Here is a 57,671-nt window from a genome sequence, read left to right on the forward strand (position 1 = left end):
GCTTCCGGTCAGAAAAAAGGGCCACCGCACCTGTTCAAGCGTATCGACTTCGAGAAATCGTGCGGCGATATGGCCGCGCTGCCAGCATTCATCGATGCCGCGTATCGAAAAACGCCGCCGGTCGATGCACATTTCGGTCGACCCGGTCAGGGTTGCGTGGCCAAAGACATCCGTCGCATAGATGTAAATGTAGCGGTTCGTGAGTTCCTCGCGGATGACGTTCACGCACTGATTTGCGCCGATGGTCCACCAGCCATCGGTCTGGTCCGTATTGTCGACCTTTTGGCCGACAGCGAGATTGACGACGTCGAGCGTCTGATTGCAGACGGTGAATTCGGCGCGCGCTTCGTGGGACGACAGGAGAGCCAGCAACATCGCGCCCGACATGACCACAAGTTTGATACGGCCTCTCAAAGCAAGCAGGCCGCGAAGCCAATCACGCTGATTTTTGGGCGGAACAGCGGTCGGGAAGGAAAAACGCGAGCGGCGGAGGTCCATCGGCGTTCATGCTACCCGCCGAGCCGGAAGTACTTTGCCGTGGCGGAGAACTCAGATCGGTTGGTGTCGATCTCTTCGAGAATCCTGGGCAACAGCAGCGCGGCTGGTGTCGGCGCGGAGAACGCCGCAGCCTGAATATCCTGTGGACCCGTGATGACCATTATGATCTGCGGCACGACCTTGCCGGCCGCCTTGTCGGCTGCGCCGAGATCGATCGGAAAGTTGAACGTGGCCTTGTCGGCTTGCGCCAAGATACGACCGTCGAGGTTGAATGCCATACCCCTGTGGTCGATCAGCAGCACGCTGGAAATGAGGCCGCCACGCGTCACCAGCGTGCCGCCGATCGGCGAGCCGCTCGGCACCGTCGTTCGATCGAGAGCAAGCTGCGGCTTGTCAGCCGGCATCTGGTCCAGAAAGCGCAGAAAGTCGGTAACTTCGCATTGAGCCGGCTCAATGAGGCGGACGCTGATGTCCGGTTCGAGATGGAATCTTGCCTGGAAATCGGACAGCATTCGTTCGAATGGCTGGACCTCTGTGCCCAATCCTTCGATTTCGACAGCGGTCTCGGTTGCCGACGTCAACGTCGCATAGAAACAGTCGCCGCCGTTGAAGTCGCGCACCCAAGAGGCCCGTTGAGCAGGGTAGTCGAGGGCATTTTTCGGCGGTAGTTCTAGTTCCGGTTTCGGCACGTTCAAGGCAACGGCGGCTTCGCCAGGCTGTTTGCCTGCCGCCGGCTCGTCCTGCTGCCCCTTTGCGTTCATATCATCCGTCTGGCCTGCAGCGGGGTCGGGCACTCGCGCGGCCTGCTGGCTGGCCGGCTGATCGGGCTTCCGGCTCTCCATCACGTCGGGCTGGACCGCCGGGGGCGGCGGGGCCTTGTCGGCCGGCGGCATTGGCGCGACCTGGACGCGCGGCGGAACCGGCTCCGGGGTTTCCTCGGTCGGCAAGAGGACTTCGGCGGGCTGCATCGGCTCCAACCTTTGATCCGCCGCGGCATCTGCCCGATTTTCAGCTGGCGACAGCGCCTCGGCTATCGACGGCTCCGGGGTATCCTCGGATGCCGACGGCCCCGGGGTTTCCTCGGTTGGCGAAAGGACTTCTGCAGGCCGTGCCGGCTCCAACTTTTGATCCGCCGCGGCACCTGCCTGATTTTCAGCTGGCGACAGCGCCTCGGCTGGCGCCGGCTCCGGGGTCTCCTCGGATGGCGCCGGCTCCGGGGTCTCCTCGGATGGCGCCGGCGCCGGGGTTTCCTCGGTTGGTGAGAGGACTTCGGCGGGCCGTGTCGGCTCCAACTTTTGATCCGCCGCGGCACCTTCCTGACGCTCAGCTGGCGACGCAGCGGATTCTGTTTGTGACTGCTCAGGTGGAACTGCCTTTGCCGGCTCATCGCCCGGCGAATTTGCAGCACTGTCCGTCGGCGCCGGTTTTGATGCTTTTGGAGACAAAAACGATGTATCGCCGGCGGTCGGCGTGGAAGGCGTCATCAAGCCGCTCAGATAGATGCCTGCACCGGACGCGACAGCTAATGACGCCAAGGCAGCGATCGCAATCGATCGGGTCTTGGCGGACTTTGCAGGGACCTTTGGCAAAACCGCCCGAGGACCGGCAACTGGCGAAGACCTTGGTTCGGACAGAACCGCCGGCCGGACATGCGGAACGAAGCGCTGTTCACCGGGAGCCGCCGGAGCCTGACTTGGAAGCTTGGGGCCGGGCGCGAGGGTTCCCCCGGTTCGCGGCAAACCCGTCCGGTCGCGCGGCGTGATCGACGTTGGCGGCGCTGTCCCCTCGTCATCCGTGTCGTCACGTGTCGCCCTGGCGATATCCGCCATGCTGATCGGCCGGTCTTGTGGATCCGGCTGCAGCATGGCTTCAAGAATTCCACGAAAATCGGCATCGATGTCGGATAAGTCGGGAACGGTTCGGCGTTTTTCCACGATCTCGAACTGGGAGCCGCCCATGTCGATCGGTTTCCCGCGCAGAGCAGCAGCCAGAACCAAGCCCAGGCTGTAGATGTCGGATTGCTCGCTGACATCGCCGCCGTATAGGCCGAGTTGTTCGGGAGAAACGTAGTTGTACTTTCCAGCGAACTTTCCGCCGATCAGGGTCTCTCCGCCGACGGTCGCCGACCGCGCGATGCCAAAATCGATGATCTTTGCGCGCTCGACCCGGCCTCCTGGCAGGATGATGTTATCCGGGGAGAGGTCGCGGTGTATTGCTCCCGCCTGGTGCACGGCGCTCAGGCCGGAAGCCAAGCGGTGGCAGAGCTTGCGCACGTCTTCCTTCGGCATCGGGCCACGTCGCATGATATCGAACAGCGACTGGCCGTCGACGAATTCCATGGCAAGGTAGGGGCGACCGATACCGGGGTCGATCGTGAAGACGTGATATCGCACGACCGCGTCGTGCGACAGGTGATTGAGGATCGACGCTTCCTTGCGAAACAGCGACAGGATCGTCTGATCCCGGGCGAACTCGGGCAAGACGATCTTGATCGCGACGTGGTCGCCGGTTTGGATATTGTGGCCACGGTAGACTTCGCCCATGCCACCGAATGCGATCCGCTCGTCCAGTTCATAGATGCCGCTGAGTTGCGTGCCTACGGCTGTATTGGCCACGTTAGGCGATATCCGCGTCTTGTCGTCGGCGCTCATCAGCCTCAACCTTCCGCTCTGGGAGGGTCGGGATAGGGCTCATTGCGCCCGTTACCGATCTTCACGAGCACGATCGTGACATTGTCTGTTCCCCCGCGCGCCAGCACCGTTTGTAGCAGGTTTTCGCATGCCGCCTGAGGTGTCGCCGACACCGCCGCCGCCTCGATCTCGGCGTCTGTGACATGCGCTGTCAGCCCGTCGGTGCTCAACACAAATATGTCGCCCGGCATGATTTCGCCTTGCTGGAAATCAATGACGATCTCGTCGCTGACGCCGACCGCATGCGTGATAACGTTGCGGCGCGGCCAGGTGAGCGCTTCGGCTGCGCTGATCATGCCCTTGTCGAGAAGTTCCTGAACTTCGGTATGGTCCTTCGAAATCTGGGAGATCGAGGCGTTGCGGATCAGATAGACGCGACTGTCGCCCGCCCACAGGCAGGCAAACCGCCCATCCATCGCCAGCAGGGCGGCGACAGTGGAGCCAATGGTGACTCCGCGGGATTCCGATATCCTGCGGATTTCGGCGTTGGCCCGGCTCAGCCGGTCCTCGAAGCGGGCGCGAAGATCCGGTGCAGAGCTTGCAATGCCGATCGTTGCCAAGTGATCGACGATGCTGGCCGAAGCGACTTCCCCGGCATCATGTCCACCCATTCCATCGGCCACCACCCACAGGCCAGTTTCCGGCTCGACCAGATAGCTGTCTTCATTGAGCTCGCGGACACAGCCTCTATGGCTAACGCCGAAGCTTTCAAAGGGAAGGGCGACATTGTTCACTTTGCCACCAAGCGCTTCTCAAGCGTCCTCTGCGCCGCACTGTCAGGCGCTCGCTCGCGCCAGTTTGCCACAGGCTCGAATATTAAAGTATCGAAATCAACGTCCGCGCGTCTGTTGCCGATGGACCGCATGACCATATTGGAAAATTCAAAGGTCATCTCAAAACGCCTTTGGACAGCTGAACCCAGAAAACGCAGAAAGGAAGAGAGGGTTGGGGTCCGAACTGGCTTGGACCGTATAGGCGACATCGCGTCCGCCGATCACGAAACGGGCTTCCGTGTTGCCGCCGGTGCTGGTGATATCAGCCTTGTCCAGCAGGCGCTTCAGTGCCCACGGACCTTCGAACTTGATCGCGGACTCCCGGCCCGGCAACTCCGGAATGAGGCTCAGGCTCGCGGACGCGGAAGTCATGCCGCTCGGCCAGCTCACCGTGCTTGGCGCGTTGCCCGCCTGGTTGCTTTGAACAATCTGGCCATCGATATCGAGTAGCGCCGTATCGGCATCGCCATGCAGTGAAAACGGCGTAAAGGTGACACTGACTGACGGCACCGAACCACCTGAAGGAAAGAATGCGTTGCGGATTTCCGCGGCCAGCTGGAAGTTTTTCAAGGTCGACTTCGACAGGTCGCGTCCGAAACGCGCATCCTGTTTCCAGCTCCAGTCCTGGCCGGTCATGTCGATTAGCGATGCCAGATTCTGTGCGAAGAACCGGTCCATCAGTCCACCTGGAGCGAACAGTTTCGCGAAATCCGCCATCGCAATATCCTCCGTGCTATCACTGGCGAAAGGATAACGGCCCTCGACCACCTCCTCGCAGGCGCGCGTGACCGTCTGGTCGAGCATCTGGTTCAAATTCGCTAGCGAGGTTTCCGCGACGTTGCCGTCAAGCTCGTCGGCGGTCGCAGTAACCATTCGGGCCAGTTGCTTGGGCAGCCGCGAGACATTGGCGCGAAGGGTGGATATCTGCAGCTGCAGATTCATGTTGACGCGTTCCACTTGCGAAGGGACGTCGGCCGCCAGTTGCAGGCTTTGGTGGATGTCGCGGAAATTCTGCGTCAATGCATCGATTGGGCGGCGTCCAGCGGGACCGTTCACCAAAGCCTGGAATGATCTGAATTGCGCTTCGATGTTCGCCCCGGGATCCTGGTTTTGCGCGCTAGCGGACCCTGCACCGGCCCGGCTTTGCGATTTGCCGCTGGCGATTTGAATGCCGATACGGGCCAACCCCCTGGCGACATCTGGAGTGTTCTGCGGCTGGTTTTGAAGCATGTCGGCTTCGGCCTCGGAGCCGAAGTCTTTGCCGGAACCAGCTTCTCGCGTCAGAGCTGTTTCGTCGGCGATCGCCGTAAAAAGCTGGTCGATTGGCGAGGTTGGTGACGCGGCAGCGGACAGCGCGATATAGTGCGGCTTGTCCTTCAACATCGCCTTGAACTTCAACTTGTCGAGAACGCCGTTCCACGCCGCGGCAAACTCCCTCCCATAGCGCTCGACAAGTTCGGGACCGAGCTTAAGCAACTCCTGGTCGATACCACCTTGCTCGCCGCCGCCGCCGAGAAGCCACTGGTCATCGACAAGCATCTGCGCAATGCGCGAGAGTTGTCCGAGATAGAAGCTGTTGAAGCCGCTATAGGTGTAGATACCAGGAACGCGAAGGCCTGACAGGTCGCCACCGTCGACACGCTCGAACAACAGCTGCGCTTCCGGGCCGCCTTTCACGGTGACGGAAAAATCATCCAGCGCTGCCGCGTATACCGCCGACTTGACCAACGCGGAGGCACGATCGGCAAGGCTCATCCGCCCGAGCGAGCGTTGAGCGGCTTCGACAAGTGGCTGGTTGAGTTCAAAAACTGGATCATAGGCGTCGTCCAACGCAAGCATGGCCCGAAGATGCTTTTCGAGCTGCGCCCGTCCCTCTCGGTTGTTTTCGCCCGGATATCGGTTCTGCTCCCAGTCCTGCCTCATCCAGGACACGATCAACTCGTCGTCGACCTTAGGCGCCTTGCCGCCAAGCATCAGGTAGATCTTCAGCGGTTCGTAGAGCGCGGCAGGATCAGCCATCTTGGCCTGGATAGTCCGTTCGGCCTGAAGCAGAAGGCGCGAGCGGAACATGCGCTCCAGCGCTTGCCGGTAAGCTGTTTTTGATGCCGAGAGAAGTCTTTCCCGCTGACTGAGGCCGAACGTCTCCTCGATCGGTGTCGGCAAGTCACTGGTATCGAACCCGGCCGGCAGTTCGCGCAACTGGTCGAGCGGGCCAATGACGTTTTCGAGGTCGACATCGGCGACCGTTGTGCTTTTGAGGAGCGGGTCTGCCGTCTCGCGATACTGGCTTACAGCTTGCGTGGTAGAGGCGATCAGCGACCTGTTGGCGGTAAAGCTCAGGGCCAAGGTGCCCAGAGCCGCCGCAGCGATCAATGCTATTGCGCCAAGGCTGCCATATCTGGCGATCGCTGCACGCCTTTCAGCCGATTTGTCGTACGAAACCCACCCGGATTCAGCGAAAATGACGTCGGTCAGAAGATCATGCAAAAAGAAGCTTTTGCCAGTGCCGGAAAGATGGGCGCGAGAAGCGCTGCCGAAACTGCGACCGATTGCGCCCAGCACCTGGTCGATCGGCGTACCCTCCTGCGTGCCTGACGAAAAATAGAGTCCACGCAGGCTGACGTTCACCTGGCTGCGGGCCGGATCGAATATGCTAGCGATGAAACTGGCAATACGGCCCTTCAGCGCGCCAAACTGGGCTGGAAAGCCAAAGATGGCTATGCGTGCGACCGGATCGGCCTCTTCCTGCAGGCGGTCGGCGATTTCCTCCGCCAGGCGTTTTGCCAATGCGTCGAATTCGGCCGGTGCCTCACCGACCATGTTCTTGCTGCGATCGGCGGTCTGGAATGTCGCGCCCCATACTTTGCGGCGGCGCTGCTCGTCGAAACCGCCAAAATAATCCATGAAACCGGCGACAAGGTCGGCCTTGGTGAAGAGCAGGTACACCGGGAACTGGATTTTCAGTGTTTCGTGAATTTCGCGCAGACGGCTGCGTATTTCGACGACATGGAGGTCAAGTTGCCCATCATCGAGGCTCATGAGATCGGCAAGGCTGATGGCCAGAATAACGCCGTTGATCGGTTGCCTGGCGCGGTATCTCTTAAGCAGCGACAAGAAGGCGAGCCAGCTCTTCTTGTCGCTCTGCGCATTGGAATCCTGCGTCGTGTAGCGTCCGGCGGTGTCGATCAGCACCGCCTGATCGGTGAACCACCAGTCGCAGGACCGCGTGCCGCCAACGCCGGCCACCGGCTGGGCGTCCCCCGAACCGGCAAGCGGAAAATTCAGGCCCGAATTGACCAACGCCGTTGTTTTGCCAGCACCAGGCGGGCCGATGACGACGTACCAGGGAACCTCGTAGAGGAAATTGCGCTTGCCGCTCGACCGCTTGAGCGCAGCGATGGCTTCACTCATACGAGCCTCGAGTACCTGCGAGTCGTCATCCCTGTCGTTGTTGCGGGCGACTATCGTCTCGAGCGCTTTTTGCGCCTTTCGCTTTTGCCAGAAACGGAGTCCATAGAAGAGCGTCACGATCGCAACGATCATGCCGATGATCGTCACGCGCAGCCAGACGGGTGCCAGCGGGCGCGTGTCGGCAAAGCGGATCAATGGTCCGGCAATCCAGACGGCTGCCGCGAAACCGGCCAACGCGATCACGCTGAATATCCGCAGCAGCCAACGCGTCATAGGCGCTTCCAAATGGTCGTGCTCACAGTGTTTCCTCCTTGGGGATCATCACGTCGACCCGGCGATTCTGGGCGCGGCCTTCCGGCGTCGCATTGTCGGCGATCGGTTCGTCTTCGCCCTTGCCATCGACCGTTATTCGCGAGGGATCGCTGAATCGCGGTGCCATCATCGCTTCGACAGCCTGCGCCCGGGCGACTGAAAGGTCGAAGTTGGATTTGAACGGGCTCGATTTTCGCGGCTTCACATTGTCCGTATGGCCGACGATCGTGATCGGTCCTGGCTCCTGTTCCAGCGCCGCGGCGATGTCTGCGGCGATCGGTCCAAACTCCGGCTTTATCTCGGCCCGGCCGGACTGGAACAACAGGACATTGTTGATCTCCACGACGATGAACCTGCCCTGCGTGCCGACGGTCAGCCCGCCGCGCGCGATATTCTTGGCCAGTGCGGCATGGATGCGATCGATCTGAGAGGGGGTCGCGGCGACAGGCGGAGCGACTTTCACCGGCGCAGCCGACGGCACCACACTGGCGCGTTCGACGGCGATCGGCGTCGATGGATTGAGCGCCAGCAACCTGCCGGCAAGGGCATCGGCCTCGTTGGTGATGAAGACCCGCAAAGCGAAGAATGCCGCCGTCAGTAGCGCCGACGCTGCGGCCGCAATCACCCAGAGCGGCAACCGGGCCGACGACTGTGCGCTTGACACCGCCAGGCTTTCCCAGTGGGGCGAGATGTCTTCGTCGGCGCGCGCCCTGAAGTAGCGAAGCGTCTCGTAGACGTCGCGTCGAACGCGTTCGAGATTGTTGTCCTCGCGCGCAAGGCCTCGATACTGGCCTTCGAACCCCAGCGACAGGCAGGCATGCATCAATTCAAGCAAGTCATAGTGCGCCTCCGGCGCGGCCAGTATCTTGTTCAGCGCTTCGTAAAAGCCCGAGCTGGTGGGCACAGCGTGAAAGAACTGCGAGACCATGCTGTGCTGCGCCCAGGTGTCTCTCTTGGGCCAGGGCAGGTTGCCGATGAGGTCGTCTGCGGTTTCGCAGAGGGCAAATTTTGCGATCCGCGCATCCTGTTCGGGAACACCGGCTTTCTGCATCGTCCGGTCGAATTTTTCGATCGCCTCGGCAACATGTTCCGCCAGTTGTTCCGCCTGTCTTTCGACAGGCATAAGCCTGAGCTGGCTAAACAGCAGCAGCAAAGGAGCGGCCGCAGCGAGGATCGGGTTGTCTGCTGAATATTTCACGCTGTCCGTGGCATTCAGCAGAATCTCCTGCTGAATGGCTGGGCTCGGCGTTGCCGCAATGGGGCCGGTTCCCGCCGCTGCGGTAGGATCTGCACCTTGATAAATCACGGTTCCGGATGTCCAGCCCGGCGGTGCATGCCGAGCGACACCCGGATCGAAAATCGTCGAATCCTTAACCCGCGAGGGACCGGGCTGCCCGCTGTCGGGAACAGGTCCGTGAGGAGCCGGCGCTGATTTTTCAGCGCGGCGCGGTGCGCGAATGACGGTCTTGTCCGCTGGGCCGAAACGATCGTCCTTCGAGCTCATAGCCAAACGTCCGTCCACGCGTGATTGCTGCGTGTGCGCCACTGGGGGGCAAAACGATCCCTGGCCAGGCGCAGGAAATGCAGGCGCTGCTGGCGAGGGCAGTGTCTGGAGAAAGGTCGGCTATAAAATTCTATCCCGCCGTAACATGACATGTGCCGCAGACCCCCAGGTCAATCAGCCTTACCCCGCTGGCGAACTGTCGTAAGTGATCGTAAGCTTAGAAACGGTCGATTGGAACCAGATGCAGCGCGGCGAAAGGATTTTTCTTCGCCAACTACAGCGCCGCGTCCTTTGGGTCCGCAAAGGACGCTCTAATACTTTCCACCTGGTGCGTGATCCGTTCCGCAGCCGAAGGTCAGCGCATTCAAACCGATCCGATTTCCGGGGACTGGGCGAGGTTCAGTCTTTCCGGCCTATTTTTGCTTGTCGGCTTTGGCATAGGCTTCGCTGAAATAGGCCAGGAATATGTCCAGCATTCCGTTTTCGTGTGCTTCCTCCATGGTCCGCCATTTGGCGACAAAGGCGTCCCAAGCCAGGCTCTTCTTCGATGTGAATGACGTGGGTGGAAGTTTTTTGCTGATCGCCTCAGGCGACAGGTCGTCAAGCAACCGGGAGAGGGCAGCTTGCATGGCTGCATAGGTGGCAAATTCGTGCGTCTTGAGGTCGCGGAATGCGTCTTCGATACTGTGCCTGGCATCGAGATAGCCGGCTCTGCGCCGTGCAAACATGATTTCGAGGATGTCGTCGATTCCCGGAACGAACTTCAAGGGATTGTTATCCGCAGCGCTGATCATCGTCCGATGTGTGCTCTTGGCCAGTATTTTCGCGGCCGCACGTGCCTTCAGCAGCACGGCCAGTTCCTCGACCACCATCCGCAGCACCGCGCCGATTTCGGCAGCCACTTCATGCGGATCACGCGATTGAAGCAAGTCCGGCGCGATCCCGGCTCCGATCGCGATTTCCCGCAGCACCTCGTCTTTCGTCGAAGGGAGAGGCGCGGGCAGCGAAGACGTCGACACCGGTGTTCGCTGTCCGGGCCGTTGCTCTGCCGGATTGAAGAAAGGCTCGCCTCCGAAGTTCAGCGGCCGACCTGACGTGACCGGCATTTCTCGCTGCGTCGAACCATGCCTGCTCTCGGGATGACCCGCCCTGGCGCGCTCGTCGTCAATCGATACCAAGATGACGTAGCGGCCGATCAGCAACCGGTCTCCATGGTCAAGCCGATGCGGGCCGGCCATGCGACGGGGCGATCCGTTGATGAAGGTCCCATTGCGCGAGACGTCGTGCAGCCAGAACGCGCCTGCCTCGTAACGAACTTCGCAGTGTCGGGCGGAGATGAACTTGTCGGGATCGGGCAAGGTCCAGTCACAGGCCTCTCGGCCGATTTCGAAGCTGCGATCACGAGCGGAGTAGCCGGTCGACATACCGGCGGGCAGGGAGACGACATTGTTGATCTGCAGCCTGATGAACATTCAAAATCGCCGTCGATCCTGTCGGGGAACTCACGCAGGACATGCCATTATACCAGCAAAATTGCGAGCGCGGCGGCTCAGAAGCGATCAAGCCGATGATTCCAAGGTCGCCACGCTGCAGTCACTAGGCGGTCCCCTTTGGTCGATGGAAGACATGTGCTAGGCTTAAGCAGAAACGAGCGGCGGGAGGGGGCGCGACCCATGCCGAACGAACGTGCCACGGTTGTGCAGACGCCGGTTGGCGCTGACCTGTTGACCTTCACGCATCTTGTCGGGCGCGATGAGATCAGTCGTTGTTTGGCCTATACGGTTGGGTTCGTGAGCAGCAGCCCCGAGATCGATCCGCTGAAGATGCTGGGCGGTGCCGTTTCAGTCGAAGGTGAATCCGATCCGAAACGCTGGTTCAGCGGCCTTGTATCCGAGTTTCGGCTGACCCGGATTGAAGACCGTCTGGCTTACTACGAAGCAGTCATCAGGCCATGGCTCTGGTTTCTCGGCAATACGACCGACTGCCGCATTTTCCAGAACATGAGCGTCATCGAAATCGTCGAGGAGATTTTCTCGAAATACAGCACAGCAAAATTCGAGAAACGCCTGCAAGGGTCTTATCCGCCGCGTGAATACTGCGTCCAGTACGACGAGACCGATCTCGATTTCGTGCAGCGGCTGCTCGAGCACGAGGGCATCCTGTATTTCTTCGAGCATGACGAGGGCAAGCACACGCTTGTGCTGGCCGATGCCATGAACAAGCTGAAGCCGGCGCCGGGCTATGAGAAGGTGCCTTATCACTTTGAAGGGCAGGGCTCCCGGCGCGATGTCGAATACATAACCGAATGGATTCCGGGCAGCTCGGTGCGGCCGGGTGCCTATGTCCATACCGACTATGATTTCAAGAAGCCGGGCGCCGACCTGATGGCCAAATCCGCCCAGCCGTTCAGTCACAAGCTGGCCGCGGGCGAGAATTACCGCCAGCCCGGCGCGCACCTCGAAGTCGGTCGCGGCGACAGCCTGGCTGCGATCCGGCGCGAGGAAATCCAGGCGGTGCACCAGCGCATCGCCGCGGTCGGAACCGTGCGCGGCCTCTATTCGGGCTGTACCTTCAAGCTGGACGGCTTTCCACGCGAAGACCAGAACCAGGAGTATCTGGTGGTCAGCGCCGAATACAGGCTGTTCGATCCGGGTTACAGAGCTCATGCCGACGTCGAAAGCGAGAACTTCAAGGTGATCCTCGGCGTAGCGCCGACCGCCTTGGCCTATCGCCCGCCGCGGGTCACGACACGGCCGATCATGCGCGGTCCGCAGACGGCGACGGTGGTCGGCCCATCCGGCGAAGAAATATTCACCGACAAATATGCACGGGTGAAGGTCCAGTTCCACTGGGATCGTCTGGGCAAGAAGGACCAGAACAGCTCATGCTTCGTGCGCGTGTCGCAAACATGGGCCGGCAGCGGCTGGGGTTTCATCCAGATACCGCGTATCGGTCAGGAGGTGATCGTCGACTTCATCGAAGGCGACCCGGATCTGCCGATCATCACCGGCAGGGTCTACAATGCCTCCCAGATGCCACCCTACGGTCTGCCGGGCAGCGCCACGCAATCCGGCTGGAAGTCGGATTCCTCCAAAGGCGGCGGCGGTTACAACGAGCTGATGTTCGAGGACAAGGCCGGTTCCGAACTGGTCAATTTCCAGGCGCAGAAGGATCACAACCTTCTGATCAAGAACGACCGCACCAAATTGGTGCAGCACGACCAGTCGGACCGCATCGACAACGACGCCAAACACTCCGTCGGCCACAACCTCGACGAGGACGTCGGCAACAACAAGACGGTCAGGGTCGGCGTCGACCAGACCACGAAAATCGGCAACAACGATACCGAGACCGTGGGTGTGAACCGCTCGCTAACGGTGGGCGCCGACGAGACGATCGGTATCGGGGCCAACTCGACGGAAACGATCGGCGCCAATCACACGCAGACGGTGGCGATCGTCCAGACGATTACGGTCGGCGCCGCGCGCGTCGATACGGTGGGAGCCTCCGAGACACGAAGCGTCGGCGGGCCACAGACAAACACCATCGGCGCCACGCGCTCGGTGACGGTGGGCGCGGCGCAGAGCCATGACATCGGTGCAAGCGACAGCTGGCAGATAGCAGCCGATCAGAGCGTCAAGGTTGGAGCGAACCAGAGCAGTAATATCGGTTCCACACGTAGCGCCAAAATTGGAGATGACGATTCCACCAATGTCGGCGGCGCGCACGCACTGAAGGTCGCCAAGGCCAGCTCGATCGACATCGGCGAGAACAGCACGATCAAGGTCGGCAAGAAACTCGTGATCGATGCCGGCGAGGAGATCCTCATCCAGACGGGGTCTGCAAAGATCATGATGAAGAAGGATGGCTCGATCGGCATCGAGGGCAAGGACATTTCGGTCAAGGCAACAGGCAAGATAACCATCAAAGCTTCGAGCGACATCGTGATGAAGGGCTCGAAGATCAGCGAGAACTGAGGGTGCGATGAACGAGGTTTACGAGCGAATTGAGGGCGTGGTCATCGGCGTATTTCTTGGGTACGGCGATGAGGCTTTGCCGCTGGTGGTCTTTCCGGGCAACCCGAGACAAACGGCCGTCCCGGCACGCAGCCTGACCGAACTCGATTCCTCGATGGTCGGAAACGAAGTCGCGCTGCTTTTCGAAGCCGGCGATCCAGGCAGGCCACTTGTCGTCGGCCGTCTTGTCAATCCGGTGAGAAAGACGAATGCACCGCTCGTCGTCCGCGACGGCGAAAATGTACGCATCACTGGCGAGGAACGTATTGAACTGCGTTGCGGCAAGGCCGCGATATTAATGGAGAAGGACGGCCGTATCACTATTCGCGGCACCTATGTCACCAGCCATGCCAGCGCGGCCAATCGTATCCGCGGCGGCTCGATCGACCTCAACTGACCAGCCCGGAAAGGGTCGCGGATGAGGTCGCTGCAACACCGGATCGTGTCGCATGTCGTCAGGCAGCATGCCGAGGAGGCTGCGTTCTTCTGGGCGCAGCGCGACACTCTGATGGAAGCCGATCCGCCGGACCTCGATGTTGTTGCCGGCGTCGACAAACGGCTGGAGGCAAACCTTGACGGCTTGCGCATCGCAGGCCCGTCGGCTTGGCCGTTCATTGTGGCGGCTTACGAAGATTTTCATGAGAAAGGAGAGCTTTTCCTGTTCGGCTGGATGGCCATCGAGCAAAGGGATCCGCACCGTGTCGCTGAAGCCATCGAGTTCGGCCAATCGTTCGAGCACGATGCACGCGGCCTGGTTGGGGCTCTGGCATGGCACAGGCCGGACGTCATCGCACCTCTGGTGCGCGACTGGATCGGCGCGCATGAACCTTTCAAGCGCTTTCTCGGCGTCTCAGCCTGTATCGAGCATCTGGTCGATCCCAAACAGATGTTGGGGCGGCTAGTTCGCGATCCCGATGCAAGCGTACGTGTTGCCAGCCTGCGGCTTGCCGGCAGGCTCAAACGCACGGACCTTGTCGAGGAAATGACCGCGGCCCTCGATGCACCGGATGGCGGCGTACGGTTCTGGTCGGCCTGGGCGCTGACGGAACTTGGTTTCGGCGATCTGGCCAGTGACGAATTACGGAAGATGGCGGTCGGCGGCGGGCCTGACGCACTGACGGCGTTGCGTGCCGCAGTCAAGGCGGCGCCTGATAAGGACGTGCGCGTCTGGATGGGCGGACTTCTCAAGTCTCCAGAAACGGCGCCGCTGGCCGTACGTGGCGCCGGCATGCTGGGCGACCGGACCATCCTGCATTGGCTTGTCCATCAGATGCGTCAACCCGCGCTTGCGGCCGCGGCAGGCGCTGCGTTTCGGGAACTCTTTCCGGAAGCTCGAAAGGATGACACGCTTTTCTCCGTCGAGACGGAGGTTCTGGGCGATGCCTTCGGCGTGCACTTCGAGGATATGCCGCCGAGCCTTCCGGTCGCGAACCGGGTCAAGGACTGGGCGAAAGGTTTTGGACAATGACATCGCATATCTCGGTCAACAACCTTGGGCTGACCTACAAAGGAACGATCGGCATTTCGATGGCGACCATCCCCGATGTCTGCAAAACGCCCAGTCCGGGCGGCCCGATCCCGATTCCCTACCCGAACATCGCGCAGCAGTCCTCTCTTTCTGACGGCACGACCACGGTCTTTGCCAAGGGCAAGATGATCGCTAACAAAGGTTCGCATTACAGCAGAAGCAATGGCGATGAAGCCGGCACCGTCGGCGGGGTCAAATCCAACGTCAATATGAAGGCGACCGACTGGATCACCTATTCCTTCGACGTGAAGGTGGATGGCAAGAACGCCTGCCGTCACACCGACAAGAAGTTCCATAACGACAAGAACACCGTCGATCTCGGCGGCAATCAGGACCCCCGAACCAGGACCGTCGGCACGGAGCTCGTTATTTTATGTTGCGGCGCGCCCAAAGGGAAATCCAAAAAGACCAAGAGGAAGAGAAAAAAATACTCCGACTGCGAGCTGGAAGAAATATGCGCCAAAATTAAACAGTACAATGACAAGCTGACTGGCCAGCCGTCAGAATTTACCGAAATCAAGCAGGTCGGCGCCAGGCGCGAGGACAACGATCGTCGGCGCAACAATGAATGCAGGAGGATCAAGCGGAGGGCGAGAGCGGGCGAAGGTCCGGAGGACGGAACGAAACCGCACGAGATGGGTTTCCATGATGTTTCGGACGATTGCAAGAAAAAACTGGAAGCTAAGGCAAAAAGAGCGGACCCTAAATACAGCGGTTTTAGTCCCGATCATGTACAAGAAATACAGCACAACGGCCACCCGACGCGCCTGGAAAACTTGCGCTGGATGTCGAGTAAGCCGAACAAGTGGATCGGCGGAGCGATGAATGATCTCGAAACAAGCGGCCCCGGCAAGCACGAAAGCATAAGCGGCGACTGCTGTCCACCGAGCAACTGCTAATGATGAACAACAACGATCGCGAAAAGCTTGTGTCGGAGATTGCGTCGGCAAAGGCGGAATTGGAACGGCTCATGTTCGACGAGGAGTCGGTTCCCCCGCCAGCGCGACCTGCCACCGAAAGGAAGATCGAGATCTTCGAGAAGAAATGCGGCTTCCCACTCCCGGCGGCGTTTCGCGCCTTCCTGCTGCTGCATGACGGGTGGCCGGATTTCGATGGCGATGCCGCGATCTTTGGGACGGGCGGCAGGAACCAGGAATGGATCGAAGAGACGCTCGACGACCTGTGGGAGAATTTTGAAGACTTCGGGAAGGAGAACCCCATCGAGGAGGGAGCTATTCCCATTGTTCTGGGCGAGGACGCCAACACGTCCCTGTTCATGTGGCCGCCTGACAAGGAGAAGGGCGGCGAAGCGACTTTTCGGGAGTACAGGCTGGCGGAACTGACGCATTCATACGCCGATTTCGATGAGTATCTCGTTCACTTCCTGAAATCCTTGCGTGGGGCGATCGATCTCGAACGCAATGGAGAGGAGGCTCCCGACAGCGGCGAGGACGATGAATAGCGCGGCCGAATTCCCCCCCGCGTTGTTGAAATCGGACGTCATCAATGGGCGGCCGCTGAATAAGATATTGTTGGAACTGGTGGTCTATCCAAAGGATCTGACCGTCGCGCAGTTCGACTGGGTGCTGGATCTCTATTCCGCTGTTTGCCCGCGTGACCGCATAAAACTTTTCCAGATCCCGGAGTTGCAGGTCTGGTCGGAGGTGGCGACGCCGTATCTCACGCAATCTGCGAGATCGGCCCAGGCCGATGGTCGTCGGTATGCCTATTTCGAGGCAGCCAGAAGGAGAATCCAGGAGCATCGTGCCGTGGAGGCCAGACTTTGGGATGGTTGCGAGATCGAAGACGAGGGCGGCAGCTTTGCCCTCAACATCCAGGGGCTGAAATACAAGTCGCGGGAAACGTGTTGGTACATCCGCTTTCTCTTCCCGCTGAGTTTTCCGCCCGACCAGCTGACAAGCCTAGCGCGCACCGTCGCCGATCGTATCGATCTCTATTCAGGCCATGGCGGTCCCGTCTTTGCCTATTTTCCGGATAGCAGGCGCCAGGCATTCACCGAGATCTATGCCAAGGCGCGGCGCTTCTGGGGCGTCGACATCGACATGCTCGACTTTGTTGCGCAACGGATGCGACGCGAACTGAAATCGCCTTGCTGGCTGAACCTGTTGGGCTCGCCCTTCAGGACCGATGCGGACCTTCTCGGGCGCATGCATGCGCTTCGCGCCGAACACGACATCTCCATATACGACCAGGTTTTCGGCACGGTATTCGTGCTGGGAAAGGAACCATCCGGCCTCGATCGCAACCGGCTCGCGAAAGACGTCCGCCTCTACCAGGCGATGGCGAAGGTCATGGATGGTCATATCCTCGAGGGGGTCGATCCCTTGCCCGGTGACGGATTCCTGGCCAACGCGGACGCCACCGATGATTGGCTACACCGTTTCTCTCCCGGCTCCGATTGGCCGGTGCTGCGCAATCTGCAATAGCCGGGATTCCCCACGATGCTCAGACATCCATCCGGCGCGAGCCGAGCAACACCGCCGCGCGTGCCCCGTTCTCGGAACTGGCCCATATCAAGGACAGCGGCCCCTTCTGGTAGTTTCGAGCCTGGGCCTCGATCACAAGGCTCACATAAAGCGGACCGGACGCCGCGCCGACATCGCCCCAGCAGTCTGCGGGCGTCTCGAAATCGGCGGCATCGCGGAATCTGCCGGGATTGCGAATTGCTGCAAACCCGTATTCGGTGCCTCGGTAGCGTTCGCCGTTCATGTCGCAGATGATGCGGTCCACGGGATCCTTGGGCGCGAGGGCGAACAAAGACCGGAAAGCCGTCCCGAGACCCTCACCCAATACGACCGATTGTGTCTTGATCCTGTTCTCCTCGCTGGCCACCGCCGTGCCGACGACCTGGGCGAGCGGCGTCAGGCCGTAGGCGCGGGCGGTGCCGAACGTCGCCAACAGGCAGAACCCGGCTGCCTCCCCGGGACAAAAGCCATAGATATTGCTCTCCGAATGGAGCTGTTCATTTTCATCCAGCCATTCGAGCGTCTCCGGTTCCATATAGGTATCGACTCCGCCGGCAAGACAGAGCCTCGTCCTGCCTTCGCGCAGGGATTTGCAGGCGTGATGGATTGCCACTAGACCGCCAGCGTGGCCGCCAGCGGTGGAGCCCCCTCCCATGAACGAAACCTGATCGGAAAGTTTTCTGCGCAGACCGGCATGCACTTGAGCAGCAAAGCCGTCCCGCTGCCCGGGACGCGCTTCGCCGGTGGCTAGCAAGAGCGAGACCTCCGCCACATTTCCCGATGTCAGGAGTGGCTTGAGGGCGTCGAGTGCCGGTGACATGGCGATCTCGACAGCGCGAGCGGGGCCACCGAGCGTGACCTCGATACCGGTGTCCCGCGTGACCTTCATTAGTTCGCCGAACCGGTCAATCATGAATGGATGTTCCTGGATGCCCGATATGCCGGCACGAACCGCCGCGGCGCTGGCTGCAGCGTCGAACCCCAGCGGCGTGCGCGCACCGACCCCCACGACGACAATGGTTTCGCTGTTGGCGATCAGCTGTCGTCCTCCCCAAGCCAGACACCGGTTGCGGCAACCGTGGGCGAGATGCCGCTGCGTGGGCGTATTCGCACCCGAGTCTGCTTCAATCGCTCTTCATCATAAGGAACCGGAAGAGCGGACATCCATGCAATCGAGAACTGCCTTTGATCGGGCTTCAAACGCAGCGTGTGTATCGGCGCCTCGCCATGCGTTTGGTCGGGGAGTCCATAGAATTGCGTGGTTATGTTGAACGTGATGCGCGGCAGGAGAAATTGGAGAAATCCATCTGCGCTGAAATTGCCGAGCTGAACCAACTCGTATCCGACGAGCGGCTCCTTGGTTTGTTGATCCTCCGGCGCACATTGAAAAAATGTCCGGCTGAAGTCACGCGGCAGAAGCGGGTCTCGTGTCTGCTCCCATTCCCCGCCATAGGTGCCGGCATATTTGATGCGCGGCTGCCAGTGCCGCGCTACCGGACCGAAGCCGGCCGGCTTGCCGCTTCGGTGGTCGCGATAGGGCGCGTCGGGATACTCAAAGTTGGGCCCGGTTTTGCTGACCAGCCGCTGTGGATCGACAGCAAATCCTGTACCGACCGGATTGCGCTGGTCCCAGTTAGGCTTCGATGCCTCCAGATCCGTGCCGCCGTAGGTCCGGCGCCAGCTGATTGGCATTTTCGTGAATGGTTCCGGCCGGCTCATTCGCACCGACACCGTGCCGGGCATGAACACGCGGTCGCCCATTACCTTGATGGTCTTGTCGACGTCGCCGACTTTTATGCGCGCTGCGCTCTCGATGCCTGGACGTCCGCCGGGCGCATAGACATGTCCGTCGACCAGAATGTCGGTGTGCTTTTTCTCCAGATTGAGATCCGTCTCGTCGAGAAGCTCATTCGGGTCCGATCCGTATACGGGCGCCAGGTTCACCGGCGTCTGGTCCTTCAAGAGCCGCTGCTTGCCGTCGGGATCGATCTCGAAGGACGCCTTGATCGCTACCAGCCAGATCTCATGGCCGCGCTCATCACGCGTCCAGCTTTCCTGAGCGGCAAATGGCGTCTCGTTGGACAGTATCCACATTTGAAACACGCATCCTTACCCGATGCTGAACCAGCGGGCCCTCAACGGTCTTGGAAAGATCTGCATCAGCTGGTCTCCCAACTGGCGGCGAGGATTTGCTCCAGCGTCGCTTGTGGCGCTTGCGGATTGACATCGAAAATGTCGGAATGCGCAGTCCACATCACCATGTCGCTGATGTCCTCTCCGCCCGGCTTGACAGGCGGCACCGGCAGTTCGGCTAGCGCGACATCCAGTTCGTCGGGCGTCAGCTCGCCCTGCTGGGCGGCGATGGCAGCCTCTTCGATCCTGGAAAACCACGCGTCGGCGCGAGCCAGCTGAACGGAAGCGTCAGGAAGCCGCGCGACGATGCTCAAAGGAAACTGCCTGCCGACCCTGTCGGCGCTTTGCAGAATAACGCCTGCGGAGGCCCCGAAGGAAGCGGGGCCGGCGAGAAAGCGAAGCGCCTTGTCGTGCGGCCAGGCCTCGAGGCCAATCAGCGGCACGATGTGCTGCGCCAGCCAGCGGTCCCAGATGCGGACAAAATCCCCCGGCAGCCGCCGCGAGACGAAATCGCCGGTGGCAGGCATCTTTCCATAAAAGCCGGGCAGGATCATATCTGCGGCGGACATGTGAACTTCTTGAACATCTGCAAATTGTAGGGATTTTCGACGCTTGCCGCCTTGAGCTCGAAATCCGCGTACATGCCTTGCGTGCCCAGTCGCAGGCTGTAGACGTCGGACAGCGAGGTGCCGGTGAAGCGGCCGCTGCGCAGCAGCCTCAGCCACGCCCAGCTGCCGGTCTCGTTGAGCATGACTTCGGGCGAGCCGTCGATCGGCTGGAAGGCGAGCGAGATGACGCCGGTTCCGTCCTTGCCGGGCCAGGTCATCGGCTGCGGCCGCGTTGCGTTGTTGTAGTAGACGAGGCTCTGGCCATCGAGATTGAGGGTCACACGCGTGACGTTGGGCGACAGGTCCTTCGGTTGGAGCGTGAAACTCATCACCGGCCCCGTACCGCCTGGAAACAGATCGTCGCGGATCCGCCTGGCCTGTTCGAACGCCGCCAGGGCCGCCGCGTCGAGGCCAAAATCGGCGCGCCATTTCCATGGCTGGCTGGCGGTGTCGACATAGCTGATCAAATGATCGTTGATGAAGGCGTCGATCATCCCGGCCGGCCCGAACAGGCGGGCGAAATCGCGGACATTGACGTCGACCGCGCTTTCGGGGCTGAACGGATAGCGGTCGTTCAGCGCCGCCTGGCAGAACGGCAGGATGTCGGCGCGCCAGATGGCGTTGAGTTCCGAGGTGACCGCCTTCTGTGTCAGGCCGCTGGTGTCGCCGGCGATGCCGCCGAGCCAGTCGTCGACCGGATCGGGCAGGATCTGTGCTTGCCTGGCGACCGCTCCGGTCAGTTCGGCCAGCCCACCTTGCTTCTTGATGGCGTCCTGCGGGTCGGGATTGGCCGTGACCGTCTGCAGCACGTTCGAAAGTGCGGTCAGCGCCACCACTGCCGCGTCGAGCGCCGGCGGCTGGCCGTCGACCTCGGCAATCGCCCCCTTGAGCGGCTTGAAGTGTTCGGCCACCAGACTGCCGGTGAGATCCACCTCGTTGGCGGAGCCTGCGCGCGGCAGCAGTTTTGCGCCTGTCTTGGCCAGCTTGCCAATTTTGCCGAGTTTGCTGAGCAGTTTCGAGGTGCCCTTGGCTGCCGCCTTGTTGTCGGCCGGCGCTTCATCGGACCGGGTCAGCTCGGTCTCCTGAACGACCGCCGTAAGCAGGCGCTTCAGCGCGGAGTCGGCACTCGAAAGGTCCTTGAGGTTCTCGCTGGCGACATTCAGGTCGGCCAATGGCGCGAGCCTGATATCGCGCAGGATGCTGTCCCATTGTGCGATGTAGTCTTCGTAATAGAGTTTTAGAATATCCTCGGACAGCGCCGATACAGAGGTTTCGGCATTCTCCGAGCAGCCTCCGGCGAAGACCGCCCGGTCCAGCGCCGCCTGCGCGGCGACGTCCTCGACCCGGTCGAGAATGGCATCGTGGAAGCCGGAATAGGTGAACGCGCCCGAAATGCCGACGCGCAGCGTCTTGCCGGAACGCCGTGCAAAAACCTTGGCGCCGTTGGGACCGGCGAAATTCGCGGGGATCCATTCCTTAAGTCCGGCCACCGCAGGGTCGGCCAGCAACTGCCTGTAGGCACGCGCCGGCAGCGAAATCGTGCAAACTGTCTTCAGCGCCTCGGCAACCAGCGCCTGATCCGGGGCGGTGTAGCTGTCGTCGACCGCCATGCGGTGGATCGCGGCAAGCTGGTGCTCTTCCGCGTCGGCGGTCGGAAAGGGCGCCGCCGGTGCGAATTCCGGCAAGTCGTTCACCCACCAGTTCTGGACGAAATCGGCATCCATCTGCGACAGGCCCGTCATCATACGATAGGTCTTCAGCGCCCCCAGCATGAAATCCGGATCGCGGATCTGCCGCCACATCGTCGCCTCGAGCAGAGCCACCATGTGCGGCTCGAGAATGTTGCGCAGAGCGTGGTCGTAAGTGTCGGCCTGTGCCCGCAGCAGCTCCGCCGAGGCCGATGGCCCCAGCAGATCCTGCGCACTGCTCGGCGGTGCCGTTCGCGCATTTACGACCTCGGCCATCGCATTGAGCGCGCTATCGATGGCGGGCTGCTCCACCGATGCCGGGCTCGCGGCTGCTGCGGTCAGTGGCGCCTGCAGCGCTTCGAACTGGCTCGCCTGTGCTGTGATGGCATTCCGGTTGTCAAAGTAGGACCAGGTGAACACCGCGCCGGCCAACAAGGCCACGGCGGCACATGCTGCGGCGGCGCCACGCCAAATCCAGGCGCGGCGGCGCTGCGCCAGCGGATCGAACGTTCCCAGGCCAGCTTCCCTGAAGATGACCTCGGTCAGCAGGTTCTTCAGGAAAAAGCTGCGTTTTTCAACGCGCGGCGCCGGCATCGCCCGTCGCGGCGGAAGACCGAAGGATGACGACAGCGCCGCAGTCAGCCGGTCGATGGGGGCCCCTTCCTGGGTCGCCGACGTCAGATAGAGGCCGCGCAGCCAGGCGGCTTCTTCGTACCGGCTTTCGCCGAACATCGCCTCGACCAGAACCTGGATAGGTTCGGACAAGCTCGTCAGCTGAGCGGGAAATCTGAAAATCTCGGCGCGGACGGCGAGTTTGTCCTCGTCCTCCAGGCGCGGCACAAGCCGCCGCTCGAGTTCCGTCGCAAGGGTGGCGATTTCCCGTTCTATGGTCTTTGCGTCGACACGCGCATCCAGCGCGAAGGTCGTGCCCCACACCTGCTCGCGCGAGGCCGTCGACAGGCCGCCGAAGAAAGCCTCGAAACCCTTGATCAGATCGGCCTTGGTCAGCATCAGATAGACTGGAAGGCGGATTTCGAGCCGGTCGTTGAGCTCTGCCAGCCGACGACGGATCTTGCGGCCATGAGCCTTGATGGCTTCGTCGCCCTCCGAAAGCGCGTCGATCGACAGCGCGACGATCACGCCGTTCAGTGCCCGGCGGCCGCGATGCTTTTTCAAGAGGTCGAGGAAACCCAGCCATTCCGCCGCATCGACGTCCGGCTGGCTCTCCTGCTGCACATAGCGGCCCGCCGTGTCGATCAGAACCGCGTTCTCCGAGAAAAACCAGTCGCAGTTGCGCGTGCCGCCGACCCCCTGCAGGTCGTCGGTGAGATCGATCGGAAAGTTCAGGCCGGACTGGCGCAAAGCCGTGGTCTTGCCGGTTGCCGGCGGCCCAACGATCACGTACCAGGGCATCTCGCGCAGGAACTTGCGTCCGCCCAGCTTGCGGCGCTTCAGTTCGGCCATCACCTCGGCGAACTTGGCGCCAACGGCTGCGACGTTCTCTTCGCCGGGGCTCAGCGGTTTTTCCACCGCTGGCGCTGCGATTTCGGCGACGAACATGCGGTTGGCTCGGATCGCCCGGCGCTGCGCGACGATCAGCCAGATCAGCCAGAAGATGACCAGCAGCGCAATGATGACAATGCGCACGTTTTCCGAGGCGAAGGGTTCGTAAGCACCGACCCTGACGATCGGGCCGAACACCCAGATAACCAGAGACAGCAGCGTGATGCCGATCAACGTCCACAGCCAGCGCGATGTCAGAACCGCCCATACGAAGCGCAGAATGAACATCTCACAGCCTCTTCTCGACCAGCACCTCGACGCGGCGGTTCAAGGCCCGTCCCGCGCGCGTGCTGTCGTCGGCCACTGGATCGGTAGCTGCACGTCCTTCGAAGCGAATGCGGTCCTGCGGCACACCGTTCTGGACCAGCATGTCGGCAATTGTCGCTGCGCGCGCTTCCGACAGCCGCTGGTTGGTGGAAAGCGGATTGGACCGTTGCAAAGGAACACTGTCGGTATGACCGACCACGGTGATATTTCCGATCAGTTCCTGATTGGCGAGGATCACTTTGGCGATTGAACCGATCAGCGGTTCGAAGCCTTCCGTCAGTGTCGGCCGCGACGACAGGAACAGTTCGGGGTTGGAGGCCTGAATGATCAGCCTGGCCAGCGAAACGCTCTCGGTGCCGCTTAGCGCGGCTCTGAGATTCGCCGGCGCTCCGGCCTGAAACTCCGGCACCAGCGCGAAATCCACCGCCTCTGGCGGCGGCGCGTCGACCGGTGGCGATGTGCGGCTGATTTCGCCGCGCGTGGGTGGCGGCAAAGCACGAACGAGGGTGGAAAGCTCGACCGCCTGACTGCTCAGTCCCATCGACAGCCCGAGATAGATTGCCGTGGCGATAACCGCCGCACCGAGCCCCATCACCCAGATCGGAACGATGAAGCGCTGCGGCTCGTCGGATGCGATCACGCCTTTCCAGTTTGGCGACAGCGGCGCGGCATCGGCATCGGCATCGCGCAGAAAGCGCGCCGCAGCAACGCGAACAGCGTTGAGCGAGCGGTCGCCCGACCGGCCTGGCACACGATACTTGCCGCGGAAGCCGAGCGCCAGGCAATGATATTGCAGTTCGAGCAGCTCGCGATCCCGGTTCGGATGGCGCTCCAGTTCATCGAGACGCGTGAAGAACTGCGTGCCGGCATCGACATCGCCTCGCAGCATCACCACAAGCGGCTGGCGCGGCCATGCGCTGGCACCACCCCATGGCGTGTTCAAGGCCAGATCGTCTAGCAACGCCGCCACCACCCAGGCTGCCTGGTCGGCGCGCTCCAGAGAGGATCCTGCCGCCATTGCCGCGTCGCGTGCCCGAACCAACTCATCGAGCAACCGGGTGCGCAACGCTTCCGGGTTTTCCGGCGGCAGTGCGCTTTCAAGCTCGGGCGCGAACTCGAGCAGGGGCGCGAATGCGTTGACAAGCGTGTTGGGATGCGTACGCGACCGTTTGATTGGCACACCCGACAAGAGTGGCGTCATCGGTCGCGGCATCGGCGCGCCGGTAAGTCGTATGCGAGTGCGTTCGCGATCCTCCGACAGTCCGAAAGGATCATCCCGGCTCATCATCTCACCTGTTTACCGAATAGCAGTCCACCTGCGGCTCGCTCGGCAGTACACCCGACACGCCAATGACAAAGCCGGGGGCATCGAGCAGCGATGCCCAGTGCTCGCTTTTCTGATCCAGCTCAAGGCACAGCCGATCGCCATCATAGGGGATTTCGCGGGGCTGGGAATGAAGCGGTTTCAGTGGAATGCCGGGTAGACGCGATTTCCACAGGCCCTCGAACTGATCGGCCGAACCGACAGTCGCCTGGTTGACGAAAATCTTACGCAAGGCGTCTTCCGACAGCTCGGAACCGACCCGGATGACGATTCGGCTGGCCACCAGCAGTTTCGGGTTGTCGATGCGGATTTTCCAGACATTGGTCGAATGCCGCATGACAGGTAGCGCGCGTGATTTAGGCTCGATGTAGCGCAGGCTCAGGATGAGTGAGCGCAAGGCGTCCGCCAGCGCCGAATAGGCGGGGCCGGGCGCCATGTGATCGTAGGCGGGCAACTCGCTCAGCCGCCGCGCGCTCGAGCCATAGGTCGCCATCGAACCGGCAAGACCGGCAAGCTCCAGGTAAAGCTCGGCCGGATGGAAAACATCCTGCGCCAGCATGTGGGCCAGTCGCGGACGCGCCGCATTGGCGAGATTGAGCATCAACAGGTCTTCGACGCTGCGCCCTGGCCCGCCCAAGACCATTTTGCCATGCGCCTCGGCGATTTGGTCGAGGCCGGTGACAACTTCCAAAAGCAACTGCCGATACCAGGCCACCGCTCCGGTAACCAATGTCGGCGGCAGGAACGTCTCATCCAGGGAGACGCCGCCATCGGCTCGAACCCCTTTGATGTCGGCTACGGGCAGGGCGGTGTAGCCACCAACCGATTTTCCGGGTGCAAGCAGCATCGCCTGCGGACGGGCGATTTCGATTTCTTCAGGATCTGAACCGCCCTGGACGGCGTCGCGGACGGTAACGATGCGCCCATGATAGCGCGCGCCGGTGGATGCGGCGTGCGCCGGATCGAAGCCGACACCGCCAGCAGGCTCGAGCGGCAGGGCGACCAGCACCGGTCCGGCGCCCGTGTCGGCGGTGACCGGCAGCGGTCGTGGCGCATCCATCATGTCTGGGATTGAGAAGGGGGTCCCATCCGGAAAGATGCCCCGGGCCGACAGGATGGAGACCTGGCCGGCGTCAAGCATTGCCTGGTCCAGCGTCAGCTGCTGAAAGCCGAACGTATGGAGCTGGCCGGCCTGCAACGCGCCACGCACAGTCGCCTCGAAAAAGCGATCCTGCTGCTGAAAATGCTGGGTCCGGAGAAACAGGCCTTCGGACCACAGCACCCTGTTTGCATCGCTCATGCCGCAACTTCCTGCATCGAGCACCCCTTGCCCTGGCCGCTAGGCGGAAATGCCGCCGCTGCCAAGCGTGACGTTGACGGTTACTTTTGACCCCGGCGACACCGACTTCGTTGTACGCCAGCTCCGGCCGCCAGGCTCGCGAACGAGGGCAACGAAGCCGAGCGCAGCTGCGTCCGGCTCGACCGTGATGGTTTTGGATGCGGTCTTTCCAGGTCCGATGGAGATCTGGTCGGATCCAATGAGATCGCCTCCGAGTGCGGAGCCAGCATCCCCCTGCAGCGCGAAATAATCGGCCGAGTTGAATTTACCGGTGCTGCGCAGCCGCATCACGAGGACCGTCACGGGCCGGTCGCCGCCACCTGGTCCCGGGTTCATGCCGGCCGCGCCGGTCAGATTGACAGTGACCGCCGATGGTTTTGGCGGACCACTCTGGCAAGCAGCCAGCAGCCCGGTTGCGCCCAAGGCAACGATAAATTCACGGCGATTGATCATTTTTCACTCCTCCTCATATGCATCCCGAAAATCAGCGCCGATTTCGCCGAGGAAGCTCGATTCCGCACTCTGGGCGATTTCACGATGGCGTTTCTGGTATAGCTCCCACAGCTTGGCGCTGCGCCCGCCCGAAAGCAGCGTGCCGATCGCGGAACTCGACTTGAGCTCTTTCTCGATCGCTGCCGGGTCAAAACGGTCAATCATTCGCCGCAACGCGGACTGCACGCCTCGCCAGGCGCGCACGTGATGTTGCGCGAGATCGCGGACCGCGTCGGCGATTGCCGCTTCGCCGGCCAGAAATCCGGGGCTGCGCTCCGCGATTATGGTCACGATGGCGTCGTCGACCGTCGGCAGAAACTTGAGCGGATTGACTTCAGAGGCCCCCACCACCGTCTGGGCGACGCGAGCGTTCCCCTTTTCCTCGGCTCGCTTGCGCAGCAGCTGCATCAGGCCTTCCATCATGAGCCGATACTCGCGACCGAATTTCTCCATTTCCGCGACGCTGTCGCGTCCGGGAAAATCGGCTTCCTCAATGCCCATGCCACGCAAGAACGCGGTGCGAAGGGCCATGTTCGCCTGTTGCGCCGCTGCCGGGGAGGGGGCGGATTTGGGGGCAACGCCGGCACGTGGCGGAGAAGGCATATCTGCCGCCTGGCCAGGCAAATCCCAGGGATTGGCCGATTGCGGCCTTCCGGCGATGTGTTGGCGTTGACCAGTCGAGCCGGCGCCGTTTCTCACATCGGGCGACGCGGCCGGCCCGAAACCGAAATCGTCATCGAATTCGGATGACCTTCCTGGAACGGACTCGGTTGCACCGGAAAGCACCGGATCGAGGCTGAATGGGTCTGCGGAACCCGATGCACCACGTGGTTCGGAATAGCCAGCGCCTTTCGGCGCGGGCGTTGACACCGGGTCGAGGCTGAACGGGTCGTCGAAGGCAGGCGAACTGCGCTGGCTGGCGCGCTCGAACGCTCCTGGAATTGGCTGCTCGAACGGGTTCGGCAGATCTGCGGGGCGCGGTCGGCGCGGCTCTTCTTCGACAGGGGCTGAAAAGAAATCATCGCGGCCGATGCTTACCGGCGCTCGTGATGCCGGCGGCGACCGTTCCGGGAACGATTGGCTGGCTGCTGGTGCTTGAGCGGCCGGCGTCTGCAGATCGACGCCTACGATGTAGTCGCCCAGCCTCAGCCGCATGCCGTTCTGAAGACGGACCGACGTCCCGGCGCCGAGCGGGCTGTCGGAGTCGTTTATGAACAAGCCGCTGCTTGATGTGTCGGTAACGAAATACCCATCCCGCCCACCGGTGATCCTGCAATGGGCGCGTGAAACGAACATGTCGGGATCGTCGATCTGCCAGCCCGCGTCCGCGCTACGGCCGATCACTAGTTCACCCTCGTCCAGCCGGGTCTGCCGTACCGCCTGGGTGCGTGGCCCGTGCTCCAGCGTCAGCAGCAGACTCATGCCGCGACCTCCGCCATTTCCGGCCGCCATCCGACGATTGTCCGCAGCCGCATATCGTCAGCATCGCCCCTTTCAGCGGGCCGCGCAAGCCAGCTGGTTCGGCCGAGCTGCACCGCTCCGATACGGGGCTGCGGCACTGCTTCACGCGCGAGCACGATCCGCAGATCGACATCGAGCGATTCCCCAACCATGTCGCGAACGGCCTGTTTGAACATTTTCAGACGTTGACCGCCCGGCAGGAACGTTTTGAACTCCTCATACCCAAGCGGGCCGACGCGGAGTTCGATCCTGCTTTGGCGGCTGAAAACGCGCGGGCCGATCGTCGCCCCGCGACCCAGCACCGCGTAAGCTTGGGCAAGTCGGGTCTGGAGCGACGCCGGTATGGTCATCCAGGTAGCAACGAACTCCTTGATCTGGACCGGCACCTTGAACGCTTCCGCCAGGAACAGCGTCAGCCGCTCCGGACCGTCGACCTGGCTGGCGAGCGACGCGGCCTGGCGAAGCTTCACGGCGTCGAGATCGGGATTGTCGGTGCCGGGAAGTCCGATTCCCGCCATGGCTTCAAGCATGGCCCTTACACGGCCGCCGACCGCCCGTTCGACCTGTACCGCCGGATGCGCGTCGGCCCAGGCCCGATAGTACAGGGCGATCATGCGGTGCTGGAGAATATTGACGAAGTCCACGAACGTCGTGTCGCTGGTCTGCCGTGCGTCGGCGCCGGTGAACCAGCGCTGCGACAGACGATCGAGCACCCAACGGGTCAAATGGAGCGGCATCGGGCCTTCCGGTCCCATCAGCCCGAGATTTGCAACCGTGACCCGGGCCGGCGTCCCGACCTTCCCCGGCGTCTTGTCCTTCGCTTCACGGAACGCAACCACGTCCTTGGCGGAAAAGCTAAGACGCACATGCTGCCCGAGCCTTGCCGGCTCGCGATCCGCGTGGCCGGAATAGCCGAATAGCTCGCCCCTGCGTTCGAGCCGGCGCAACAGTTCGAAAAAATCGAATGTATCATCCAGCTCTTCGACCCGGTCCAGGTCGAATTTGTCTAGATCAGGTAGCGATTGCCGGGCGTCATCGGCCATGGCACATCCTCCTGCTTCTGCAGCAGCCGCGTGCGGGTCCGCACAAAGCCGTTTAGTCCGGCGTGACGGGCAAACAGCCGGGCAAGCAAGGCTGAAAGCAGCAATGTGCTTTGCCCTGCCAGGACCGACTGGTCCACATGCAGCGTCACTTCCGTGCCCCGTCCGAAGCACATCGGCCCATCGATCTGCAGCCGTTCGATGACGGACCGCGAGTCGATGCGAACGATCGAGTGCACATTGCGGGCGAGGCTCGGATCTCCCCGGTCGGCATAAAGATCGAGCAGCGCATGCAGCGGATCGACACCGCGGCCTTCCTTGGCAAGGCTGAGAAAGTTGAGCGCCAACTGCGCCACCAGCCGCCAGGCGAGATTGTCGGCGCGGGATTCGCCTTGGGCGCCCGCCGGCAGCGCGGCCGGGATAGCCGGCTGGGGCGGCCGCAACGCACCGATAAGCCGGACCGTTTCGACCGGATCGCCAGTCTCCAGCGTCAAGGTAGGGTTGTCGTCGAGGATCGGCAGGTCCCGGTTGGTGCAAAGTGCCATGATGTCGAGACGCTTCAGCGGCCGGTTCGCCGGGCTTCCGGCCGGCCGTGAAACCGAAAGGAAAACGTCGTCTCCGGTGTATGAAGTACGGGTCAACCCGTCGCGCCGTTCATCTTCGGTGGCCCGCCGAGGCCGCCGTTCGGTGGAGTAGACCCAGCCATTGCTGCGGTTTTGCCCCAGGCTGAAGAGCTCCGGAATTTCGGCGTCGGGACCCTCGGCGTCGGCGTCCTCGACGTGGGTGACCCGATAGATTTCGAAGTCCCGCGCCCGCGTGCGGTCGGCATGCAGCACTTGCCGCGTTCTGCGCGGATCAAGCTCGATGACGTTGCAGTCACGCTCGAAGAGGTTGATGATCGGCGTCGCAAAAAGTTCAAAATCCGCCGGCGTCACATCGGCAAGTTCGGGTACTGGACGCCGGAACATGAAGATGATCTCGAGCCCGGCGTCGCATCTGCGCACGACCGATTGCAGTCCTGAAACCCGCACGTAGTGAAAGCGCTCGGGCATCATGAAATATTCGCGCAGCAGACGGTACCCTTCGAATGTCGGACGGGTTCGAGGCATCAATGCCTCGTCGTCGCTGATGCCGACCATTTCGGGCCCTGGCAAAGGCGCCAGCGGATTGGCCTTACCCTCGGCTCGTGCACCAACGGCCGAGCAGGCGCCGAAAATCGCGTCGAACAGCAATGGCGCTTTGGCGCGCCCGGCGAAATAGAAATCAAGCCGCTCAAGCGCCAGTTCGTCGAGCCTGCCTTTTCCGGCCCGACCCAGCGTGATACGCAGCGCCGCCTCGCCGCCAACGCCGCCGATCGGTGTTATGCCGGCCGCTGCCAACCCGCTGCGATCCTGGAAATAGCTTACCGAGGTGATCGTTATCGGCCAAAGCGTGATTTCCTGCGCGGTGGTGAATGTGCAGCGCGTCGACAGGCCGGGTTGCAGACTGGACACCAGCCGCGTGTTCCGGTTGACGACATGGCCGGCAATCATCGACTGGACCTGCTGGCCGGGTTTCAGCACTGCCATCGCCGTTGCCGGCGCCGGCGTAACCAGATCGGGATAGAGGACATCCAGGACGCTGCGTGAAAACCGCGAACGCTCGGCATCGACTTTCAACCGGGTGCGCGCAGCGAGGAAAGCGACGCCGTCAAGCAGACGCTCGACGTATGGGTCCGGGCAGGGGACCGTATCAAGCGAAAGATTGCGCGCCACCGCCGGATGCATGTCGGCAAATTCCGCCGCGAGTCCGCGGATATGGGTCAGTTCCTCCTCGTAATATTCTACGAAGACCCGATCCATGTCAGCTGTCCCTGAATTCGGTCCGCGCCAGGCCGTTATCGAGATTGATCGTGGTGCGCAGGCGCATGCGTTCCGGCGTCGGCGTCATGATCAGCACAGCGTCTATCTCGATCTTCAGGCCCACACTTTTGTCACCAAGGGTCACCGTTACCTTGGTTGCGCTTTCCTTGAGACGGGGCTCGAACGTGGCAAGGACCGAGCGGATCTCGCGCGCCAGGGTCTCGCGATCAAAGTCGCGGGACGAACGGCCCGAGAAGGAAGGCACGCCGTAGTTGACCACACTTCGGCGCACCTCCGGAAAATCGGCCAGCGATGGCGGATTGTCTGCGGCCTGTTCGCTTTCGAAATCGGAGAGAAGCGGAACAGCTTCGAAACGCTCGGTGTTGAACAAGGCCTCGATGTCGCGCCGCACGGCCTCCTTGAGGACGCGAGCCGATACGACCACGCCACGGCTTTCGATCTCCGCGCGGTGTTGGGTCTGAAAGGCCAGGCGTTGCAGACGCCGCCTCTGATCGGGTGTCAGCTCCGCGTCGGTATCGATAAGCCGCGCGCTGCCCGCCAGCAGGGTATCCAGCCGGTCCTCGCCAAGCTCGTCCCGTAAGGTCTGGCGCAGCCCGTCTATCTCGGAGGTCACGCCCGGCAGGTCGTTGACGAGGCGGTCCCAAAGAGAGGGTTGGACCGCTTCGCGTTTCGCTCGCGAACTGCCGGTGATTTGTAACTTGTCCGAGCGGGGCCGCCGGGCCTCACTTGCCGACATAGACATCCATTTCGATTTCGTCATCCTTGTCATAGACGAACTTGATCTTCTTGTAGGCGAAGCTGACCTCCTCCTCGATCAGGTCTTCCTCGTCCTCGGCCTGCGACATGTCGTATTCCATGATTGATGCGTCGGTCAGGGTAACGACCAGATAGTCGCTGGTCTCCCCATCGATGGTCCGGCGGGCGGAGAACACAACTTCGTCCAGCGCCTTGTTGTCGAACAGCGCCTTTTTCAGATAGGGCGACGACTTGTCATAGTGCTTGGTGAACTTGATCATCCCCAGGGAAACACGACCGCGGCGTGAGAGCGAATTCGGATCGTACGGCGCGATTATCTTGTAATCGACCCCATGGACTTCGATTTCATCCTCGTGGCCGTCTCGAACGCTTGGACCTTTGATATCCGGAACCTTTAGAAAACCATCAATTTTCACTGGCATTGTCTTTCTCCACCGCTTTCAAACAGAACAAGGTGTGGTTGCTGCGAATCAAGTCTTTACGGACGGCAGTTCCGACACCAGCCGAAGCGAAGCGTTGATGCCCTCCAGCTGGTAATGCGGACGCAGATAGAAGCGAGCATTGTAGTAGCCCGGCCGTCCTTCCACGCTGTCGACCTGGACCTCGGCCGCAGCAAGCGGGCGCTTGGCGCGCGCCTTGTCGTCGGCAAAGGCCGGGTTGGCCAGCACGTATCGGTTGATCCACTCGGTCAACCAGATCTGCATGTCCGACCGCTCCTTGAACGACCCTATCTTGTCGCGCGCAATGGCTTTGAGGTAATGCGCAAAGCGGGAAACCGGGAAAAGATAGGGCAGGTTGGCACTCAGCCGCTCGTTCGACTGTGCGTCGGGATCGACCAGCCGGCCGGCACGTGTCTCGTCATCCTGCAGCGAATGCGCGCCGATGAAAGCCGCTAGATCGGTATTTTTCCTGTGCAGGATGGGCATCAGGCCGAGCTTGGCCAGTTCTGCCTCGCGCCGGTCGTCGATGGCGACTTCCGTAGGACATTTCATCGCCACTGATCCGTCATCGGTGGGGAAGCTGTGCACCGGCAGGTTGATGACCGTGCCGCCATTCTCGACGCCGCGGATCTGTGTGCCCCAGCCATAAAGCTTGTGGCTGCGGTTTATGTTCACGCCCATCGGGAAGGCGGCGTTCATCCAGACATATTTGTTGTGGTCGCCGTGGACCTCTTCCTCGAAGGTGAAGCCCTTCACCGGAACGGTCTCCGAGCCATACGGCAGTCGTGCCAGGACGCGTGGCATGGTCAAGCCGATATAGCGCGCATCCTCGCTCTCGCGCAGCGATTGCCACGAGGCATAGGCCGGGTTGGAGACGATCATCTGCAGGTCCTGCGGGTTCGGCAGTTCCTGCCAGCTGTCCATGCGGAACAGGCGTGGCGACGCGGCCGCGATGAACGGCGTGTGCGCGGAGGCGCAAATGCCCGAGATGTTGCGCAACAAGCCGACATCACGCGGATGGTTAGAGAATTCGTAGGCGCCGATCAGACAGCCAATCGGCTCGCCGCCCAGCATCGAATACTCGTCCGTATAGACCTTCTTGAAGATCGGGCTCTGATCCCACATCTGGCCTTCATAGTCTTCAAGCGTATCGGCGAGCTGCTCCTTGGAAATGTTCATCACCCGGATCTTCAGCTTCTGATCCGTTTCGGTGTTGTTGACGAGATACCAGAGCCCGCGCCAAGTGCCTTCCATTTCGCGCACTTCCGGCGCGTGCAGGATCTCGTTGACCTGTTCCGACAGCATCTTGTCGATGCCCGCGATCAGCGACTTGATCGACTTGATCGCGTTGGACGAGATGGTGGTGGTATCGGAACGGGACTGTGCCGCCAGCGCGAGATTGCGAACGAGTTGCTGCAGCTTCTCGCTGTCGTCCTTCTTGACCTTGAAATCCTTCTCGAGGAGCCCGCTGAATTCTCCGAGATCGATGGCCTCCGCCTCGGCGGCGACGGCTGCGGTTTTTTGCTGTTCGGCCATGATTTACACCTCAACCTTGTCTTCGTCGGCCAGTGCCTGGCTGGCGATCTTGCCAAGAAGCGGCTCGTTGTTCAGAAGCTGCGCGATGCGCTTTTCGGCGTCGACGCGGCCATCCATGAAGCCGAGCAGCTCCTCGAGCTGGCGACGCATCTTGAGGATCTCGGCCAGTTGCGGAACTTGCTCGGCGATCTTGTCCGGTGCGAAATCGCCCATTTTGGTGAAGGTAAGATCGAGTGCCAGCTCTTCCTCCCGCTCGGCGCCCTCAGCCTGAGGCAGCGTATTCTTCACGCGGGCTTTGACGCGCGGCCCAAGCGCCTCCATGAAACGGGGGAAGCGGTTGGCATCGGTCTCGACAAAGGAGCGGTCCAGTACCGACTTCATCGCTTCCCTGGTCTGTGAAGCGCCGGAAAGATCGGCCATCACGCCCATGACGAACGGCAATTCGATCGTCGTTGGGCTGCCATAGGTTTCCACGTCATAGGCGATCTGCACGCGCGGCGCGCGGTTCCGTTCGATGACTTTCGCTTTGCTTTCAGCTGCCATGGCTCGTTACCTTTCATCCTTCTGGGCCGTCTTCTTGGCATCGGGAACGCCGGCAAGAAGCCGGAACTCCTTCAGCCCCGAAGGGGCGAGATCTTCCATCAGTTCAACGAAATCCATATGCACCATCCGGCGTACGCGGCGGGCGAGGTGCGGGATCGGGCTCGACGGTTCGGTGCGGTCATAGAAGGCGACGACGAGGTCGAGGCATTTCACGACGTCGTCGCGCGAGGAAATCCGATCAGGGAGCCCCGTGCTCGGTTCCGCGTAACTTGCCATACTTGCCATCGTATCGGCTCCATTACCGTTTCGAACAGGCGTTGCTAATTCTGCAGGCGCGGAAACAGGCTTTGCGGCGCCATTCGCGGTGGCGCCGGCGGCCGAGTTTCGTTCGAGGGTCGTCAGCAAACGCTGCAGAAACCGCTTTAATTCCGGAACGGTGGCGCCGCTGCCCTCGATGCGGGCATTGAGTGCGGTCTCCACCGCCTCGAGGGCCTCGATCGCGGCGCGCGCATTGGCAAAGAGCGACGTCATCTCCGCGGCGGCCTGATCGATCTGTGCGACGCATGCGCTGCGCACCCGGTTCACCAATTGGCTGTGCGCGCTCGCCAGAGCCGCCTTTTCGGTCGCGTTCATTCCCGAGGCCGCTTCCTGAAGCATGACACGCTCGTCGAGCGCGCCCTTCTCCAGATCTTCGCCGAGGATCGGGCCGATTGCACGCGGCGCGAAAAACGTCATTTTCCGCAAATCCTTGAGCAGGCCATCCTGGCTGTTCTGGAGGTCAGTCAGCGCATTGATGCGGCGCAGGGCGGCGTCGCGCGGCGTAGCACCGGACCGCAGGGCCGGGTGCATGGTTGCCCAGTGCTGATCGAAGGTCTGCGCTATGAGGGTCAGGCCCTCAGCCAGCCCGGCCAGCCGATACTCGTTGGCCAGAGCACGCGTAACGATGACGAGGAGGCGCAGGTCCCGGCCGTGTGGACGCAGCTCTTCGGCCTTGGTGAGCACGGTGGACCAGTCGATCGGAACGGCAACTTCTAACTTGGCGTTCCCTTGATACTCGACCTTTTTCTGCTGTTCCGTCAGACGCTCCAGCTCATGAAACGCTGGATCGTTGCGCAAATCCTCCCCTGACGGATTTTCACCGTCCAGCGGATTCAGCCAGAGTGCGAGATCAATCACACCATCCCCCAGCGAGCGGCTCCTGGGCCGTGCGTGACCCAACGTTACCACACCGCGACACTTTACCACAATTTAGTTGCTGCTCAATCTTAATGGAAGCTTGCAGAGCGGGGCCTGAGCTCGAAATCGCTGGCGCAATTGTCGAACCCTATATGTGAAGGCACCGCAAAGAGCTGGGCACTCCACGGCTTGTAGCTGATGGCGTCGGCTTTTGCTGTCAGGGAAGAAGTCGACTGGTTCGAACACCAGACGCCCCGTCGATAACGCTCTTTGTCAAGTCGCTGCTTATGTGGCAGTTTATCGCCTGGCAGATTGGAGGAGCAAGTTCGATGGAACAGCGCCGGTCGTCGCAGAGCTTTAAACGCAAGGAATTGGTCGGCAAGCTCAACCCCGTCTGTTTGCGTGCCTTCAAGGCTGCGGCCGACACCGCCAAACTGCGCGGCAATCCTTATGTCGAGCTCGTTCACTTCATCGAACAACTGGTGCTTTCCGAGCGCTCGGATGTGCAACTGATACTGGCAGACGCCGGGGTGGATGCGAGCCGGCTCACGGCCGATATGACCCGCGCCGTCGACAAGCTGCCGTATGGCGCCACTTCGATCGAGGAGTTTTCCGATCATATCTTTCACGCCATCCAGGAAGCCTGGAGCCTGGCGGGGCTGGAATTCAGCGTCGAGGAAGTCCGCAGTGGGCATATTCTGCTCGCCTGCCTGAAGACGCCGGTGCTGGAAGGCCTGCTGTCAAAGATCAGCGGTGAATTCGACAAGATCGATGCGCAGGCCGTCATTGCGCGGTTCGCCGATATCATGGAGGGTTCGCTCGAGGCCGGTTCCCCCGCTATAGCTCCCGCCTCCGAAACACCGCGGCGGGCTCCGGGCGGGGATTCGGCGCTGGCGAAGTATGCCACCGACCTGACCCAGCGCGCCCGCGACGGCAAGATCGATCCGGTCGTCGGGCGCGATCCCGAGATCAGGCAGATCGTCGATATCCTGATGCGACGCCGGCAAAACAACCCGATCCTGACCGGCGAGGCCGGGGTCGGCAAAACCGCGGTCGTCGAGGGCTTTGCCTTGCGCATCGCCGAGGGCGACGTGCCGCCCACGCTGCAGGGCGTCAGTGTGCGTATGCTCGATGTCGGCCTGATGCAGGCGGGCGCAAGCGTAAAGGGCGAATTCGAAAAACGGCTGAAGGCGGTCATTGACGAGGTCCAATCCTCCGAAACGCCGGTCATCCTCTTCATTGACGAAGCTCACACCTTGATCGGCGCCGGCGGCGCGGCAGGGACCGGTGATGCGGCCAATCTGCTGAAGCCGGCGCTGGCGCGGGGTGAGCTTCGCACGATCGCGGCAACGACCTGGGCCGAATACAAGCAGCACATCGAGAAGGACCCGGCGCTTACCCGTCGCTTCCAGGTCGTCAAGATAGATGAGCCGTCGGAAGCGGTGGCCGTTCTCATGCTGCGCGGTGTCGCCGGTGTCCTCGAGCAGCACCACAAGGTGCAGATCCTCGATGAGGCGATCGAGGCGGCGGTCAGCCTGTCCCACCGCTACATCCCGGCGCGGCAGCTGCCCGACAAGGCCGTGAGCCTTCTCGACACCGCCTGCGCCCGTGTCGCCATTTCGCAGCACGCCACCCCGGCGGAGGTGGAGGACATTATGCGCCGCCGCCAGGCGCTGGAGGTCGAGCGCGCCATCATCGGCCGCGAGGCAGCGATTGGCATCGGCGTGGCCGACCGGCAGGCTCGGGTCGAAACCGGGCTTGCCGAGACCGAACTCACGCTTGCTGCCGCGCAGGAACGTTGGGATCAGGAAAAGGCGCTGGTTGGCGAGATACTCGAATTGCGCGCCAGGCTGCGCGGCGAGGGTGTGCCGCTCGACACTGTGGAGACTCCCGAGGCGGTTGCCGAAACAGCAAGTGCGGATGTGCCCGAGATCGAAACGCCCGAGATCGAAACGCCTGAAACCGATGCGGATGCAAAGGCCACTGCCGATCCTTCTCCACCCGATCCGGCTGCCGATCTCGCGCGGCTGCGGGAGCTGATGGCCGAACTCGCAGAAGCGCAGGGCGAGACGCCGCTGATCTTGCCGTCCGTCGACCGCAATGCCGTGGCTGCCGTGGTGCAGGACTGGACCGGCATCCCGACTGGCCGGATGCTGTCGAGCCAGACCGAAAAGGCGCTGCGGCTCGCCGCTACCCTGTCCGAGCGCGTGGTCGGTCAGGATCACGCCATGGAAATGATTGCCAGGCGCGTGCAGACCAGCCGGGCCGGGCTCGGCGCGCCCGAAAAGCCAGTGGGGGTTTTTCTGCTCTGCGGTCCCTCGGGCGTCGGCAAGACCGAAACCGCGCTGGCCCTGGCCGAGACGCTCTATGGCGGCGAGCAGAACCTCATTTCGATCAATATGTCCGAGTTCCAGGAGGCGCACACGGTCTCTACCTTGAAGGGCGCGCCACCCGGATATGTCGGCTACGGCAAGGGCGGCATCCTGACCGAGGCGGTCCGGCGCAAGCCCTATTCGGTAATCCTGCTTGACGAGGTCGAGAAAGCGCATCCCGACGTGCATGAAATCTTCTTCCAGGTCTTCGACAAGGGAATGATGGACGACAGCGAAGGCCGGCGGATCGATTTCAAAAACACGCTGATCCTGCTCACCTCGAACGTTGGCTCCGAAGTCATCATGGACCGGACCAGCAGCGGCACGGTACGGGCGGGGCTCGACGATCTCGACACGGCATTGCGCGGCCCGCTGTTGAAGGTTTTCCCCGCGGCCTTCCTTGGCCGGGTGGTGACCATCCCGTACTACCCGCTCTCGGACACGATGATCGAAGCGATCACCCGCCATCAGTTCGCAAAAATCGCCCGCCGGCTGCGTTCAAGCAACGATGCCGAGCTGGTGATCGGTGACGGCGTCATGGATCTGGTCAAGGCCCGCTGCACCGAGATCGAATCCGGCGGGCGGATGATCGACGCCATTTTGACAAACACGCTTCTGCCGGAATTGAGCCGTGGCGTGCTGAACCGGTCGCTCGAGGGCGAAAAGATGACGAAAGTGACTGTGGGAGCCTCCGAAGGAGGATTCACCTATTCCTTCGAATAGCCCAGCAGCAATTCTATAGTTAGTGATCATAATCTGTCGCTTTGTATCGGAGCCGTAGGACCGCTCAGGGCCGGAAGCGGAAAGGCAGGTTTCAGGTACGGACCTTCAGGCCGCCGTGGGCATCGGCTTGAACTCACCCAATCCGGACTTGCTAGCCTGATTCCCCTCCCGAAAGCGGACGCTTGGCTCCTGGGGGTGCGCTAATTGAGCCGACTGCCTCGAGAAAATAAAAGTCAGCAACGCCGACCGACAAAACATTAGTGAGGCCCTGCTTACCGTTATAATTCACCGGCTCGCTTTAAGCGCAGCGGGAGCGGAGGACGGCTGGGAGAAGATCCATGCCAATTCATCTTGGTCACCGCGGTGGCGGCCACACCCGTCCGACGCGTCTCGGACTTTAGGGCCGACTATCAACTCTCCTACGGCTGTCGGGGTGTGATAACGCGTGTCCGTTTTGCTGAGCTTCGTCTGCTCCCACGTTCATATGTGGGTTCAACCACGCGTGTAGTTGTAGGATTGTTTGCTTAAATTTTCCCTACGTCTTGCCAAATGTCTTGAGGAAACAAAGAAGAATCCGGTGAAAATTGACGCTCCTTTCCTGAATTGTTATGTTAGAGCCTTGCGTGAAGGGGGCCAGCGCTTTGCAAGAGTGATTTCCTGCCCGGGGCTTGCGTCTCTCTCGTTGCCACGGGTTCTAGGAGGGATCCACCATGTGGCCAAACCAGCTGCTGCTCCTGCTCGGGCTGACTACTATGGCCGCGCTGGCTGCTTCGGCGGTTGCTGCCCAGAACGGCTATTACGAACCGACCCGCCTGATGACGGGGGACGTCGAGCCGATGTCCCCGCAGGCCGGGCAGGCCGAGAAGCTGCCGACGCCGTTACCCATGTACAGTTTTCAGCAGGCAATCGACGACGAAGCAAAACTTCGCCAAATCCTAAGGAGCATGCGCGACGACTTGATTGAGGACCTCCCGATCGGACGGTTGATCGATCAGATCCGGCAAGGCGATGGGAGGAGCCGAGAGAACATGTCGCGGGGCCTCACCGGTCTCGGCGGCATCTTCGGGCATGCCTTGCTCAAGGCCGCAGAAGCCAAGTCCCCCGCCGGCATGTTCGAGCCTGACCTCAATATCATCATAGACGCGCGTGGTCACATCGACGGTTATTTCTTCGATCACCAAGCCAAGGGCGGTTACCTCAACGTTACGACCCAGATCACCATCGGGATGCCCAACGGCACCGTCGACATCGACCGTTTCAGATACGAAGTTGGGATCGGCGATAACGTGTTCCAAGTGCTCGGAAAGAACACCGCGGATCCAAACAACGTGTTCCCCGGCGGTGACATTCCGGTCAACGCTCAGACGGCGGCTCCTTTCAACTATAAGCTTTGGGCCAAGGGGGTGCTGATCAAGGTGGAAAGGCTGTGGGTAGACCACGATGATGACGGTCTCTTTGAGCCGAACGAGCGCGTCATGATGCGCGATCATGGCGATTGGAGAGACAACTACCGACATCTTCTGCTGCCGGACCCGGAAGCCTGCATCGATATGATGTTCTTGTTCTATCCCCCAGAGACCCTGCCGCCCGGGGCCGCGCCGCCCTACTACTGCCTCGGCCGCTGCAAGAATCCGCCGCTGATCAACACCAAGTAACGCGACCTGCCAAGCTGGCGGCCTCTTCCGTGGTTTCACGCGCCGGCCGCGGGTCGCAGCGCCTCGGCTACCCTCAACCGCTCGGCGTCGAAGAATCGGACCTCGTTGGCCGCGTCCTCTTGCTCAAGCTGTTCGATCACCGCCAGTCCATCCTGGATCCGCCCCGCCTTGAGGAAGGCGTCGGCGAGGAGCGTCTGGCCGTAGGGAAGCATCTGACGGGCGCCGGTGCGGGCGTAGGCCGCAAGCCCGTCGCGCAGCGTGGCCAGCCCCTGATCAACGTCGCCAGTCGCCGTCATCGCCCATCCGCGCACCACGTCAGCCCAGGCCTCCCAGTACGGCACCCGCTCCTCATGGGCCATTTGCCAGGCGGCGGTGGCCAACTCTAGGGCCGCCCGGGCTTCGCCGCGGGTCTGCCGGATAGAGGCGATGATCGTCAGCCCGTAGATTCGGCTGAAGCTCTGCCCTTGCATCCCGATCAGCCGCTCTGCCTCGGCTATGCGCGCAGTTGCACCTGCGTCGTCGCCTGAAAGCGTCAGAGCCCACGCCTGCATGACCCGAGCCACGATCGCGGGGTCGGCGATGTAGTGGCGCCGGATCCGGGCGGCGTGCTCAGGATGGAGAGCGGAGATCTCGCGGTCGAAGCCGTCAACCGCCACCACAAAGCGGCCGGAGAGGAACGCCAGGAGAGCCCGAGTATGGACGGTGAGAATGTCGTGGGCCGGATCCCCTGTCTCTTCGGCGAGCGCAGCCATGCGATCGGCGTCGGCCTCGGCCGCGCCGATGCGGCCGGCGAGCAAATGCGTGCCGCAGCTGCCGTAGATTACCGAGAACAGTTCATCCCTGTCCCCATGCTCCTCGCGTAGCTCGTAGAGTCGCCGCAGGTTCAGCTCGATATCTTCGGACCCCCAGCCGCAGAGTTCAATCGGCTCGCGCTTCATTTCGCGCAGTGCAATCTCTCCCGCTGTGCGCTCCGGATTCTCAGCCAGTTTCGCATTCTCGGCCAGAGCCTGGTTCAGGTGGGCGCAGGCCTCGATGTTGGCCGAGCGGGCGATCGAAAGTACGGCCGCCGCCCTCCATCGATCGCGTGCCTCGGCGACGCGACCGGCGCGGCTCAGATGCTGAGCAACAACCTCAGGCCGCGCCTCCGCAACCTCGGCAAATTGGGTGTTGAACACATCTGCGATCCGAGCATGCAGTTTTCGCGCCCGGCTCGCCAGCATGGTCTCGTAGGCCGCCTCCTGGATTAGCCCGTGGCGGAAGGTGAAGGTTGCCTCGGGGTACTCGCCCCGACGCAACAGAATCTGCGATTGTATCAGCTGGTCCAGGATCGGCTGGAGCGCCTTCTCCGACAGTTCCGAAACTGCAGCCAAAAGCCGATACGAGAAGCTCCTACCAATCGCGGCGCAAAGCGGAACAACCTCGCGGGCGCTCGACAGGCTGTCGAGCTTCGCCATCAGTAACTCCTTGAGCGATGCGGGAAGCATGACTTCCGACGGAGCGCCGTCAACTGAAAGCTGTCTATGCTCGATAACCGACTTGGTCATCTCCTCAAGGAAGAGCGGCACGCCCTCCGTCCTGACGACAATCTGTTCGAGCAGGCCCTTTGGTATTTGCCCGTGCGAGGCGATCCGCATGACGAGCTCTAGCGAGCGCCTCCGGTCGAGCCGCGAGAGCGCCAGGTGTATCACCCCGGCGCGGCCGATCCAGGGCGCCTCATAGCCCGGCCGGAATGTGCACAGGAGCAGGACCGGGCTTCCACCGAACCGTTCGACCAGCACGTCGAGCAGCTCCTCGGTGGAGGGATCGACCCATTGCAGGTCCTCAAAGCAGATCAAGACGGGTTGACGCGCCGCCAACCCGAAAAGTTGTTCGAGCAGCGCCATCATCGTACGCTCCTTGATCGCTTCGGGCGGCTGGTCGAGCGGCCCATAGCGGTGTTCGAACGGGATCGAAAGCAAGTGTGCGAACAGAGGCGCCACACTCGCGACGTCCTGGGTCCCCTGCGCGAGGAGATGCTCAAGCTTGTCTAGCCGCTCGTCAACGCTGTCGTCTTCGCCAAGCTCAGCGGCTTGAGCAAGTTGCATCATGATCGGAAAGAAGGGGCTGCCGCTATGATTGGGCGAGCATTGATAGCTCAATCGGTAATGAGCCTCAGCGGCAATAGCGTCGTGCAGCCACTCGCCCAGCCGCGATTTGCCGATCCCGGCCTCGCCGGAGATAAGCACCACCTGTCCTTCGCCCGCGCGCGCCTTGTCCCAGCGGTGCTGCAGGATTTCGCGTTCCTCCTCCCGGCCAACCAACGGAGTCATCCGGCCCTGTGACCGCGCGGCAAAACGTGACGTACTCGCCTTCATTCCACGGACGAGCCAGACTTCCTGCGGCTTATCGAATCCCTTGATCCGCTGATTGCCGAGGAAGGAACAATCGAACTGGTTACCAAGCAGGCGCCGGGTGCTTCCAGCAACAATGACCTGGCCCGGCTTCGCCACAACCTGGAGCCGAGCGGCAAGATTGGGCGTGTCGCCGAGAACCGCGTCCTTAATCGTCAGCCGACCCGCGACGAGATCGCTCACCAGCACCTCCCCCGTGGCGATGCCGACATGGGCGGCGAGCGGCACATGATCGGCAAGCTCGAGCCGCGCCACGTCCCGGATTATTTGCAGCCCGGTTGCGACTGCACGCTCGGCGTCATCCTCCTCGGCGGTCGGGTAGCCAAAGTAGGCGAGCACACCATCGCCTCGGAATTGTGCGACGAAGCCGAAATTTGTGCGAACCAGGTCGGAGCAACAGAGATGATAACTGCGGATCGCGTCGCGGTAGCTCTCGAGGTCGAGGTTCTTGGCCAGCTGTGTCGAGCCCACGAGGTCTGCAAACAGCAAGCTCAGCTGGCGCAATTCCTCTTTTGGATAGAGTAGGAGTTGTCCCGATCGAGCGCATGCAAATTCGCTAAGCTCTGGTGATGCGGCCGTACGCAGAGGTGCAGGCGCTTCGCGCTGACGCAGCGCCCGGATGCCCCGCATCATGCGCTTGCGATCGCCAAGCGGCACGCCGAGGGCAGCGAGGTCTGCTTCGGTCAGGTCTGAGAGCACGTCGAGATCCACACGCTGCTCGACGAGTTTCTCACAATAATTCTCGAGCTGCAGCGAGACCAACCATTCCCTGAGGCCCGTCACATTCTCACACTCCCAAACTTGACAGCCGAGAAGGGTACCACCGATCGTACGGGGACTCTACGCACTGAAAAGCCACAATCGGTCTCTTCGGCCGTTGGAGAGCCGGCTACAGGTCTGCGGGAGTGGGCTTCTCTGTTACAGGACGCAAATCCATTTGACCTCCGCGGCGGTCGACAAATCTAGTCGGATATTCCAAGCTTTCGTTGATTATCTATACTTCAACGGGTATGGGTACGCAGATGTCCATTCCAAGAAGCATCTCTGATGCTGCAAAGGGAGGCAGCAATAGTCTGGTTGGACGGTCCTGCGTTCGACGATTTTGTCTTGTCTCCGCTATTGGATTGTGGGTTCTGTGTGCCGCGATCGTGGCAGCAATCGCCCCCGCCCATGCGGATTCCCGTCTCGACCGATGCGGATGGAACGCCGTATTCCAGTTCGTTGCCCGCAACCGGCTCGACCCACCCCTTGCGAGTCGTCTCTATGCGGCATTCGCCATTGGAAGCGACGCGATATATCGGCATGCGGCGTTGAAATTCGGGTCTGAAGAAGCGGCGAGAATAGTGCCCGATCTTTTCCTGGGATTGGCGCAAGAGCAGACCAGCCGCACGCTACTCTGGGCGCCTTATCCGGTCCTGGCGGTTTCGTGCGCGGCAGGCGGACCAAAAGTTGAGCCGGATATGCTCATAGTCCTGAAAGACGTCGCACGGCTCCTCGACGGACTGTGGAAGCGGAGCGGCGGAGGCGTCGGCCTCCCACCGCCTTCAGGGCAGTGGTATCCTGATCGAGGATCAGACCCCTTGCGGCCCGATTGGGGCAATGTCCGCCCGCTTCTCATCGGAGACCCAGAGAAGTTTCAATCGAAGAAACCCGACGCTTACGGGAGGCTCGACCGCCAAGCCGACCTGGTGTGGAATGCAGTCTCCAATCTATCGCCGGCAGAAAGAGCGCAAGTACTTTACTGGGCTGACGGCACCGGCACATTTACGCCGCCAGGACACTGGGCTCAAATCGCGCTGAATGAGTTGGACGCCAGCGATCTCGACCTCGGTCAAAAGCTGTTCATCGTTGGGGCGACGATGATAGCCGTCAATGATGCTGTGATCGCCTGCTGGCGGGATAAATATACGTTCGGAGTGCCGCGACCGTCTCAGGTTTACAGCAAAATAGAGCCAGTAATTCCAAATCCCAACTTCCCATCTTACCCATCGGGTCACTCCGTCATTTCGACTGCAGCGTCCCATGTGCTCGCGTCCTACCTGCCCAAGAGGGCAGCCCCGCTCGAGTTGATGTCTCAGCAAGCGGGACGATCTCGCTTCCTGGCAGGTATCCATTATTTGGCCGACATTGAGGCGGGGATCGTTCAAGGAAAAGGCGTGGCGATTGAAGTCGTGCGCAAACTTGATCCAGAACGGTCTCTCATTAATCAGCTTGAACTCCCATAGGTAGGGCATTCTCAACCAGTCGGTGTTGAGCACTGTTTAATCAATTTGTAAAAAAATCTCTGAAACGCGTATCTAGAATGTTGCCATCGTACATCTGCTTCGCTTCGGATACTCTAGTGCGTGTATTCTGTTTGCTGATGCGGAACGGACCTATGCCACCAATGCCTGCTTTGCAAAGTCTCGAACATCTACTTTTGTCGGAGAATCCACTGCAAGAAGTTAGAAAAGGTCGTATCTGTCCGAAACGTGAACGCCAGGTTTGGAGAGGCTCCTTGAAAGTCAGCAAATGGTGCAACCGCGACCTCCAGCATTGTTACCGCGATGTCTGCTTCCGGGCGAGGCAAGGTTACCTCTACGGCCGAAATTGGGCGCATTGCTGCCGTCCACAACGCGGACAATGCTCGTGCCGCGACCTCGCTTCCGGACGCGCGTGTCTTAGATCTTCAGGTGCTGAAGAACGCGGGCCGCTGTGCCCGCCGTCACATCGCCGGCATCGTCGATCCGGCCGAGCTTCAGCACTGCCCAGCTGTCCGCGATGCCGAGGGCGAAGGGCAAGTTCTGCTCAACGATCAGGATTGTCGTGCCGTTCGTCCTGCGCTCCTCCCTGAGTGCCGCGGCGATGCGTTCGACGACTGAGGGCTGCAGGCCCTCGGAAATCTCGTCGATCAGCAACAGCTTCGGCCGCAGCATCAGCGCGCGACCGAGAATGAGCATCTTCTGCTCGCCGCCGGACAGCGTTCCGGCCCGTTGCGACAAGCGCTCCCTGAGGAACGGAAAATGCTCGTAAACCCGTTCCACGGCTTGCGCAAAACCGCGATCCGAGCGCAAGACGAGGCGCAGATTGTCGCGCACGCTGAGATCCTGGAACAGCGCCTGCTCCTGCGGCGCATAACCGACTCCCGACGCAATCAGCGAGGCCTGCGAAACACCACCGATCGAAGTGCCGTCGAGGCGGATGTCGCCCGAACGCAGCGCCACGAAGCCGAGGATGGTTTTCAGCACGGTGGTCTTGCCCATGCCGTTCTTGCCCATCAGCGCAAAGATGTGTCCGGGCGCGATGGCCAACGACAGCGCCTCGACGATGGCAACTGGTCCATAGCCGCTCGACACGTTCGACAACGACAGTTTCGGCAGGGTGATTCCGGCCTCTGCCTGTCTGACCTCAAGCATGGGCGCCTCCCGAATAGATCGTCCTGACCATTTCGGAATTGACGACCTGATCGACGCTGCCGTCGAGGACAAGCTTGCCCTGGTGGAGAACGACGATCCTGGTCGAGATGTCACGGACGAAATCGAGGTCGTGCTCCACCAGTATGGCGGCAAAGCCAAGCTCGCCGGTCAGCTTCTGCAGCGTCGCGCCAATGGTGGTGCGCTCGACCTTGGTCAGCCCGGCCGTAGGCTCGTCGAGCAGGATGAGCTTTGGCTCGAGTGCTACGACCATGGCGAGTTCGAGGCTCTGTTTCTGCCCATGCGACAGCAGTGACACCGGCCGGCCGAGCATGCGGTCGAGCCCGGTGGAGCGCAGAATGTCGGCGGCGGCCGCCGGCATTCCAAGCGTGGCGGAGCGGCGCAGCAGGCTCGGCCCGTTGCGCGAGGCGCGTGCCATGCGCAGGCAGTCGGCGACGGTCAGGCTGTCGAAGACGCTCGCCACCTGGAACTTGCGTCCGACGCCGAGCGCGACGATCTCATCCGGTGTCATGCTGCTGATGTCTTGGCCGGCGATGGTGACGGTTCCGGTCGTGGCTTCGGTGCCGTCGCTCAGGCAGCGCATCAGCGTCGTCTTGCCTGCGCCATTCGGACCGACGAGGCTGACCAGCTCGCCGGGGTGAACGTCGAGATCGATCCCTTGCAGCACCTGCAGGCTGCCGAAGGATTTGCCGAGGCCGCTGACGGCGAGCACGCGGTTGCCAGCCTCCGATCCGTTGCCGGCCGGTTCGGCGGCGAGGGTAGGGCTACCCGATTAACCGGTCTGCTCTTCATTGCGGCGCGGCAGGACCATCCTGGCCAGTTGCGCCAGCCCGTTCGGCAACAGGATGATCATCACGACGAACAGCGCGCCGACCACTAGGTTCCACAGGAAGGGCAGGTCGCCGGAAAGCTGGGCGCTGAGGTAATCGATGCCGATCGCGCCGATCACCGGCCCGATGATCGTGCCGCGGCCGCCCAGCGCCGTCCAGATGACGATCTCGGTGCCGAAGACGAAGCCGGTGTTCTCAGGTGCCACCACACCCGACGCGTTGGCATAGAGGAAGCCGGCAATGCCGGCGACGCCGGCGAGGATCGTTGTCAGCACGATCTTCAACCGCTGCGGATCGAGGCCAAGATAGGCGCAGCGCGCTTCATTGTCGCGAATGGCGACGAGCAGCTTGCCTGCATCCGAGCGGGTGAAGACCAGGGCGACAACGGTGGTGACGATGAGGCAGATGCCGGTAAGCCGGAAATAGCCCGGCAAGCCGAGCGGCAGGCCGGAATAGCCGACCAGCCCGCTGCTCGATCCGGTCCACACGCCACCCGAAAACACCAGCTGCGTGACCACGATCGGCACGACGAGCGAAATCACCGTCGCATAGAGCGGAGTCGAGCCGTGGCCGAATGACAACCAGCCGACGAAGGCACCGAGCAACACCGGCACGATGATCGCCAGCGCGAGCGCCAGTGCCAACAGCGCCGGGGTTGCGCCGAGATGGCTGAGCACCATGGCGCTGGCATAGGCGCCGGTCCCGAAGAAGGCCGCCTGGCCGAAGGTCAGAATGCCGGTATAGCCCCACAAAATGTCGACAGTCACCGCCAGCATGGCGTAAATCATCGAGCGGGTCAGCACATTGAGCGTGAACCGGTCGAACAGCGCTGGCCCGATAATGACGACGACCGCCACCGCAAGCGCGAGCGCCGCAAGCAGCCAGACCCTTGGCGGAATGGAACGGCTCTCAGGCACTGGCAAATCCCTTCGGGCTGATGCGCAGCACCAGGGCGCAGAGGACCGCCACCGTGATGCCGCCAAAAATGGGGCTGACGAAAGTGCTGACCAGAACCTGTGCGCCGCCGAAGACGAGGCAGGCTATGGCTAAAGTCGAGAAGGACGAACCGGCGACCATGACCAGCATGAACGAGCCGATCAGCCAGGCCACGCCCATGTTCGGGTCTACGCTGGTCAGCGGCGTGAGCAACACGCCGGCAAGTGCCGCCAGCCCGGTGCCGACCATGAAGGTGGCCAGCCGCACGCGCGCGGTGTCGATGCCGAGCGCGCGCGCCAGCGTCTCGTTCATGATCACCGCCTGCGCCGACAGGCCTAGCCGCGTTCCTTCGAGAAAGAAGGTGAAGGCAATCCCGATGACTAGCGCGGCGGCGACCGCGAACAGCCGGTAGAGCGAATAGCCGACGCCGAACACATCGACAGTGCCGGACAGCAAATTGGGGGTGAACTGCACGTCACGCCCGAACCACAGCGTGATCAGCTGGCCGATGACGATGCCGAGACCCCAGGTCGCCAGTATGGCGTCGAGCGGACGGCGATAGAGCGGCCGTACGATGACCAGCTCGGTGATGCCGCCGAGGATCGCTCCCACGGCAAAGGCGATCGGCAGCGCCGCCCAGGGATTGAGCCCAAGGCCGGCGGCTGCCACCGCGCAATAGGCGCCGATCGTCAGCCAGGCGCCATGGGCGAAATTGATGATCTTCAGCACCCCGAAGATCGCCAGCAGGCCGGCGGCGACGATGAACAGGATCGCCGCCGTCGTCACCATGTCCAGGAGAAGCGTCATGGCAGGTTCCCGTTAGTGTGGAACGGGGCGGCGCAGGGCCGCCGCCCCCGTTGCGATGACAGGTGCGGCTACAGGTTCGGGCACTGTTCGCCGGGGTCGACGCCTTCGAACTTGTCGACCACGCTGACCGAACCGTCCGCCTTCACCTGGCCGAGATACATGGTCAGCGGAGCGTGGTGCTGCTTGCTCATCGAGACTGTGCCGCGCGGGCCGGTGAAGGATACCTCGGCGAGTGCTGCAAGCACCGCGGCGGTGTCGGTCGTCCCGGCTTTCTCGACCGCGGCCTTGTAGAGATAGATGCCTTCATATTCCGGCACCGAGAGGTCGTTCGGGGTGCGCAGTTCGGCGCCGAACTTCTTCTCGATCGCGGCAAGGAAGCTCTTGTTGGCGTCGCTGCCGATGCTGGTCACATAAGAAGCGGAAATGAAGATTCCCGCTGCGTCCGCGCCCATGCTCTTGGCGGTTCCCTCGTCCACCGCGAGATTGCCATAGGGGATGGTGACACCGGCGCCGCGCAACTGCTTGGTCAGGGTGACATTCGGCGCGCCGCCGGCCGTCGAGGTGATCACCGCATCGGCGCCGGAGCTCTTCAGATTGGAGATGATCGCCGTCCAGTCGCTGCCTTCCATCGGCAAATATTCTTCACCGACGACGCTGGCGCCCGACTTCTCGATATAGGCCTTGGCGAACTCCAGCATGCCGCGGCCGAAGGCGTAGTCGGAGCCGATCAGGAAGAACTTCTTGGCGCCCTGCGTCTTGATGAAATTGTCGACGATCGGCGGCACCTGCTGTTCGGGTACCCAGGCGTTGACGAACAAATTGGCATTGCAGGATTTGCCCTCGTAAAACGAGGTGTAGATGTAGGGGATGTCGCCTTTGGTGATGATCGGCAGGCCGGCATTGCGCGCCGCACTCGTCTCCATCGTGATGACGGCGCTGACCTCCTTCTGGAAGACCAGCGAATCGAAGGCCTTCTGCGCGCCTGCGGCACTGGAGGCGTCGTCGGCGATCTCCAGCGCAAGCTGGCGTCCGAGTACGCCGCCGGCGGCGTTGATCTCGACGACCGCCAGCTCCGCCGACTGCACGACCGAGGGCGCGACGACGCTGTTGGCGCCAGAAAGGCCGACCGGGATGCCGATCTTGATCGGACCGTCCGCCGCGAAGGCGGAAGTGGCCAGTGCGGCGCTGGCAAATGCAACGATCAGTGCTTTGTTTTTCATGGTATTCCCCTTTCTTTGCGTTGTTCGTACCGGGTGATGCCGGCTTCTTCTTGACTATCCGTAGACGTCGCTGCGGCGGTCGCCGATGGCGTCGTTGCGCTCGCTCAGCGCCCGGGCCTGGGCGACGTCGCCGAGGTTGATCGTGGCGGTGAGGATCTCCTCGCCGGCTTCGCTGGCAGGGCCAGCGATCGGCCAGCCGGTCGGGCCGACGATCAGGCTCCTGCCGACAAAAGGCTGGCCACGTTCGGTGCCGACGCGGTCGGCGCAGGCGATGTAGATGCCATTGCTGTGCGCGGCCGCCTTGTGCAGGATGTTGGCCATCGGCTCGGGATGCTGACCCTGGGCCGGCATCGGCACCCAGTTGGTCGGCACGCAGACCAGCTCCGCGCCCTTCAGCGCCAGCTGCCTGTAGGTCTCGGGGAACCAGCCGTCATAGCAGATCGCAACACCGATCCGGCCGATCGCGGTATCGAACACCGGCAGGCCGAGATTGCCCGGCTGGAAATAGAGCTTTTCGCGGTTCCACAGATGCAGCTTGCGGTAGGTGCCGATAGGACCGGATGGTCCGCACAGCATGGCCGCGTTGAAGAACCGGTCGCTGTCGCACTCGGCAAGGCCGCTGACGATGTGCAGGTTGAGTTCGTTTGCCAGGCTGCACAGCAGCATGGCACTGCGGCCATCCGGAATGGGGGCGGCGAGCGCGGCCAGCTCGTCCTGGCTGTCGAAGACATAGCCGCTGTCGGCAAGCTCGGGCAGCACCACCACCGATGCGCCGAGACCGGCAGCCTGGCGGATCAATCGCTCCATCGACTTCAGATTATCGTCCAGCCGGCCGATCGCCGGCTGGAACTGGATGCAGGCCAGACGCAGGTCCGCCGTCGCTTTCGCTTGTGTCGTCAAAGCCTGTCTCCAAACGCAAAAAACCCCTGGCGCGGAAGTCATCCGCGAACCAAGGGCTGCATAGCCATCAATGTGAAACGGCATTCCTGCCGATGAGCAAACCTGCTCGTGCTGTTAAAAAGTTGCACAGGCTGGAGGTCGCGTCAAGAGCCAAAGATCGCGGCCGCAAGCGATCGGAAATGGTTCGGCTTAAACCAATAAAATCAGATTTTGAGAGAAGCTTTTGCCGTGATCGGCCGCCAACGCCTTATCGGTCATTCGGCTGTTTCTGGCTGGCTTGCGCGGAAATGCCGAAGCCGAAGGTCCGCATCGCTTCCTGCGCGGCGAGGATGCCGTCGGCCACCGAAACCAGCGCGACGCGCTTCGATGTCGCCTGGTCGCGGATGAGCTTGTAGGCGGTCTCTTCGTCGACACCGTTCATCTCGACCAGCACCTTGACCGCCTTCTCGATCGTGCGGCGACCTTTGAGCGTATCCTCAAGCTTGCGTACCTTGTTGGCGAGCCGCCCTTCATAGCCGCAGCGGTAACGGGCCAGCGCAAATTGCGTCAGCACGCCGAGCTGCCTGAGCGGCTTGGTGATGACGCCGTGCGCGTTGAGATCGATGATCGCCTTGATCGAGGTGGGGCTTTCATAGGTGACGATGGCGACGACGGCAGCATTGGCGCCTTCGATCAGCGACACCATGGCATCGGTCGGCGCTTCGCCGACCTGCACGAACACCGTGTCGATGTCGCCCGGGATCGACGCCGGTGGCGGCCACGCCGCGCGGACTTCGCAGCCTAGGCGCCGGAGGTGATCGACCAGCGCGGCGCCATCCTCGTCCTTCGGATGGATGACCAGGATCTTCGCCTGCCGCAGGTCGTTGAGAATGCGTTTGAGCGTTGCCGTCATTTAAAGCCAAGGCTCTTCGAAACGAGAGGAGGCGAGATAGGGGTCGGGCCGGATCGGCGCCTGCGACTGCCAGGCGATATCGAACTGCCCGGTGGCGTTGGCGATACCGATGCGCGGCGTCGACCAGACGTGGCGGTTTTCCTGGTCGAACATCATGCGTCCCTCCGGCGACGCATAGTCGACCTCGAGCGCTGCCTGTCCGAGGCGAAAGGTGTCGAGGGTTCCGGCCTTTTCCAGCGCGCGGGCGAACAGGTGGACCTGCGTATAAGCCGTCTGCGACCACATGGTCGCGGTCGTCCGGTCGCCGAACCGGCGGGCGAGCTCGCCGACGAAGCGCTGGTTCTCGCCGCTGTCGACCGTCGCAAGGTAAGGAGCCGCCAGCACATGGCCGGTGCAGTGCTCGGCGCCGATCACGCGGATCTCGCCTTCGGCCAAGGTCAGGCTGGCGATCGGACGCCGTGTCCGATCGATGCCTGCCTCGGCATAGAGCCTGTAGAGGATCTGCGCGCTGCGCCCAATCACCGTCGAGAAGACGGCGTCCGGCGCGGCCTTCTCGATATCGGCCATCAGCCGGCGCATCCGGTGTTCGTCGGCATCGAGCGGCACATACTGTTCTTCGACGATCGTGCCGCCCTTGCATTCCAGGAGATCGCGCATGACCCGGTTGGATTCATGCGGATAGATGTAGTCGGACCCGGCCATGAACACGCGCGGTCCGTAGCGCTGCAGGATGAAGTCGGCCAGCGCGAAGGTATTCTGGTTGAGCGTGGCGCCGGTATAGAGGACATTCTCCGAATATTCGAAGCCCTCGTAGATCGAAGGATACCAGAGCAGGCCGTTGTAGCGCTCGACAATCGGCAGCACGGCCTTGCGGCTGCCAGACATCGAGCAGCCGAATATGACGTTGACGTCGTCCTCGGTCAGAAGCCTGCGGGCCAGCGAACGAAACGCCTCGGGGTCGCTGCCCGGATCGTAGGCGATCGGCTCGATCTGCCGCCCCAGCACGCCGCCGCCGGCATTGATCTCCTCGATGGCCAAGGCGGTTCCGTAGAAATGCTCGCTTTCGGTGACCGAAGTGATGCCGCTGCGCGAAAAGAGGATTCCGACGCGCCATGTCCCGGCTGTACCTGTCACGGCAATCCTCCCTGAGCTTTCCCGGCAAAGGCCTATTGCACGCGAGGCGTCATGGCAATCGCCAGCGTGATCGCTTGCTATCTCTGCTTTCAGGAAGCGGCAAGGTGATCTCTCCGGCAGAGATAGAGGCATTGCCGCCCGGCAGTCTGGGCCGGAACCTGACCGTCCGTGATTGGGAGCCATATGGCTAAAGGGGCCGATCCGCTACCGCCCGAATACCGGAACCGCTCAGTTGTCCGGTTACGTCGCGTTTAGCTCTGCCATGTAAGGAAATCGGAAGCCGGAGGCCGCACGCTAATGTTGGACAACTACGAGGTCGACGGGTTTGGCGTGATCCACCAGATCGACTTCACACTGATCAAGTACGACAAGCAATACATTTCCTATTACGAGGACCTGAGTGACCGGACCATCAAGCTAGGATATCAGCGACTTGGCTGGGTGCTGGGAATCACCAGCCAAATTCCTCGGTCGGTCCTGGAGATTGGGTATGGCACGGGCACATTCGTCGAAGCCGCGAAAATGACCGGGGTCACCGACTGCGCCGGCTGCGACATCGCCAGGTTTCCGCTGCCCAAGGGCGTCCGCTTTGTCGATTGGGATGAGGCTCTCGCCAGCTCGTGGGATCTCGTGGCCATGTTCGACGTGCTTGAGCACATCCCGGACCTGGGTTTCCTCGCCCGCCTTCAGGCCCGCTACCTGGCCGTCGCCGTCCCTTATTGCCGCTGGCGCGAGCTCGGCACCGCCGGCGACGCGTGGTTCCGAACGTGGCGTATGCGTCTCCCCAACGAGCACCTGCACCATTTCGACCGTGACTCGCTGGTGGCACTCCTCGCGCACAGCGGCTTCCAGTGCGTGACCCTGAACTGCTTCGAGGACGGGATTAGACTGCGGCCCGGCGAAGTGGGTCCGAATATTCTGTCCGGCTTCTTTAGAAAGCCATAGGCCAGTTTCTCCGCGGGCTCGACCAAAGTGATAACGCTTGCGCTGTTTTCCCGCCCCAAAGCCGACTTGGTGCTTTCTCATCCGGATTTGATCCTGACTGAAACGGGCGAGTCAGGTAAGGTTTTGACGGATCGCTTTTCACTAAACTGCCGACGCTCAGCGCCAAACAATGAGCGTCCTAGTTGGGGTCGGAACAGGTAATCCGCATCACGTCAAAAGCGTCATGTGTGGATGCCCCCCGTTGATGCAAGTGGATTTTCGAACGTCGAGGGCATGTGATCGGTGCGGTCATGTGTCAGGCCTCGCTGCTGCGGCGCTTCACATGCCGCGGGCCGGTATGGAGATGCGCATTTGCCCTTACTGTTCGTGGCCCCTCCTCACATCCCCGACGGACCGGACTAGCCCCGCGTTCGGCCGGAGAAGGAGCTGTTGTGATCGATCATCCGGGGAACATTTTCGCCAGCCTTCAATTTAAGCAGAGAAGCTGGCTTGGAGCAGATCGATGGGCATTTTTTCCGACCTCGACAAAAAACTGACGGAAAATCTCTACGCGCACGGTAACGACCTCATCGATCCTGCTGCGGATCTTCCCGAGAAGGTCGAGGAGCGCGTCGAACTCTTGATGCCGTTCGTTCAGCCCGAGGCTCGCGAGCTAGTCCGATCGCAAATCCTTGGCCTCATTCACGAGTACAGGAATGAGGATCCCGCGTCCTCGAATTAGCGAGGATCGCGTCTGCTGCGAAAACTTGCAGGTCCTGCCGAGTTCAACTGCCTCATCATCCGTCCTGGTCTATTGCATGGGGCGCAGGCTGAGTCCCGTCGCTCGTCCGCCCGGTCTGGTCGATCCATAGCCAACCGATGAAGACTACCGACAATACGATCACGATCCAGGCGATCAGACGAGGCATGGCGAGACGAGGCATGGCGTTTCCTTTCCGTGCCGAACAGCCGGTCAAGAGATCGGCTTGCCGTTAGCTCGGGCGCCGCCCGTATCGGGTTCGGAGTCGGCGCCAACGGTCGGGTCAGGCACGACCGGTCCACGTTCTGCTTCGGAATCCTCTGCCTCGATCTCTTGCACGGCCTGATCCCAATGCTCGCGCTCCCGCCCTTCGGGACGGCCTTCGCGCTCCCAGATTTCATGGGCTCGCCGCCTGATACGCTCTTCCCGGTCCATAATAGGCCTCCTGGTGCTTTCCTAATCCCGTCATCGGTGGTTTGTTCCGCGTTGCCGGACAGTGGCCGCGCTCGTCTCTCGCGCATTCATACAGCTCATGCCGGACTGCCAAAATGATCGCGCAGGTCCGTCAGCGGTTCAGTTGACGCAACCATGATGTGCTCTATTTCAAGTTGCACACCAGTCTCGTGGTCCGTTCGGCGCTGGGAGGACAATGTGTGGAAGCAACGCTACAAGCGCGCACTGTAAATACCAGTAAACGTCGCGGTCTTCGACTTGACTGCCTGTGGTCACCATCACCCTTGAACAACTGCCTGGGAGAGGTGTGTTTTCGCAGCGCCGGAACATCATCGACGGCATCGAGGAGACACGCGCCGAATAGGACGGCAATGGTCTCGTGGTCACCGCTACCGGAGACCGGGGTCCGATGAGAATTCTCGTTGTTGGCGCCACCGGCCTGATCGGCGCTTCGGTCTGTTCCCGCCTCGTTTCCGAAGGACATGAGGTGGTCGGCATCGTCCGTATCCCTCGGGAAAATGCGGCCCGCGACTACCAGTTGCTGGTGCTGGACATGGCGACCGCGCTACGCCCTGAAGATTGGCTGCCGCATCTGGCCGGCATCGATGCCGTCGTGAACTGTGCCGGCGTGCTGCAGGACAGCCCTCGCGAAAAGACCGGGCAAGTTCATCGCGATGCTGCGGCGGCTCTTTTTCTCGCCTGCGCGCGGGCCGGCGTTGCCAAGGTGATCCACTTCTCGGCAATGGGTGTCGATCGGGCACAGCCTTCGTCGTTCTCGGCGACGAAATATGCTGGCGATCAGGCCCTCATGGCACTTGATCTGGACTGGATAATCCTTCGCCCTTCCGTGGTGCTCGGCCGGCCTGTGTTTGGGGCCAGTGCATTGTTTCGCGGTCTGGCCTCGCTGCCGGTGCTGCCGTCAATGCCCGATACCGGCCGGCTACAGGTCGTGCAACTCGAGGATGTGGTCTCGACGGTGCTCTTCTTTCTCAATCCCGGCAGTCCGTCTCGTATGGCGCTGGAACTTGCAGGTCCCGAACAGCTGACCATGGACGAGATTGTCGGCACTTTTCGCCGCTGGCTCGGCTGGGGTTCCGCAGCCAGGCTTGTCTTGCCGGGATGGGTTGCCCGATTTCTCTACCGCCTCGGCGATCTTGCCGCGATGCTCGGCTGGCGACCTCCGATGCGCACCAATGCCGCCAAGGAGATCACGCGAGGGGCGGTCGGAGATCCCTCGGACTGGATTTCCTTGACCGGCATACACCCTCAAAGCTTGGCGCAGTTCCTCGCGCTCAATCCGGCAACGGTGCAGGAGAAATGGTTCGCCGGGCTTTATTTCGCCAAGCCTGCAATCTTCGTCGTCCTGCCGTTCTTCTGGATCGTGACGGGGATTGTTTCGCTGACTACTGGCTACGGCAACGGTATCGGCCTCATGCAAAGCACGGGGGCTGGCATGTTGTCGGCGCCTGCCGTGATCGCCGGCGCTCTTGCCGACGTCGTCGTCGGCGCACTCATAGCCTGGCGGCCAACGGCGCGAAAAGGCCTCTACGCCGGCATCGCGCTCTCACTGTTCTATCTGATCGTGGGCACTTTCCTGCGCCCGGACCTGTGGAACGAACCGCTTGGGCCGTTCCTGAAGGTCTTGCCGATCATCGTCCTTCACTTCGTTGCTTTGGCAATTCTGGAGGAGCGCTGATGCTCTATTTCGTGCTGAAGTTCCTGCATGTCATCGGTGCCAGCGTGCTGCTTGGCACCGGCGCCGGCATTGCCTTCTTCATGCTTCTCGCCCACAGGACCGGCAATGTAGCAACAATTGCGGCAGTGGCGCGCATCGTAGTGGTCGCCGACTTTCTCTTCACAGCAACTGCCGTCGTGGCGCAGCCGATAACCGGCGTCGCGCTCGCCTGGCAGGCGGGTTACGCGCTCTCCGAAGGCTGGATCGTGCTTTCCATCGCACTCTACATCGTCACCGGTGTGTTCTGGCTGCCGGTGGTATGGATGCAGATGGAGATGCGCAATCTGGCGTCCGAAGCCGCCAAAACGGGGGGCCCGCTGCCGGCCCGGTATGTCAGGCTTTTCTGGCTGTGGTTCGCCTTTGGCTTTCCCGCCTTTGCTGCCGTCCTCGGGATTTTCTGGCTGATGATCGCGCGGCCGGCGATCGAATGGTGACGCCTTGCCGCGACAGATGTCGCGGCTTTCGATTTCGGCGCTGGAACATCTTTCCCATGAGTGCGTTCGGCGCGGATGGATCAATCCGTGCGCAAACGCCGACATTCAGCCTCATCCGCGACTGAAGCGGATGTTCTCATTGTTGGCGGCGGACCTGCGGGGCTGGCGGCCGCTATCTATCTCGGCAGGTTTCGTCATCGGGTCATTGTGGTCGACGCGGGCGAGTCGCGCGCGATGCTGATTGCGGAAAGCCGTAACTGCCCGGGATTTCCGGAAGGGGTCAGCGGCCCCGATCTTCTGCAACGCCTTCGCGCTCAGGCCGCCGAATACGGAGCGACACTGGTGCAGGATCAGGCGTCATCGATCGAGCCGACCGTAGGCGGATTTGGTGCCGAGACAAACGCGGGGCGGATCGTCGCCCGCAAGATATTCCTGGCGACAGGTATCGTCGACGTCGTGCCTGCAATTCCGCGTCTGGGCGAGGCCATCGCCAGAGGCAGCTTACGCCTCTGTCCGGTTTGCGACGGCTATGAAGTCATAGATCGTCGGGTCGCGGTTATCGGACACGAGGCGAAGGCACTGCGAGAGGCCTTGTTCCTCAAGCAGTACACGCAGCACGTCACACTGCTCGCACGCTATCTACCCGA

43 protein-coding genes and 1 pseudogene (1 of these 44 running past the window's edge) are annotated in these 57,671 nt (G+C 61.7%); 14 read left to right on the top strand and 30 right to left on the bottom strand.

The window, feature by feature from the left end:
* The 6 genes from EOA78_RS16040 to tagH (EOA78_RS16065) all read right to left on the bottom strand — a co-directional run.
* Positions 1 to 387, bottom strand: a 387-nt coding sequence (locus EOA78_RS16040; RefSeq protein WP_127315959.1) for a DUF1036 domain-containing protein, incomplete at its 3' end; no start/stop codon positions are given.
* A gap of 122 nt (positions 388 to 509) precedes the next feature.
* Positions 510 to 3,149, bottom strand: coding sequence for a serine/threonine-protein kinase (locus tag EOA78_RS16045; RefSeq protein ID WP_127315960.1), 2,640 nt, complete (start codon positions 3,147 to 3,149; stop codon positions 510 to 512).
* Positions 3,150 to 3,154: 5 nt separating this feature from the next.
* Positions 3,155 to 3,922: a protein phosphatase 2C domain-containing protein gene (locus EOA78_RS16050; protein WP_127315961.1), complete on the bottom strand. Its 768-nt coding sequence runs from the start codon at positions 3,920 to 3,922 to the stop codon at positions 3,155 to 3,157.
* A 159-nt stretch (positions 3,923 to 4,081) separates the two neighbouring features.
* Positions 4,082 to 7,645 carry a type VI secretion system membrane subunit TssM gene (tssM, locus tag EOA78_RS16055; protein WP_127315962.1) on the bottom strand — a complete coding sequence of 1,188 codons (3,564 nt, stop codon included), beginning with the start codon at positions 7,643 to 7,645 and terminating at the stop codon, positions 4,082 to 4,084.
* Positions 7,646 to 7,667: 22 nt separating this feature from the next.
* Entirely contained in the window at positions 7,668 to 8,882 is a 1,215-nt protein-coding gene (gene tssL / locus EOA78_RS16060; protein WP_245477523.1) for a type VI secretion system protein TssL, long form, read from the bottom strand.
* Positions 8,883 to 9,601: 719 nt separating this feature from the next.
* On the bottom strand, positions 9,602 to 10,660 hold the full coding sequence (tagH, locus tag EOA78_RS16065) for a type VI secretion system-associated FHA domain protein TagH (protein WP_127315964.1): 1,059 nt from the start codon (positions 10,658 to 10,660) through the stop codon (positions 9,602 to 9,604).
* Between the two features lie 201 nt (positions 10,661 to 10,861).
* Between tagH (EOA78_RS16065) and tssI the strand changes: the two genes are divergently transcribed.
* The 6 genes from tssI to EOA78_RS16095 are packed head-to-tail and all read left to right on the top strand — an operon-like array spanning position 10,862 to position 17,179.
* Positions 10,862 to 13,165 (top strand): type VI secretion system tip protein TssI/VgrG, encoded by a 2,304-nt coding sequence (tssI, locus tag EOA78_RS16070; RefSeq protein WP_127315965.1) that lies wholly within the window; start codon positions 10,862 to 10,864, stop codon positions 13,163 to 13,165.
* A gap of 7 nt (positions 13,166 to 13,172) precedes the next feature.
* Positions 13,173 to 13,601 (top strand): DUF6484 domain-containing protein, encoded by a 429-nt coding sequence (locus tag EOA78_RS16075; RefSeq protein WP_127315966.1) that lies wholly within the window; start codon positions 13,173 to 13,175, stop codon positions 13,599 to 13,601.
* A 21-nt stretch (positions 13,602 to 13,622) separates the two neighbouring features.
* Complete coding sequence (locus EOA78_RS16080) at positions 13,623 to 14,672, top strand: HEAT repeat domain-containing protein (protein WP_127315967.1); 1,050 nt, start codon at positions 13,623 to 13,625, stop codon at positions 14,670 to 14,672.
* A complete protein-coding gene (locus tag EOA78_RS16085; protein WP_127315968.1) occupies positions 14,669 to 15,631 on the top strand; it encodes a DUF4150 domain-containing protein in 963 nt (320 codons plus the stop codon). The genes EOA78_RS16080 and EOA78_RS16085 overlap by 4 nt, the downstream gene beginning before the upstream one ends.
* On the top strand, positions 15,631 to 16,194 hold the full coding sequence (locus tag EOA78_RS16090) for an SMI1/KNR4 family protein (RefSeq protein ID WP_127315969.1): 564 nt from the start codon (positions 15,631 to 15,633) through the stop codon (positions 16,192 to 16,194). Before EOA78_RS16085 ends, EOA78_RS16090 begins: the two co-directional genes overlap by 1 nt.
* On the top strand, positions 16,187 to 17,179 hold the full coding sequence (locus tag EOA78_RS16095) for a type VI immunity family protein (RefSeq protein WP_164783784.1): 993 nt from the start codon (positions 16,187 to 16,189) through the stop codon (positions 17,177 to 17,179). Before EOA78_RS16090 ends, EOA78_RS16095 begins: the two co-directional genes overlap by 8 nt.
* 19 nt (positions 17,180 to 17,198) lie before the next feature.
* Here EOA78_RS16095 and EOA78_RS16100 read toward each other — a convergent pair whose 3' ends face one another.
* From EOA78_RS16100 to tssA, 15 genes are all read right to left on the bottom strand, one after another.
* A complete protein-coding gene (locus tag EOA78_RS16100) occupies positions 17,199 to 18,131 on the bottom strand; it encodes a beta-ketoacyl synthase N-terminal-like domain-containing protein (protein ID WP_245477524.1) in 933 nt (310 codons plus the stop codon).
* A gap of 122 nt (positions 18,132 to 18,253) precedes the next feature.
* On the bottom strand, positions 18,254 to 19,312 hold the full coding sequence (locus EOA78_RS16105) for a DUF2169 domain-containing protein (protein ID WP_127315972.1): 1,059 nt from the start codon (positions 19,310 to 19,312) through the stop codon (positions 18,254 to 18,256).
* A 65-nt stretch (positions 19,313 to 19,377) separates the two neighbouring features.
* Complete coding sequence (gene tagF / locus EOA78_RS16110) at positions 19,378 to 19,920, bottom strand: type VI secretion system-associated protein TagF (RefSeq protein WP_245477525.1); 543 nt, start codon at positions 19,918 to 19,920, stop codon at positions 19,378 to 19,380.
* Positions 19,902 to 23,438, bottom strand: a complete 3,537-nt coding sequence (gene tssM, locus EOA78_RS16115; RefSeq protein WP_127315973.1) for a type VI secretion system membrane subunit TssM — start codon at positions 23,436 to 23,438, stop codon at positions 19,902 to 19,904. Before tssM (EOA78_RS16115) ends, tagF begins: the two co-directional genes overlap by 19 nt.
* A gap of 1 nt (position 23,439) precedes the next feature.
* Positions 23,440 to 24,762, bottom strand: coding sequence for a type IVB secretion system protein IcmH/DotU (gene icmH, locus EOA78_RS16120; RefSeq protein WP_127315974.1), 1,323 nt, complete (start codon positions 24,760 to 24,762; stop codon positions 23,440 to 23,442).
* 4 nt (positions 24,763 to 24,766) lie between these two features.
* Positions 24,767 to 26,101, bottom strand: a complete 1,335-nt coding sequence (tssK, locus tag EOA78_RS16125; RefSeq protein WP_127315975.1) for a type VI secretion system baseplate subunit TssK — start codon at positions 26,099 to 26,101, stop codon at positions 24,767 to 24,769.
* A gap of 39 nt (positions 26,102 to 26,140) precedes the next feature.
* On the bottom strand, positions 26,141 to 26,593 hold the full coding sequence (gene tssJ, locus EOA78_RS16130; protein ID WP_127315976.1) for a type VI secretion system lipoprotein TssJ: 453 nt from the start codon (positions 26,591 to 26,593) through the stop codon (positions 26,141 to 26,143).
* Between the two features lie 3 nt (positions 26,594 to 26,596).
* Positions 26,597 to 28,054, bottom strand: a complete 1,458-nt coding sequence (gene tagH, locus EOA78_RS16135) for a type VI secretion system-associated FHA domain protein TagH (RefSeq protein ID WP_127315977.1) — start codon at positions 28,052 to 28,054, stop codon at positions 26,597 to 26,599.
* Complete coding sequence (gene tssG / locus EOA78_RS16140) at positions 28,051 to 29,136, bottom strand: type VI secretion system baseplate subunit TssG (protein ID WP_127315978.1); 1,086 nt, start codon at positions 29,134 to 29,136, stop codon at positions 28,051 to 28,053. The genes tagH (EOA78_RS16135) and tssG overlap by 4 nt, the downstream gene beginning before the upstream one ends.
* Complete coding sequence (gene tssF, locus EOA78_RS16145; protein ID WP_127315979.1) at positions 29,100 to 30,974, bottom strand: type VI secretion system baseplate subunit TssF; 1,875 nt, start codon at positions 30,972 to 30,974, stop codon at positions 29,100 to 29,102. The genes tssG and tssF overlap by 37 nt, the downstream gene beginning before the upstream one ends.
* A gap of 1 nt (position 30,975) precedes the next feature.
* Positions 30,976 to 31,731, bottom strand: coding sequence for a type VI secretion system baseplate subunit TssE (tssE, locus tag EOA78_RS16150; RefSeq protein WP_127315980.1), 756 nt, complete (start codon positions 31,729 to 31,731; stop codon positions 30,976 to 30,978).
* Positions 31,718 to 32,173: a type VI secretion system tube protein TssD gene (gene tssD / locus EOA78_RS16155; RefSeq protein WP_023801311.1), complete on the bottom strand. Its 456-nt coding sequence runs from the start codon at positions 32,171 to 32,173 to the stop codon at positions 31,718 to 31,720. The genes tssE and tssD overlap by 14 nt, the downstream gene beginning before the upstream one ends.
* A 48-nt stretch (positions 32,174 to 32,221) precedes the next feature.
* Positions 32,222 to 33,727, bottom strand: a complete 1,506-nt coding sequence (tssC, locus tag EOA78_RS16160) for a type VI secretion system contractile sheath large subunit (protein WP_095519758.1) — start codon at positions 33,725 to 33,727, stop codon at positions 32,222 to 32,224.
* Between the two features lie 3 nt (positions 33,728 to 33,730).
* A complete protein-coding gene (tssB, locus tag EOA78_RS16165) occupies positions 33,731 to 34,270 on the bottom strand; it encodes a type VI secretion system contractile sheath small subunit (protein WP_095519757.1) in 540 nt (179 codons plus the stop codon).
* A gap of 6 nt (positions 34,271 to 34,276) precedes the next feature.
* Entirely contained in the window at positions 34,277 to 35,446 is a 1,170-nt protein-coding gene (gene tssA, locus EOA78_RS16170) for a type VI secretion system protein TssA (protein ID WP_127315981.1), read from the bottom strand.
* A gap of 329 nt (positions 35,447 to 35,775) precedes the next feature.
* On the opposite strand from tssA, the gene tssH reads away from it, so the two are divergent.
* Entirely contained in the window at positions 35,776 to 38,541 is a 2,766-nt protein-coding gene (gene tssH, locus EOA78_RS16175) for a type VI secretion system ATPase TssH (RefSeq protein WP_127315982.1), read from the top strand.
* 710 nt (positions 38,542 to 39,251) lie between these two features.
* Entirely contained in the window at positions 39,252 to 40,196 is a 945-nt protein-coding gene (locus tag EOA78_RS16180; RefSeq protein WP_127315983.1) for a hypothetical protein, read from the top strand.
* Between the two features lie 35 nt (positions 40,197 to 40,231).
* Here the strand turns inward: EOA78_RS16180 and EOA78_RS16185 are convergent, their stop codons facing one another.
* A complete protein-coding gene (locus tag EOA78_RS16185) occupies positions 40,232 to 43,369 on the bottom strand; it encodes an AAA family ATPase (protein ID WP_127315984.1) in 3,138 nt (1,045 codons plus the stop codon).
* Between the two features lie 365 nt (positions 43,370 to 43,734).
* On the opposite strand from EOA78_RS16185, the gene EOA78_RS16190 reads away from it, so the two are divergent.
* The gene (locus EOA78_RS16190; protein WP_164783785.1) at positions 43,735 to 44,811 is read left to right on the top strand and encodes a vanadium-dependent haloperoxidase; all 1,077 of its coding nucleotides are present in this window, start codon (positions 43,735 to 43,737) and stop codon (positions 44,809 to 44,811) included.
* Between the two features lie 435 nt (positions 44,812 to 45,246).
* On the opposite strand, the gene EOA78_RS16195 is transcribed toward EOA78_RS16190, so the two are convergent.
* From EOA78_RS16195 to EOA78_RS16225, 7 genes and pseudogenes are all read right to left on the bottom strand, one after another.
* Positions 45,247 to 45,981, bottom strand: a complete 735-nt coding sequence (locus EOA78_RS16195; protein ID WP_127315986.1) for an ABC transporter ATP-binding protein — start codon at positions 45,979 to 45,981, stop codon at positions 45,247 to 45,249.
* Positions 45,974 to 47,752 (bottom strand): annotated as a pseudogene (locus tag EOA78_RS16200) (ATP-binding cassette domain-containing protein). Before EOA78_RS16200 ends, EOA78_RS16195 begins: the two are co-directional and overlap by 8 nt.
* Complete coding sequence (locus EOA78_RS16205) at positions 47,739 to 48,572, bottom strand: branched-chain amino acid ABC transporter permease (protein WP_127315987.1); 834 nt, start codon at positions 48,570 to 48,572, stop codon at positions 47,739 to 47,741. The pseudogene EOA78_RS16200 and the gene EOA78_RS16205 overlap by 14 nt, the downstream one beginning before the upstream one ends.
* A 68-nt stretch (positions 48,573 to 48,640) precedes the next feature.
* A complete protein-coding gene (locus EOA78_RS16210; protein ID WP_127315988.1) occupies positions 48,641 to 49,792 on the bottom strand; it encodes a substrate-binding protein in 1,152 nt (383 codons plus the stop codon).
* A 54-nt stretch (positions 49,793 to 49,846) separates the two neighbouring features.
* A complete protein-coding gene (locus EOA78_RS16215) occupies positions 49,847 to 50,692 on the bottom strand; it encodes a nitrilase family protein (protein WP_127315989.1) in 846 nt (281 codons plus the stop codon).
* A 247-nt stretch (positions 50,693 to 50,939) separates the two neighbouring features.
* Positions 50,940 to 51,584 (bottom strand): ANTAR domain-containing protein, encoded by a 645-nt coding sequence (locus tag EOA78_RS16220; RefSeq protein WP_127315990.1) that lies wholly within the window; start codon positions 51,582 to 51,584, stop codon positions 50,940 to 50,942.
* Positions 51,585 to 52,718, bottom strand: a complete 1,134-nt coding sequence (locus EOA78_RS16225; protein ID WP_127315991.1) for a transporter substrate-binding domain-containing protein — start codon at positions 52,716 to 52,718, stop codon at positions 51,585 to 51,587. It abuts the gene before it with no gap.
* Positions 52,719 to 53,015: 297 nt separating this feature from the next.
* Between EOA78_RS16225 and EOA78_RS16230 the strand changes: the two genes are divergently transcribed.
* Both EOA78_RS16230 and EOA78_RS16235 read left to right on the top strand, forming a co-directional pair.
* Positions 53,016 to 53,663: a class I SAM-dependent methyltransferase gene (locus EOA78_RS16230; RefSeq protein WP_127315992.1), complete on the top strand. Its 648-nt coding sequence runs from the start codon at positions 53,016 to 53,018 to the stop codon at positions 53,661 to 53,663.
* Between the two features lie 502 nt (positions 53,664 to 54,165).
* Positions 54,166 to 54,384 carry a hypothetical protein gene (locus tag EOA78_RS16235; protein WP_127315993.1) on the top strand — a complete coding sequence of 73 codons (219 nt, stop codon included), beginning with the start codon at positions 54,166 to 54,168 and terminating at the stop codon, positions 54,382 to 54,384.
* 231 nt (positions 54,385 to 54,615) lie between these two features.
* Here EOA78_RS16235 and EOA78_RS16240 read toward each other — a convergent pair whose 3' ends face one another.
* On the bottom strand, positions 54,616 to 54,837 hold the full coding sequence (locus EOA78_RS16240) for a DUF2934 domain-containing protein (protein WP_127315994.1): 222 nt from the start codon (positions 54,835 to 54,837) through the stop codon (positions 54,616 to 54,618).
* Between the two features lie 427 nt (positions 54,838 to 55,264).
* Here EOA78_RS16240 and EOA78_RS16245 point away from each other — a divergent pair, with 427 nt between their 5' ends.
* The 3 genes from EOA78_RS16245 to EOA78_RS16255 all read left to right on the top strand — a co-directional run.
* The gene (locus EOA78_RS16245; RefSeq protein WP_127315995.1) at positions 55,265 to 56,551 is read left to right on the top strand and encodes an SDR family oxidoreductase; all 1,287 of its coding nucleotides are present in this window, start codon (positions 55,265 to 55,267) and stop codon (positions 56,549 to 56,551) included.
* Positions 56,551 to 57,024, top strand: a complete 474-nt coding sequence (locus tag EOA78_RS16250) for a DUF2269 family protein (RefSeq protein WP_127315996.1) — start codon at positions 56,551 to 56,553, stop codon at positions 57,022 to 57,024. The genes EOA78_RS16245 and EOA78_RS16250 overlap by 1 nt, the downstream gene beginning before the upstream one ends.
* Before the next feature lie 87 nt (positions 57,025 to 57,111).
* Positions 57,112 to 57,671, top strand: the 5' portion of a protein-coding gene (locus EOA78_RS16255; protein ID WP_245477526.1) for an NAD(P)/FAD-dependent oxidoreductase. The gene runs 364 nt beyond the window's last position; 560 of the gene's 924 nt are visible here — the first part of the coding sequence; its start codon is at positions 57,112 to 57,114; the stop codon falls past the right edge of the window.

Origin of the sequence: Mesorhizobium sp. M5C.F.Cr.IN.023.01.1.1, assembly GCF_003997585.1 — a bacterium.
GTDB classification, from domain to species: domain Bacteria; phylum Pseudomonadota; class Alphaproteobacteria; order Rhizobiales; family Rhizobiaceae; genus Mesorhizobium; species Mesorhizobium wenxiniae.

Excerpts from the sequence above, each read along its gene's own strand:
- tssE (WP_127315980.1), bottom strand. The coding sequence starts at position 31,731 with ATGTCGGCAAGTGAGGCCCGGCGGCCCCGCTCGGACAAGTTACAAATC.
- EOA78_RS16080 (WP_127315967.1), top strand. The coding sequence starts at position 13,623 with ATGAGGTCGCTGCAACACCGGATCGTGTCGCATGTCGTCAGGCAGCAT.
- tssJ (WP_127315976.1), bottom strand. The coding sequence starts at position 26,593 with ATGATCAATCGCCGTGAATTTATCGTTGCCTTGGGCGCAACCGGGCTG.
- EOA78_RS16230 (WP_127315992.1), top strand. The coding sequence starts at position 53,016 with ATGTTGGACAACTACGAGGTCGACGGGTTTGGCGTGATCCACCAGATC.
- EOA78_RS16210 (WP_127315988.1), bottom strand. The coding sequence starts at position 49,792 with ATGAAAAACAAAGCACTGATCGTTGCATTTGCCAGCGCCGCACTGGCC.
- EOA78_RS16105 (WP_127315972.1), bottom strand. The coding sequence starts at position 19,312 with ATGTGGATACTGTCCAACGAGACGCCATTTGCCGCTCAGGAAAGCTGG.
- tssF (WP_127315979.1), bottom strand. The coding sequence starts at position 30,974 with ATGGATCGGGTCTTCGTAGAATATTACGAGGAGGAACTGACCCATATC.
- tssG (WP_127315978.1), bottom strand. The coding sequence starts at position 29,136 with ATGGCCGATGACGCCCGGCAATCGCTACCTGATCTAGACAAATTCGAC.
- tssD (WP_023801311.1), bottom strand. The coding sequence starts at position 32,173 with ATGCCAGTGAAAATTGATGGTTTTCTAAAGGTTCCGGATATCAAAGGT.
- EOA78_RS16075 (WP_127315966.1), top strand. The coding sequence starts at position 13,173 with ATGAACGAGGTTTACGAGCGAATTGAGGGCGTGGTCATCGGCGTATTT.
- tssH (WP_127315982.1), top strand. The coding sequence starts at position 35,776 with ATGGAACAGCGCCGGTCGTCGCAGAGCTTTAAACGCAAGGAATTGGTC.
- EOA78_RS16100 (WP_245477524.1), bottom strand. The coding sequence starts at position 18,131 with ATGATTGACCGGTTCGGCGAACTAATGAAGGTCACGCGGGACACCGGT.
- EOA78_RS16205 (WP_127315987.1), bottom strand. The coding sequence starts at position 48,572 with ATGACGCTTCTCCTGGACATGGTGACGACGGCGGCGATCCTGTTCATC.
- EOA78_RS16095 (WP_164783784.1), top strand. The coding sequence starts at position 16,187 with ATGAATAGCGCGGCCGAATTCCCCCCCGCGTTGTTGAAATCGGACGTC.
- tssM (WP_127315962.1), bottom strand. The coding sequence starts at position 7,645 with ATGACGCGTTGGCTGCTGCGGATATTCAGCGTGATCGCGTTGGCCGGT.
- tssM (WP_127315973.1), bottom strand. The coding sequence starts at position 23,438 with ATGTTCATTCTGCGCTTCGTATGGGCGGTTCTGACATCGCGCTGGCTG.
- EOA78_RS16250 (WP_127315996.1), top strand. The coding sequence starts at position 56,551 with ATGCTCTATTTCGTGCTGAAGTTCCTGCATGTCATCGGTGCCAGCGTG.
- tagF (WP_245477525.1), bottom strand. The coding sequence starts at position 19,920 with ATGTCCGCCGCAGATATGATCCTGCCCGGCTTTTATGGAAAGATGCCT.
- tssB (WP_095519757.1), bottom strand. The coding sequence starts at position 34,270 with ATGGCAGCTGAAAGCAAAGCGAAAGTCATCGAACGGAACCGCGCGCCG.
- icmH (WP_127315974.1), bottom strand. The coding sequence starts at position 24,762 with ATGAGCCGGGATGATCCTTTCGGACTGTCGGAGGATCGCGAACGCACT.
- tssI (WP_127315965.1), top strand. The coding sequence starts at position 10,862 with ATGCCGAACGAACGTGCCACGGTTGTGCAGACGCCGGTTGGCGCTGAC.
- EOA78_RS16045 (WP_127315960.1), bottom strand. The coding sequence starts at position 3,149 with ATGAGCGCCGACGACAAGACGCGGATATCGCCTAACGTGGCCAATACA.
- EOA78_RS16085 (WP_127315968.1), top strand. The coding sequence starts at position 14,669 with ATGACATCGCATATCTCGGTCAACAACCTTGGGCTGACCTACAAAGGA.
- EOA78_RS16220 (WP_127315990.1), bottom strand. The coding sequence starts at position 51,584 with ATGACGGCAACGCTCAAACGCATTCTCAACGACCTGCGGCAGGCGAAG.
- EOA78_RS16240 (WP_127315994.1), bottom strand. The coding sequence starts at position 54,837 with ATGGACCGGGAAGAGCGTATCAGGCGGCGAGCCCATGAAATCTGGGAG.
- tagH (WP_127315977.1), bottom strand. The coding sequence starts at position 28,054 with ATGAGTCTGCTGCTGACGCTGGAGCACGGGCCACGCACCCAGGCGGTA.
- EOA78_RS16235 (WP_127315993.1), top strand. The coding sequence starts at position 54,166 with ATGGGCATTTTTTCCGACCTCGACAAAAAACTGACGGAAAATCTCTAC.
- tagH (WP_127315964.1), bottom strand. The coding sequence starts at position 10,660 with ATGTTCATCAGGCTGCAGATCAACAATGTCGTCTCCCTGCCCGCCGGT.
- EOA78_RS16180 (WP_127315983.1), top strand. The coding sequence starts at position 39,252 with ATGTGGCCAAACCAGCTGCTGCTCCTGCTCGGGCTGACTACTATGGCC.
- EOA78_RS16245 (WP_127315995.1), top strand. The coding sequence starts at position 55,265 with ATGAGAATTCTCGTTGTTGGCGCCACCGGCCTGATCGGCGCTTCGGTC.
- tssC (WP_095519758.1), bottom strand. The coding sequence starts at position 33,727 with ATGGCCGAACAGCAAAAAACCGCAGCCGTCGCCGCCGAGGCGGAGGCC.
- EOA78_RS16195 (WP_127315986.1), bottom strand. The coding sequence starts at position 45,981 with ATGCTTGAGGTCAGACAGGCAGAGGCCGGAATCACCCTGCCGAAACTG.
- tssK (WP_127315975.1), bottom strand. The coding sequence starts at position 26,101 with ATGAGCGATGCAAACAGGGTGCTGTGGTCCGAAGGCCTGTTTCTCCGG.
- EOA78_RS16090 (WP_127315969.1), top strand. The coding sequence starts at position 15,631 with ATGATGAACAACAACGATCGCGAAAAGCTTGTGTCGGAGATTGCGTCG.